Source organism: Inconstantimicrobium porci (assembly GCF_009696465.1).
In the GTDB taxonomy this organism is placed as follows: domain Bacteria; phylum Bacillota; class Clostridia; order Clostridiales; family Clostridiaceae; genus Inconstantimicrobium; species Inconstantimicrobium porci.
Genome location: NZ_VULX01000010.1, coordinates 57672 through 101173 on the forward strand (window position 1 = coordinate 57672; position 43502 = coordinate 101173).

43 protein-coding genes and 4 pseudogenes (1 of these 47 only partly in view) are annotated in these 43502 nt (G+C 31.3%); 32 read left to right on the top strand and 15 right to left on the bottom strand.

Annotated elements, in window-relative coordinates:
- From FYJ33_RS08350 to FYJ33_RS08380, 7 genes are all read left to right on the top strand, one after another.
- Positions 1-156 carry the final stretch of a leucyl aminopeptidase family protein gene (locus FYJ33_RS08350; protein ID WP_154531300.1) on the top strand. Its footprint begins 1269 nt before the window's first position, so the window shows 156 of its 1425 coding nt (coding positions 1270-1425); the start codon falls outside the window, past its left edge; it ends in the stop codon at positions 154-156.
- Positions 157-272: 116 nt separating this feature from the next.
- Positions 273-965, top strand: a complete 693-nt coding sequence (locus FYJ33_RS08355; protein WP_154531301.1) for a response regulator transcription factor — start codon at positions 273-275, stop codon at positions 963-965.
- Positions 955-2055 carry a sensor histidine kinase gene (locus FYJ33_RS08360; RefSeq protein WP_235900807.1) on the top strand — a complete coding sequence of 367 codons (1101 nt, stop codon included), beginning with the start codon at positions 955-957 and terminating at the stop codon, positions 2053-2055. The genes FYJ33_RS08355 and FYJ33_RS08360 overlap by 11 nt, the downstream gene beginning before the upstream one ends.
- A gap of 81 nt (positions 2056-2136) precedes the next feature.
- A complete protein-coding gene (locus tag FYJ33_RS08365; RefSeq protein WP_154531303.1) occupies positions 2137-3018 on the top strand; it encodes an ABC transporter ATP-binding protein in 882 nt (293 codons plus the stop codon).
- Positions 3018-4610, top strand: coding sequence for a hypothetical protein (locus tag FYJ33_RS08370; RefSeq protein WP_154531304.1), 1593 nt, complete (start codon positions 3018-3020; stop codon positions 4608-4610). The genes FYJ33_RS08365 and FYJ33_RS08370 overlap by 1 nt, the downstream gene beginning before the upstream one ends.
- A gap of 2 nt (positions 4611-4612) precedes the next feature.
- Positions 4613-4900 (top strand): hypothetical protein, encoded by a 288-nt coding sequence (locus tag FYJ33_RS08375; protein ID WP_154531305.1) that lies wholly within the window; start codon positions 4613-4615, stop codon positions 4898-4900.
- Between the two features lie 41 nt (positions 4901-4941).
- Positions 4942-5349, top strand: coding sequence for a hypothetical protein (locus FYJ33_RS08380; RefSeq protein WP_154531306.1), 408 nt, complete (start codon positions 4942-4944; stop codon positions 5347-5349).
- 252 nt (positions 5350-5601) lie between these two features.
- Here FYJ33_RS08380 and FYJ33_RS08385 read toward each other — a convergent pair whose 3' ends face one another.
- Positions 5602-5940, bottom strand: coding sequence for a hypothetical protein (locus tag FYJ33_RS08385; protein WP_154531307.1), 339 nt, complete (start codon positions 5938-5940; stop codon positions 5602-5604).
- Positions 5941-6127: 187 nt separating this feature from the next.
- On the opposite strand from FYJ33_RS08385, the gene FYJ33_RS08390 reads away from it, so the two are divergent.
- Both FYJ33_RS08390 and FYJ33_RS08395 read left to right on the top strand, forming a co-directional pair.
- Complete coding sequence (locus FYJ33_RS08390; protein ID WP_154531308.1) at positions 6128-6565, top strand: hypothetical protein; 438 nt, start codon at positions 6128-6130, stop codon at positions 6563-6565.
- 10 nt (positions 6566-6575) lie between these two features.
- Positions 6576-6923, top strand: coding sequence for a hypothetical protein (locus FYJ33_RS08395; RefSeq protein WP_154531309.1), 348 nt, complete (start codon positions 6576-6578; stop codon positions 6921-6923).
- A 168-nt stretch (positions 6924-7091) separates the two neighbouring features.
- Here the strand turns inward: FYJ33_RS08395 and FYJ33_RS08400 are convergent, their stop codons facing one another.
- A complete protein-coding gene (locus FYJ33_RS08400) occupies positions 7092-7565 on the bottom strand; it encodes a GNAT family N-acetyltransferase (protein WP_154531310.1) in 474 nt (157 codons plus the stop codon).
- Positions 7566-7805: 240 nt separating this feature from the next.
- Between FYJ33_RS08400 and FYJ33_RS08405 the strand changes: the two genes are divergently transcribed.
- The 6 genes from FYJ33_RS08405 (at position 7806) to FYJ33_RS08430 (ending at position 13380) form a co-directional block, all read left to right on the top strand.
- A complete protein-coding gene (locus FYJ33_RS08405) occupies positions 7806-8267 on the top strand; it encodes a GreA/GreB family elongation factor (protein WP_154531311.1) in 462 nt (153 codons plus the stop codon).
- A 240-nt stretch (positions 8268-8507) separates the two neighbouring features.
- Positions 8508-8741, top strand: coding sequence for a VOC family protein (locus tag FYJ33_RS16320; RefSeq protein WP_277644176.1), 234 nt, complete (start codon positions 8508-8510; stop codon positions 8739-8741).
- Positions 8742-8905: 164 nt separating this feature from the next.
- Positions 8906-9457, top strand: a complete 552-nt coding sequence (locus FYJ33_RS08415) for a kinase (protein WP_235900808.1) — start codon at positions 8906-8908, stop codon at positions 9455-9457.
- A gap of 218 nt (positions 9458-9675) precedes the next feature.
- Positions 9676-11784, top strand: a complete 2109-nt coding sequence (locus FYJ33_RS08420) for a methyl-accepting chemotaxis protein (protein WP_154531312.1) — start codon at positions 9676-9678, stop codon at positions 11782-11784.
- A 150-nt stretch (positions 11785-11934) separates the two neighbouring features.
- Positions 11935-12489, top strand: a complete 555-nt coding sequence (locus FYJ33_RS08425) for a sensor histidine kinase (protein WP_154531313.1) — start codon at positions 11935-11937, stop codon at positions 12487-12489.
- A gap of 288 nt (positions 12490-12777) precedes the next feature.
- Positions 12778-13380 carry a hypothetical protein gene (locus tag FYJ33_RS08430; protein ID WP_154531314.1) on the top strand — a complete coding sequence of 201 codons (603 nt, stop codon included), beginning with the start codon at positions 12778-12780 and terminating at the stop codon, positions 13378-13380.
- Between the two features lie 154 nt (positions 13381-13534).
- On the opposite strand, the gene FYJ33_RS08435 is transcribed toward FYJ33_RS08430, so the two are convergent.
- The gene (locus FYJ33_RS08435; protein ID WP_154531315.1) at positions 13535-13729 is read right to left on the bottom strand and encodes a hypothetical protein; all 195 of its coding nucleotides are present in this window, start codon (positions 13727-13729) and stop codon (positions 13535-13537) included.
- Positions 13730-14120: 391 nt separating this feature from the next.
- Between FYJ33_RS08435 and FYJ33_RS08440 the strand changes: the two genes are divergently transcribed.
- The 7 genes and pseudogenes from FYJ33_RS08440 to FYJ33_RS08470 all read left to right on the top strand — a co-directional run.
- Positions 14121-17237 (top strand): ligand-binding sensor domain-containing protein, encoded by a 3117-nt coding sequence (locus FYJ33_RS08440; RefSeq protein WP_206046651.1) that lies wholly within the window; start codon positions 14121-14123, stop codon positions 17235-17237.
- 450 nt (positions 17238-17687) lie between these two features.
- Positions 17688-18152: an aminoglycoside 6'-N-acetyltransferase gene (gene aac(6'), locus FYJ33_RS08445; protein ID WP_154531317.1), complete on the top strand. Its 465-nt coding sequence runs from the start codon at positions 17688-17690 to the stop codon at positions 18150-18152.
- 246 nt (positions 18153-18398) lie between these two features.
- Positions 18399-18866 (top strand): VOC family protein, encoded by a 468-nt coding sequence (locus tag FYJ33_RS08450; protein ID WP_154531318.1) that lies wholly within the window; start codon positions 18399-18401, stop codon positions 18864-18866.
- A gap of 73 nt (positions 18867-18939) precedes the next feature.
- A complete protein-coding gene (locus FYJ33_RS08455) occupies positions 18940-19449 on the top strand; it encodes a GNAT family N-acetyltransferase (protein ID WP_154531319.1) in 510 nt (169 codons plus the stop codon).
- A 141-nt stretch (positions 19450-19590) separates the two neighbouring features.
- Positions 19591-19911 (top strand): annotated as a pseudogene (locus tag FYJ33_RS08460) (ABC transporter permease); the annotation flags it as partial.
- 40 nt (positions 19912-19951) lie between these two features.
- Positions 19952-20233 (top strand): LytTR family DNA-binding domain-containing protein, encoded by a 282-nt coding sequence (locus FYJ33_RS08465; protein WP_328598667.1) that lies wholly within the window; start codon positions 19952-19954, stop codon positions 20231-20233.
- Positions 20234-20362: 129 nt separating this feature from the next.
- A pseudogene (locus tag FYJ33_RS08470) lies at positions 20363-20938 on the top strand (GNAT family N-acetyltransferase); the annotation flags it as partial.
- Between the two features lie 437 nt (positions 20939-21375).
- Here the strand turns inward: FYJ33_RS08470 and FYJ33_RS08480 are convergent.
- Positions 21376-21768, bottom strand: a complete 393-nt coding sequence (locus tag FYJ33_RS08480) for a hypothetical protein (RefSeq protein ID WP_154531321.1) — start codon at positions 21766-21768, stop codon at positions 21376-21378.
- 498 nt (positions 21769-22266) lie between these two features.
- On the opposite strand from FYJ33_RS08480, the gene FYJ33_RS08485 reads away from it, so the two are divergent.
- From FYJ33_RS08485 to FYJ33_RS08505, 5 genes and pseudogenes are all read left to right on the top strand, one after another.
- Positions 22267-22659 carry a four helix bundle protein gene (locus FYJ33_RS08485; RefSeq protein ID WP_154531322.1) on the top strand — a complete coding sequence of 131 codons (393 nt, stop codon included), beginning with the start codon at positions 22267-22269 and terminating at the stop codon, positions 22657-22659.
- A 539-nt stretch (positions 22660-23198) separates the two neighbouring features.
- The gene (locus tag FYJ33_RS08490; protein WP_154531323.1) at positions 23199-23687 is read left to right on the top strand and encodes a hypothetical protein; all 489 of its coding nucleotides are present in this window, start codon (positions 23199-23201) and stop codon (positions 23685-23687) included.
- 180 nt (positions 23688-23867) lie between these two features.
- Complete coding sequence (gene pdxS, locus FYJ33_RS08495) at positions 23868-24737, top strand: pyridoxal 5'-phosphate synthase lyase subunit PdxS (RefSeq protein ID WP_154531324.1); 870 nt, start codon at positions 23868-23870, stop codon at positions 24735-24737.
- 1 nt (position 24738) lies between these two features.
- Positions 24739-25338 carry a pyridoxal 5'-phosphate synthase glutaminase subunit PdxT gene (pdxT, locus tag FYJ33_RS08500; RefSeq protein WP_154531325.1) on the top strand — a complete coding sequence of 200 codons (600 nt, stop codon included), beginning with the start codon at positions 24739-24741 and terminating at the stop codon, positions 25336-25338.
- 89 nt (positions 25339-25427) lie between these two features.
- Positions 25428-26313 (top strand): annotated as a pseudogene (locus tag FYJ33_RS08505) (hypothetical protein).
- 657 nt (positions 26314-26970) lie between these two features.
- Here FYJ33_RS08505 and bsh read toward each other — a convergent pair.
- Together bsh and FYJ33_RS08515 are read right to left on the bottom strand one after the other, a co-directional pair.
- A complete protein-coding gene (gene bsh, locus FYJ33_RS08510; protein WP_154531326.1) occupies positions 26971-27957 on the bottom strand; it encodes a choloylglycine hydrolase in 987 nt (328 codons plus the stop codon).
- 212 nt (positions 27958-28169) lie between these two features.
- A complete protein-coding gene (locus FYJ33_RS08515; RefSeq protein ID WP_154531327.1) occupies positions 28170-29921 on the bottom strand; it encodes an ABC-F family ATP-binding cassette domain-containing protein in 1752 nt (583 codons plus the stop codon).
- A 225-nt stretch (positions 29922-30146) separates the two neighbouring features.
- Here FYJ33_RS08515 and FYJ33_RS08520 point away from each other — a divergent pair, with 225 nt between their 5' ends.
- The 5 genes from FYJ33_RS08520 to FYJ33_RS08540 all read left to right on the top strand — a co-directional run bounded on the left by FYJ33_RS08520 (position 30147) and on the right by FYJ33_RS08540 (position 37615).
- Positions 30147-30413 carry a type II toxin-antitoxin system Phd/YefM family antitoxin gene (locus FYJ33_RS08520; RefSeq protein ID WP_154531328.1) on the top strand — a complete coding sequence of 89 codons (267 nt, stop codon included), beginning with the start codon at positions 30147-30149 and terminating at the stop codon, positions 30411-30413.
- Complete coding sequence (locus tag FYJ33_RS08525) at positions 30406-30669, top strand: Txe/YoeB family addiction module toxin (RefSeq protein ID WP_154531329.1); 264 nt, start codon at positions 30406-30408, stop codon at positions 30667-30669. Before FYJ33_RS08520 ends, FYJ33_RS08525 begins: the two co-directional genes overlap by 8 nt.
- Positions 30670-31005: 336 nt before the next feature.
- The gene (locus FYJ33_RS08530) at positions 31006-33816 is read left to right on the top strand and encodes a hypothetical protein (protein WP_154531330.1); all 2811 of its coding nucleotides are present in this window, start codon (positions 31006-31008) and stop codon (positions 33814-33816) included.
- A gap of 219 nt (positions 33817-34035) precedes the next feature.
- Positions 34036-35865 carry a S8 family peptidase gene (locus FYJ33_RS08535; protein ID WP_277642880.1) on the top strand — a complete coding sequence of 610 codons (1830 nt, stop codon included), beginning with the start codon at positions 34036-34038 and terminating at the stop codon, positions 35863-35865.
- Positions 35855-37615, top strand: coding sequence for a S8 family peptidase (locus FYJ33_RS08540; protein WP_154531331.1), 1761 nt, complete (start codon positions 35855-35857; stop codon positions 37613-37615). The genes FYJ33_RS08535 and FYJ33_RS08540 overlap by 11 nt, the downstream gene beginning before the upstream one ends.
- A 245-nt stretch (positions 37616-37860) precedes the next feature.
- Here the strand turns inward: FYJ33_RS08540 and FYJ33_RS08545 are convergent, their stop codons facing one another.
- From FYJ33_RS08545 to FYJ33_RS08585, 9 genes and pseudogenes are all read right to left on the bottom strand, one after another.
- Positions 37861-38445 carry an IS30 family transposase gene (locus FYJ33_RS08545; RefSeq protein WP_154531332.1) on the bottom strand — a complete coding sequence of 195 codons (585 nt, stop codon included), beginning with the start codon at positions 38443-38445 and terminating at the stop codon, positions 37861-37863.
- 97 nt (positions 38446-38542) lie between these two features.
- Positions 38543-38692 carry a hypothetical protein gene (locus FYJ33_RS08550; protein WP_154531333.1) on the bottom strand — a complete coding sequence of 50 codons (150 nt, stop codon included), beginning with the start codon at positions 38690-38692 and terminating at the stop codon, positions 38543-38545.
- Positions 38693-38703: 11 nt separating this feature from the next.
- The gene (locus tag FYJ33_RS08555) at positions 38704-39486 is read right to left on the bottom strand and encodes an ABC transporter permease (RefSeq protein WP_206046652.1); all 783 of its coding nucleotides are present in this window, start codon (positions 39484-39486) and stop codon (positions 38704-38706) included.
- A 19-nt stretch (positions 39487-39505) separates the two neighbouring features.
- Positions 39506-40393 carry an ABC transporter ATP-binding protein gene (locus FYJ33_RS08560; RefSeq protein WP_154531335.1) on the bottom strand — a complete coding sequence of 296 codons (888 nt, stop codon included), beginning with the start codon at positions 40391-40393 and terminating at the stop codon, positions 39506-39508.
- 684 nt (positions 40394-41077) lie between these two features.
- The gene (locus FYJ33_RS16840) at positions 41078-41254 is read right to left on the bottom strand and encodes a transposase domain-containing protein (RefSeq protein ID WP_328598668.1); all 177 of its coding nucleotides are present in this window, start codon (positions 41252-41254) and stop codon (positions 41078-41080) included.
- An 18-nt stretch (positions 41255-41272) separates the two neighbouring features.
- Positions 41273-41731 (bottom strand): annotated as a pseudogene (locus tag FYJ33_RS16325) (IS66 family transposase); the annotation flags it as partial.
- A gap of 224 nt (positions 41732-41955) precedes the next feature.
- Complete coding sequence (locus FYJ33_RS08575; protein ID WP_328598669.1) at positions 41956-42483, bottom strand: IS3 family transposase; 528 nt, start codon at positions 42481-42483, stop codon at positions 41956-41958.
- Positions 42484-42499: 16 nt separating this feature from the next.
- Positions 42500-42781: an IS3 family transposase gene (locus FYJ33_RS08580; RefSeq protein ID WP_154531339.1), complete on the bottom strand. Its 282-nt coding sequence runs from the start codon at positions 42779-42781 to the stop codon at positions 42500-42502.
- Positions 42782-42874: 93 nt separating this feature from the next.
- The coding region (locus FYJ33_RS08585) for an IS30 family transposase (RefSeq protein ID WP_154531340.1) at positions 42875-43502 on the bottom strand (628 nt) is incomplete at its 5' end.

Genomic DNA, 43502 nt, shown 5'->3' on the forward strand with positions numbered 1-43502 from the left:
GTTTCAGCAGCTGGAATATGCGCAGGATTATTCCTTGATCAGTTTAAGGAAGACAAGAAATTCATGCATGTTGATATAGCAGGAGTTGCCTTCACAAATGCCAAAGGTGGTTCAGGCTTCGGAGTTAAATCAATATATTATTATTTTAATAGATAATAATTAAAGTAATTTGATATTTTAAAATTAAAATATTTATATACTAAAAGAACAAAGTACTTTGATGTTATATGATTATAGTATTAAAGTACTTTTCTTATATATAGGGGGCTTTTATGTTTAATGTACTTATAGTCGATGATGAAGTTGAAATAAATGAACTTATAGAAGTATATCTTAAAAGTGACGGCTACAATATATTAAAAGCATATAATGGTGAAGATGCTTTAAAAATAGTTAATGAGCAGAAGGTGGATTTAATAATTCTTGACGTTATGATGCCTAAAATAAATGGATTTGATGTCTGCATGAAGATAAGAAAGGATTATAACATACCCATTATTATGGTCAGCGCTAAGAGTCAGGATATTGATAAAATTCAGGGGCTTTCACTTGGTGCAGATGATTATATTACAAAACCATTTAATCCTTTGGAATTATCAGCAAGAGTTAAAGCGCAGATCAGAAGAAGATATTATCTAGATAGAGATGCAAAAGAAAAAGATGATAATGTAATAGAAATCAAGGGAATAAGCATAAATAAAGAAAAACATAAGGTGTATCTTTATGGAGAGCAATTAAAGCTAACGCCTAAGGAATATGATATTCTCCTGCTTTTATGTTCAAACCCTGGAAAAGTGTTTAATGCTGAAGATATTTTTAAAAGTGTGTGGAAGGAAAAATATTTTGAAGCCAATAATACTGTAATGGTTCATATATGGAGACTTAGAGAAAAGATTGAGGAAGATGCAAAGAATCCAAAAATATTAGAAACTGTATGGGGAGTTGGATATAAAATTGAAAATTAAGTTTAAAATACTATTCAACTTCTTTATTTCTGCAGTATTATCATTAATCATAAGTTTATTTCTATATTTTGGAGCTATTTTCCTGCTTCATAAATGCAGTAACAAACTGTATATGAAGTTTATTAATGAATATAACACTAACGTATATGCTATGCTTCTATTTACTTTAAGCATGCTTTTAATCTTTATAATCATAATGTGTATGATTTTCTTCAAGCGCATGGACAGCATAACAGATTATATTGAAGAAATAACAGAAAAGGTTAATGAGGCAGCACAGGGAGATTTAGATATACAGATTTCAAAGCGCGGAAATAATGAATTAAGCAATCTTTCTGAAAATATCAATAACATGGCTGACAGCATAAAGAAATTAATTGCCAGGGAGAGATTATGGGAGAAGCAGAAGAATAATATGATTACAAACCTGTCACATGATTTAAGAACACCGCTGACTTCCATTCTTGGCTTTTTAGAAATAATCGCAAGTAAAAAATATACTGATGAAAAGGAGCTTGATCATTATATTAAAATCGTCCTAAGTAAATCAAAAGAGCTTGAAGAATCAGTTAATCAGCTTTTTGAGTTCACCAAAATATCTAATGGTGATATAAAACTTAATTTAGCTGAGCTTGATGCTGGTGAATTGATAAGTCAGAGCTTAATTGGTTTTATGCCGGATTTTGAAAAAGAAAATATGACATACGAGATTCATGCAGCAAAGGAGCATATTAAAATTTATGCAGATCCGCTTTTTATGGTGAGAGTATTTAATAACCTTACTTCAAACTGTATCAAGTATGGAAGTTCTGGCAGGAAATTAGATATTTATATCAGTGAAACAACTGAAGGTAAAGTGCAGATTATTTTTAGAAACTATGGAGATATGATAGATGCTAAAGATATAGGTACTTTATTTAACAGACTTTATAGAGCAGAGAAGACATGTGAAAAAAGAGAAGGTACAGGTCTTGGACTAGCCATAGTTAAAGCTGTAGTTGAGCTTCATAACGGCAGCATTGAAGTAACAAGCAGTAAGAAAAAAACAGATTTTATAATAGAAATTGCAAATTGTAAGGTAATGTTATAATTTTCGTAAGAAAAAGTTTAGATTTAAAAAGAGAAAAATTTGTATCATAAATACATAAGATTCAGGGAGGATTATGTATTTATGAATATAAGAATTAATAATTTGTCAAAAGAATATGCAAAGGGCGTATTTGCATTAAAGAACATTGATTTAGAATTAGAAAATGGTGTTATTGGTCTGTTAGGACAAAATGGCGCTGGCAAATCCACATTAATGAGAATTTTATCTACGATAATGAAGCCAAGCTCTGGAAGTGTATCAGTAGATGATGTAGATATATTAAAAAATGAAGACTATTTGAAACATATCTTAGGCTATCTGCCACAGAATTTTGGGATTTATCCAAATTTAAGTGCAAGAGAATTTCTTGAGTATATAGCAGCTGTAAAGGGAATGAGTAAAAAGGCTGCTAAAAAGAGAATTAATGAACTTTTGGAGCTATTAAATCTTCACGATGTAGCAGATAGTCCTCTTAAGAGCTATTCTGGAGGGATGAAACAAAGAGTTGGTATTGCACAATCTCTTTTAAATGATCCTAAATTTCTAATACTTGATGAACCTACAGTAGGATTAGATCCAGAAGAACGTGCCAATATTAGAAATATCATATCTGAAATATCAAATAATAGAATTATTCTTTATTCAACACATATAGTCACAGATATAGAGTCTATAGCTGATAAAATTGCCATTATGAAGAAGGGCAGTTTAAAGTGTTATGATTCTATAGAAAATTTAATAAATTCAGTTCGAGGGATGGTTTGGAAGGAAACTATTCCATATAGTGAGTTAAATACTTTCCGTATGAAGTATGTAGTCAGCAGTATAAATAGGATTGGCGACAATGTAGAAGTAAGGGTGATTTCTGATAACATGCCTATGAAATATGCAGTAAAAGTTGAACCACGTTTAGAGGATGCATACATGTATTACTGCCACTTCAAGGACAGAGGTGATATGTAATGAGAACAATACTAAGTGTTGCCAAAGCTGATTTTAAAGAAAGAGTAAGAAGCTTTAAATATCTATGTGTTCTTATTTTAATCATGATATTATGCTTTTTATTTATTGCACCCAAAAATGCAGAATATATAACAAATTATATGCAGGTGGGAAAGACAATTTACAGAGGAATATATAACTCAGAGTGGATTGGAGCAATGATTGCCCTTGTGATTTCAGTGTTTTTATCATTGTTTGGCTTTTATCTTGTACGTGGAAATATTGAACATGACAGAATAACTGGTGTTAATGAAATCCTTGGTACAGCATCAGTTAAAAAGTCTGCATATCTTACAGGCAAGTTTCTTAGCAGCCTTCTAGTTTTAATAACTATAGTATTAAGCTGTGTTATGTCATCTATTCTAGTGCAGATTGTAAGAGGTGAATCTTATAAAATAAACTTTATATCAATTATCAAGCCAATATTAGTTATAGTATTTCCTGTTATTTGTGTAACAGCGGCTATGGCTGTTTTATTTGAATGTATAAGTTTTTTACGAGGAAGTATGGGCAATATAGCTTATTTTCTATGTTATATGGTATCTTATATATTTGGTATGGAAAATCTTGCTAATAACAAAGAGAATTTATTAAATAAAGATTTCTTTGGCATTGGTATTCTTATAAAAGCCATGATTAATGGCATAAAGTCTATTCATCCATCAATAACATCAAATATGATTGAGCTGTTTGGAGATAAGAATAATGCAGAGATAAATTATATTGTATGGCATGGAATGAGCTTTGACATGCAAATCATAAAAATCAGACTACTTTATCTAGCAGCAGCAATAGTGATAATAATGATAAGCTGCCTTGTATTTAGAGGATTTTATGAAAAGTCTCATAAAAAGAGCATTATATCTATGGGAAAGAATAAGAATAAATTAATCAATAATAAGTTTGTGCAAAAGAATAAAGTTAATATATTAGGCAGGTTAAGTGATGCTGACTTTAAGTATAGTGTTCTCTTAAATATAAGCTGTGAGATAAAGCTGATTCTTAAGAATAGAAGTGTCTTATTAATACTGGCAGTTATCTTTCTGTTTTTCTTAGAGGTTTTACTGCCTGTTAGTAAAATTGAAAAATACATTCTTCCTATATCATCACTGCTGCCACTAGGCTTTATAGCTGAATCATCAGTTAAGGATAGAAAGAATAATGTGCTACAGCTTATCAAAAGCTGTGAAAACTACAAGCACTATTGGTTTGTTTCTTTTATTTCAGTTGTAATTGTAGATCTTGTTGTGCAGAGTGGAATACTACTAAAGCTGCTGCTTGAAGGACAAATCGCTGTATTATGTTCATTTATATCAGGTATTGCAGGTGTTTGTGGACTAGCTTTTCTTCTTGCTGCATTGTTAAGCAATGAAAGATTGTTTGAAATTATCTATATACTTTTATGGTATTTTGGAGTGATGAACAAAATTGATTATCTTGACTTTACAGGTTTTGCCGCAAAAGGTGATATCAAAATGCTGATTGTATATATAATTGCAGCTGCAGTTTTTACAATGTTAACAAAAATAATTAGAAAATATAAGGAAGTGTAGATATGGATAGAAACAAATTTAAACTAGGTATTTATATAAATATGGCGTTAAGCATAATATCATCAGCTGCTATCGTCTTAATATTTTTATCTTCTATGTTGTTTGGAACATACGTAGTATCTAGCAAAGTATATTATGCTTTTATAAATTTATATCATAAAAGCAGAATCTTTATGGAGTGTTATATGATAGGCAGTGTAGTTTTGTTCTTCATTATAATGTTTGTTATCATGAATTTCAGAATGAATAAATTATTAGACAGAGTGCAATTTAAAGACGATAATTTGTAAGAAATTCCATAAATACGAATTTTGTTAAAAAGGATCTTTAAATGAATCTGAAGGATAATTATATTAAGTCTATTGATGATAATAAAAAAGTAGATGAAATCAATAATAAAATAGCAAGTCTACAAGATACTGAATATAGGAATTATGCTAAAAGGATATTTAGCACTAAGTTGACTAATTTACGTTATAATAAAAAATTAGAAGAAGATAAACAGAGGGAAGAGAAGAAAAAACAAGAAGAGCAAAAGAAATTAGAAGAACAACAAAAAATAGCAGAACAAAAAAGACAGGAGGAGATGCAAAAAGAACAAGAGGCTAAAAAGCAGAAAGAAGAACAGGTGAAACAGGCTAGCGTTCAAACAAGTACTAACTCAAATTCAAATAATACTAATACTGAAGATAGAAAGGGACGAACTGTTTATGTAGCATCCTCAGGTAATGGAGATTGATATCATAGTAGACCTCAATGCGGAAGAATGAAAAATTCTTATGCAATAAGTAAATCCAGAGCAGAGACAAGCGGATATAGACCTTGTAAAAAATGTTATAGATAATAGAGTAAAACATCCAGTGAAAAGATTATTATCAATTTTTTCACTGGATGTTTTTATTTAAAGAATTTTTGAGGTCTAGAGTTTTAAGACCTATGTAGAGCCGACTTGGAGCTTGCCGACGGAGGAGTCGGAATAGGTCTTAAAACTCTATCTTCTCTTCTTTTTCTTTTTTTTATTTTGTTTCTTGTTAGTTTTCTTTACTGTTGTGTTATTTGCAGTGTTTATTTTAGAGACTTTGACTGCAGTTTTCTTGTTAGTTTCTTCTTTTGACATTATCCTTTTGTATTCATTAGGTGAAATAATAACCCAGAATCCTATAAAAGCTATGATGACGAATGCAACTGGACCAACATATTTTGATACTTTGTTTAATAAAACTTCAGCAACTCCTGCAAGCATTATTATTAAAAAGCCAATTGCGATAACTGCTGCCTTTGGAAGTTTGTTTAGTTTTATTATGAATTTTTCACGTAAATTATTTTTCAAAATTACACACCTCCGATTATTTAATAAGCCATAGAGCATAGTAAAATTAGTTATTTTGAATTATACATTTCTTGAATTTCACTTTGTAATCTAAATTATATATTATTTTTTCTCTTCTATAAATAATTTTATGAAAATAATCAGATACTAATACCTGTAATTATTTTTTATTAAGGAGTGAAAAAATATGAAAAAAACGGCAATAGCAGCAATGCTGGCAGCAATGACTATATCACAGTTGGCTCCATCAATGAGCAGGCCGGTTTATGCGATGGAAGATGGTGCACCTGTAAAAATTGAAGAAAAGAAAGAGCTAAGTAAACAGACAAAAGCAGAGGAGGCTCCAAAGGACAAAAAGACAGATGCAAAAGCTCAACAAGATAAGAAAACTGATGGTGAGGTAAAGAAGGATAAACAAACTGACGCTGAAGCACAGAAGGATAAGCAGACAGATGCTGAAGCAGAGTCTGATAAAATGAGACATCATCATCACAAAGACGATGATGATTGCAAGAAGGATAAAAAAGATAAGAAGGACAAAAAGGATAAGAAAGATAAGTGCGAAAAGAAAGACGACAAAAAAGACAAAGATGACGGTTGCAAATGTGACGAAAAAAAAAAATAATACAGTAAAAATGAAAAAAATCGAGCAGATAGGCAGTAATGCTGTAAAGATTACTTTTGATAATGAAATTGATGGCGGAAAAATGTGTGAAGCTAAAAATTACTGGGTTCAAAGCATGTCTGACATCACAGCAGAAGGAATTGCTTCTATGAGCAAGGATGATACAGTAAATGAAAGCAACTGCTTAACAAATGGCAAAGTAAGTATTTCAGTAGGTGAAGATAAGAAGTCAGTTATACTAAGATTCACAGCAGCTATCGTTAAAGATACAAAATATAAAGTGTATGTAAGATGTAATGACGACAACGAATTCAGATCTGAAAATGCTGAAAATTATATTTTCTTTGAGGGAAAATAGTAGAATGGCTTAACCTTAGTGGTTAAGCCATTTGTTAAATGTTTTCTTATAAAAAAGTGATATCAAAAACATATATGAAAAAATAAAATAATTAAATGATGGATTGAAAGATATATGTAGAAACGACTTGGAGTGAAGCGACGGAGGCTTCGGAATATGTCTTTCAAGCTAAATTAGTTTTTCAAATTCAATTTCATGTCTAATTGGAATGTCATAGTCTCCCTTTTCAGGAATTGAAGGCTTAATCTTACGTGCAGCTTCAACTGCATTAACATATATAAATGTCATATCAAAGCCACGTTTCTGATAAAATTTTATTGCATTTAAGTTATCATTAGTAGTAATCAGTTTTAGCTTTTTGCAGCCAGATTTTTTAGCCTCTTCATAAACCTTGTTCATTAGCGCAGTCCCTATTCCGCAGTTTTCTTTAAGGCTGTCAAGAGACATAACTTCGCAGTCTTTTCCATCAAATCTGTATGTAACAAGTCCAATAATTTCATTATCTTCATAACATACGAAACCAGGCAGAACAGCCATATCGAATAATTCTCCTCTTATTGCCATTGTAGTGCTGAACCACTGCTTTTTGATAAAATCATTAATTTCATTTCTATTTTTATCTGTAATCTTTGTTATTTCCATAGTATCATCTCTTTCGTTATAAATTTGTTTTGTTGAAAGTTTGGTAGTCAGTATTCCTCATGAAAGATTATACAGTGTTAGGAATAATATTACAATAAATGCATTATAAAGAAATTGATGGCTTGCCTGATTTCAATTAAGTATTAAATTATAAAAAACTTGATTATATAGAAATTAGGTACTATAGTTAAAAGTATAAAAAATGATGAATTTTAAGCAGATTAATGGAGGGTTATTTTTATGCATAATACATTAACTGAGGAAAATATAAAGAAGTTACAAGAAGAACTTGATTATAGACTTACAGTAAAGAGAGCTGAAATTGCAAAGGAAAAGATGATTGCAGCTGCTCATGGAGATAGATCTGAAAATGCTGAATACAAAGAGGCATGTGCAAATTATAGAGAAAATGATAATAGAATACAATATCTTTTAAGCATGATTACAACAGCAACAGTAGTAGAGGACAGTACTGATAAAACAACTCTTGGCATAAACAGTTCAGCAAGAGTTAGATTTGTTGAAGATGATGAAGAGGAAACTATAAAGCTTGTAACTACAGTTGACCTTGATCCTGAAAACATGCATATAAGTATAGAATCAGATCTTGGTAAGGCTTTATCAGGTGCAAAGGTTGGGGATGTTGTTGAAGTTAATGCACCAGGCGGAAAATATAAAGTAGAAATACTTGAAATATTATAATATGGATAGAACAATTTTAAATTTACAACTATTGAAAAAATGGTGGCTAGTTAATAACGAATAGAGAACAGAGAAGAGAAAAGGAAGGAACTCCCTAGTGGGAGTTTCTTTATTTGTGCTCAGAAGGACTGGCTATTAATCATTTATAAATTTATATAATTATGATGGACAAGCATTTCTTTTAAAGGTGGAATTAAAGGATAGTGTATTAATGAATTTAGTATTAAGGGGAGATGTATAGTGGAAAAATCATTATTTCAAAATGTGGACTGTGTATCTTTTTATGTTGATAATCTTAATGAAGGTATAAAGTTTTATTCAGAATCACTTGGACTTAAACTTCTGTGGAGGACAGATACTTCATGTGGACTTGGAATGAGCAATGACATTACTGAAGTTGTGCTGGTAAAAGAACATAATCCAATAGTAGATTTTAAGGTTGAATCAGTAGAGGAAGCACTGCTAAGTTTTTAGAAGCAGGTGGTACGCTTGTATATGGTCCTTTTGACATTGATATTGGTAAATGCGTAGTAGTCAAGGATAAGTGGGATAATGAGTTCTGTATGCTTGACATGACAAAAGGGATGTACACTACTGATGATAGTGGTAATGTTACTGGAGTTAAGTAGGAGGTTATAATGCAAAGTATAAAATGTGAAAATTGTAATGCAGAAGAGGTATGTATTATGGAAAGTTCATCTAAAATAATTATACTTAGAGGTAATTCAGGAAGTGGCAAAACTACTGTTGCTAAAGAACTTCAGAAGAAACTTGGGCGTGGAACACTGCTTATTTCTCAGGATGTTATTAGAAGGGAAATGCTGTGGGTAAAGGATGGCAGTGATACAAAGGCTGTATCTTTGCTAATTGACCTTGTTAAGTATGGAAGAAAAAACTGTGATTATGTTATCCTTGAAGGAATCTTATATGCAGACTGGTATAAGGAATTATTTGAAACTGTGAAGTCAGAATTCAATGATAATGTCTATGCATATTATTATGATATTCCTTTTGAAGAAACACTTAAGAGGCATGAAACAAAACCTAACTGCCATGATTTTGGAAGAGAAGATATGAAACAATGGTGGCGGGATAAAGATTTTACAGGAGTATTTAAAGACAGAGCGCTGACAAAAGATTTAGGACTTGATGAGACTGTAGAGATTATACTTAATAACTTAAATGAATAATTAGATAAGAAATTAAGGTGCATCCATAAGGGTGCATCTTTTTTTGTGCATAAATATAAGAAAGCAAAGTTGTAATGACATACATTTATTTATGGGTAAAAATATAAGTTCGTAGATATAAGAAAAAAATTTCAATCTAATTAACAAACGACCTTAAAGAAATGTTAACAAATGTCGAAAATTAATATAAAGTAAAAAACAAAATATTAGGAGGTAATATGAATAAGTATTTTAAATTGGGGACAAAATTCATGAATAGGTTAAGCTACCCTAAGAAATTCATATTAATGGCTTGTGTATTTTTCCTTCCTTATTTAGGATTCGTTACAGTATTTTTATTTAATATGAGTAGCGCTGCTAAAGTAACTGTTTCACAAGTTAACGGATTAACATATCTAAGTGAATCAAATAAACTTATTAAGCATGTACAGGAGCATAGAGGATTATCTTTGATGTATAGCAACGGTAATCAATCAGTAAAGGATAAAATTATTGCAAAAGAAGGCGAGATAAAAAATGATTTAGCAGCTGTTGAAAAGATGAACAGTAAGTATGGCAGCGATTTTAAAGTTAATGACAGCTTCAATAGTATAAAGAGTTCTTTTAATGAAATTTATATAGAAGGCAAGACATTAACAGCAAAGGAAGTTAAGGAAAAGCATAATAATTTGATTAATAATCTTATGGAGCTTAACAATGCAATTTCTGAAAATTCAAAGTTATCATTACAGAGTGATTTAGATACATATTATTTAACACGTTCAATCGTTTATGAAATGCCATCGGTTGCAGAAAACATAGCTCTTGCAAGAGGTATTGGTTCTGGTGTGGCAGCTAAAAAAGCAATCACTGATGATGAAAAATTTGAACTTCAGTTTTTAAGCCAGTCAGCACAGACAAATCTTAACAGTGCTCAAAGAGGAATCGAGGTAATATATGAATTACTACCTGAATTTAAAGAACAGTTAAGCAAAGATATTGATAAGGCATTTCAAGGTTCTGCAGAGATGATTGAAATGATTGTTGATGATCTTATTACTGCAGAAACTATAAATATTGATTCTCAGCAGTATTTTGATAAGGCAACAAATACTGTTGAAGATATTTATTCACTAATAAATGATGAAACAAAAGATTTACTCAAGACATTAAATACTAAAAACAGAACAGCTCAAATAACAAGAGCTATGACTTTAATAATAACAGTAGTTAATAGTATATTTTTAGCGTACGTATTTATTTCATTCTATATAGGAACAATGAATACAATTAATGTTATTAAAGAATCTACAGATGAAATTGCTGATGCAAATCTTAATATTGTTATTGAGAGTGATGTTAAGGATGAAACAAGTAAGATACTTGATGGTTTAAATAAGGTATTAACTTCATTTAGAGAAATAGTAGCAAAGAATAAAGATGTAGCATCAGATGTTATTGGTTCAACTGAGGATCTGGCAAAGATAACTGAAGAGACAGCTAAGGCTGCAAATGTGGTTACAAATTCTATTCAAGAAATTGTTGATAAAGCAGAAAATCAGGTTAAGATTGTAGATAATGCGTCGACAATAGTTCAAGAAATGAGTACAAATATTGATAATATATCTGATAACTGTAATGTAATTCTTCAATCATCAAAACAGGCTGGTAGCTTTGCAGCTAATGGTAATAAATATATGACAAGTACAGTAAAGATGATGAACACAATTAAGGATTCAGTTGATGAGTCAAATGTAATTATAAATTCATTAGGAGAAAAATCTCAGGACATTGGAAGAATCATAGAGACTATTACAGATATTGCAGAACAGACAAACTTATTAGCTTTAAATGCATCAATTGAAGCAGCTAGAGCTGGTGAAAATGGTAAGGGCTTTGCTGTAGTAGCAGAGGAAGTTAGAAAATTAGCGGAAGAATCAGCTAACTCAGCAAAAGAAATTTCTGAAATAATTGCATTAATTCAGAGAGACAGCAGTGATTCTATTGCAAAAGCAAGTACTGTAGCAGGCAATGTACAGGATGGATTAAAGGTTGTAACAGAAACAAGCGAAGCATTTGATAAGATATTATCATCAATATCAAGCATAACAGAGCAGATTAACAGTGTTGTTCAGTGGTGTGAAAGAACTCAAGACAACTCTAGAGAAGTAACTGACAATGTTAAGGAAGTTAGCAAAATAGCAAATGACTTCTCTGATAATGTTCAGGATATTGTTTCATCTGCAGAAGAACAGTTAGCTTCAACTGAGGAAATATCATCACTGGCAAGCGTACTTGACAGCAAAGCAACTGAACTTGAAGAATCAATTGCAAGATTTAAAATTTAATTAGATTTTTATATAGGATAAAAGAGTCTATGTCATTAGCAGATAAAAACTACTGATGACAGGCTCTTTTTTAGTTTATAGACTTTAAATATAATCTAGATTTTTTATAAAGGAGGTTTCAGCAAAGCTCATGACTTAATATCATATTATATGGATGCAATGCACAGAAATTGTAACAGATTGTTAAGCCTTATCAATAACTTAATTGACTATTCTAAAATGGAGAATAACAGCTATGTTATAAATAAAGAAAGTGTGGACATAGTTTATCTTGTTGAAGAAACAGTGCTTGATATGAAGGATTACATAGAGGACAAGGGTATTGAATTGATTTTTGATACTGATGTAGAGGAGAAATCAATTGAATGCGATAAGCTTGATATAGAAAGATGCATTATTAATTTAGTCAGCAACGCAGGAAAATTCACACCTGAAGGCGGTTTAATCGAAGTAAAAGTATTTGATTTAGATACAGAGATTAAGATAAGTGTAAAAGATAATGGAGCAGGTATTAGTGAAGAAAACCAGAAAATAATATTTGACAGATTTAATCAGGGAATAGATAAAACATCTGAGCAAAAAGGTGGCAGTGGATTAGGACTTACTATAACAAAACAGATAATAAAGCTTCATAATGGAGATATAGAGTTAAAAAGTAAGCCTAACGTTGGTAGTGAGTTTATAATAACATTGCAGGTGAAATAGGAAGAGTCGCGAGAAGGTCGCTGGCGCGAGTGAAATTCACCGAAGGTGAGTGAGATTCAGCTGCGCTGAGTGAAATTCGCTGACGCGAGTGGGGGAGTGAAATTTGCTTCGCAAGTGAGATTCAGCTGACGTTGAGTGAAATTCACCTTGGGTGAGTGAGATTCAGCTGCGCTGAGTGAAATTCGCTGACGCGAGTGGGGGAGTGAAATTTGCTTCGCAAGTGAGATTCAGCTGACGTTGAGTGAAATTCACCTTCGGTGAGTGAGTAGTTGGGGGACAAGCTATGAATTGAAGTTTATACTTATATATACTATAATTGTTTACACTGGAGAAATCTCAATTGCAAAGGAAATGCTAGATAGTGGCAATATAATATATAAGCCTAAAATAGTATATTTATCTAAATACTCCGGAGACAATAAATATGACACATTGAGTAATAAAATATATAGCAATGCTCCATTGACTGAATTAGACGCTATTAATTTATGTTTACTGCCGTTGATGAAAAGTGAATATTTGAGAGGCATAATGACGGAGAAGGCTATAGAATTAACTCAACATATCAAAGATACAGTTATGAAGAATAAATGTATCGAATTGCTTTATTTGTTTGTACAAAAGTTTGTATGCGATGAAAAAGCAAGAAATAAATTGCAGGAGGCGTATAGCATGACTGATATTGGAGAAATGATAGTAAATGATACTACAAAAAAAAATAAGGAAGTAATTATTTCAAAGATATTAACCGTACTTGAAACTAATATAGGTGAGGTTCCCAATGAATATAAAAATGCTATGATTAATCTTCCTCTATACTCATTAACAGATATAAGTATGGATGTTAAAGGTTTTAAGTCATTTAGTGATTTAGATAAGTATTTAATCTAAGCAAAAATAATGTACCAAATTGTTTTTTAGAGATAGAATATATAGCTTTAATAAGCTGTTCTTCTATCTCTATTTTTTACCAATAAATTACTATTGTGAACTTTTAAAAGAATTTATAAATAAAAAATTTAAAAATAGCTGTAAATAAATTAATTTATTTACAGCTATTGCTTGTACCATAAAGCACTCTATAATAAGAATTATCATTATGTATATTTATTATTTCTATATGTTCCATCACAAAGCTAAATCCAAACTCCGATTGTAGATTGCTAAGTAAAATTATTGCGTCTTCTATTTTAAGTTCTCTACCTATATCCGTCTTAATATCTATTGTATTTATGTTCATAATTTAATCACCAGAGGGACACCATCTTATCCTTTCTTTTTATTTTATAATATTCAGAATATTGTTAAAATATAAACAATATTTCAATGTATTAAGATTATGTATGCAAATATACATCTTAGAAAATTCTTTTAAAAATATGTGCGAAATAAGTAATATTCTTACATATATTAGCCTTTAGTTTTGAGAGCATGACCGTATTGAACGTAGTTATAAATATGTAAATACTTAGCTTGTTTTTTATTTCAGAAGAGTATCCTTTATGTCGATATATAATAGAGAGATTTTCTTTAAAATTTAAACTATATTCAACATACAAAGGAGAAATATGAAAATAAACAGGTACATAATAAGAATTTTAAGTTTCATATTATTTTTTTCGTTTATAAATATGAACATAGCCTATGGGAGTATAAGTGAAAATATTAAATTTAATAATATAACAATTAAAGATGGTTTATCACAGTCTACAGTAGATAGTATGTATCAGGACAGCAAGGGATATATATGGATAGGTACTAATGATGGTTTGAACAGATATAATGGACATGAATTTAAAATATATAAAAATGATAAGTATGATAAAAATTCAATAATAAGCAATTTTATTATTGATATTAAAGAAGATAAGAATGGTGATATGTGGATATCTACTTTAGAAGGTCTAAGTAGAATAAATACTGATTCAGAAACAATAAGGAATTATACTTCAGATGAAAATGGTGGAAACTTATCGAACAATGGAGTATGCCAGGTTCTTAGTACTAAAGATAATAAAGTAATTGTAGCTACTGAAGATGGCCTTAATATGTATGATGAAAATAATGATAGGTTTTTCAGGATTTTAGATAAAGAGGATGATCTTCCAAGTCAATATATATATTCTGTAAAAGAAGATTCTTTCGGAAATATATGGATATGTACAGATGCAGGTGTTATTGAGTTCGATAAAAATTTAAAGAAGCTGAATTCATATGAGAATACTATTGGAAAAGTTGAAGCGTACACTACATATGATGATTTATTGGGTAATATATGGGTGTGCACCTTAGATAGTGGATTATTTAGAATTAATACAAGAAATCAAAGAGTAGATAACTACAGACATATAAAGGGTAAACAATCAATATTAAGTGATGAAGTGAAGGATGTAGTACTTGGACCTAAGGGAAAGCTATGGATAGCTACTGAGGGAGGACTTTGTAATTTTGATTACGAAGAAGAAAAGTTTACAGCATATAAAAAGGATTTTTTTGAAGAGGACAGTATAGTAAATGATAAAACGCGATGCTTATTAAAAGACAGCAGTGGTCTTATATGGGTAGGTGCATATAGTGGCATATCAATTTTTAATCCTAGGAATAATTTTAAACACTATAAAGCAAACCCATTTGATAAAAAAAGCTTAAGTGGTAACATGGTTAATTCTATATATAGGGAAGCTGATGAAACGTTATGGATAGGTACTAATGATGGCGGTATTAATATTATTGAAGGAGATACTATAAAACATTTAAAAAAAGAAAATAGCAATATTAATAGTAATGAGGTATATGAAATAATAGGATTTAAGGACAAAATATATGTAGGAACTAATGAAGGTTTATCAGTTATTACTAAATCTGATAATGGCAACTATTCTATAACGAACTATACAGTTAAAGATGGCTTGCCAGCAAATAAGGTAAGATCATTAATAATAGATTCTAAAGGAAATTTATTAATAGGAACAGTTAAAGGACTAGCTATATTTGATACAAGTAGTTGTAGGTTTATTGATAAACCAGAAATTTTTGATGAGATAGGTGTATCAGATAAATTTATAAGATCTTTATATGAAGATTCAAAGGGTAATTTATACATTGGATGTTTTTTAGAGGGTGGTTTAATAAAAGTAAATCTAGATACTAAAACACACAAAATATATAAATATAATCCTAAAGATAATACAAGTATAAGTAATAATACAATATTGTATATAAATGAGGATATAGATGGCAATATATTAGTAGGAACTAATCATGGCCTAAATATACTAAATCCAGATACAGACAAATTTACTCATTACACAGAAAATGATGGATTAATAAATAATACTGTATATGGAATATTAGTTGATAAAAATAATTATGTATGGATGAGTACAAATGGTGGTATTTCTATGTTTTCTATGCAGGATAAAACATTTAGGAATTTTACAGTTGAAGATGGACTTCAGTCTAATGAATTTAATGGAGGGGCATGTTTTAATAGTGAAGATGGACATCTTTACTTTGGAGGGATAAATGGATTTAATATTATTAATATAGACAATATTCAGATATCTACATTTAAACCTAAAGTTATCTTTGATGGATTTGAGGTAAACGGTATAAGTAAAAAAGATATTAATAATATGAAGTTTGAGTTTAGTGAAAATAATATAAAAATAAACTATTTTACAAATGACTATAAAAATACAAAAAATACAAAGTATTATTATAGATTAAAAGGTTTAGAGGAAGATTGGAATGAAACTAGAAGTAATTTACTTACATTTGCCAAGCTATCTCCAGGAGATTATGACTTAGAAATAAAGACGATAACACAACATGGAATAATCAGTGAAGTTAGTTCGGTGAAATTTACCATTAAACCTCCTATCTTGATTAGCAAGTATGCCTTATGTCTTTACTTCATTTTAATAATATTAGCTATATATGTAGCTAGAAGCAAAGTTAAAACTTTGGACAGCCTAGTTAACATACGAACTAATGAATTAAGAAAAGAGATGAAAAGAAATGAAGAGTTGTTCAATCAGCTACTAAAATTAGAGAAGACTAAAAACAATTATTTTGTGAATCTGTCACATGAACTTAGGACTCCTTTAAATGTTATTACCAGTATAAATCAATTAATCATATCGTTTATTAGAAATGATCAGATTGTACCTAATGAAAAGCTATCATATTATATGGATGCAATGCACAGAAATTGTAACAGATTGTTAAGCCTTATCAATAACTTAATTGACTATTCTAAAATGGAGAATAACAGGTATGTTATAAATAAAGAAAGTGTGGATATCGTTTATCTTGTTGAAGAAACAGTGCTTGATATGAAGGATTACATAGAGGACAAGGGTATTGAATTGATTTTTGATACTGATGTAGAGGAGAAATCAATTGAATGCGATAAGCTTGATATAGAAAGATGCATTATTAATTTAGTCAGCAACGCAGGAAAATTCACACCTGAAGGCGGTTTAATCGAAGTAAAAGTATTTGATTTAGATACAGAGATTAAGATAAGTGTAAAAGATAATGGAGCAGGTATTAGTGAAGAAAACCAGAAAATAATATTTGACAGATTTAATCAGGGAATAGATAAAACATCTGAGCAAAAAGGTGGCAGTGGATTAGGACTTACTATAACAAAACAGATAATAAAGCTTCATAATGGAGATATAGAGTTAAAAAGTAAGCCTAACGTTGGTAGTGAGTTTATAATAACATTGCCGGTGAAATAGGAAAGTCGCTGATGATAGTGAGATTCGCTTTGCGAGTGAAATTCGCTACGCCAGTGAGATTCACCGAAGGTGAGTGAAATTCAGCTACGCTGAGAGAAATTCGCTGACGCGAGTGGGGGAGTGAAATTTGCTTCGTAAGTGAGATTCAGCTACGCTGAGAGAAATTCGCTTTGCGAGTGAGGATTCAGCTTTGCTGAGAGAAATTCACTGACGCGAGTGGAACAGTGGACAAGCTATGAATTCAAGATTTATTTATGGGTGAAAAAAATTTCCTATTTATCTGTTAGAGATATAATTCCAACTAATAATGATGAGGAAATTATTTGGACAAGCTATATAAGTTTATTAAAGAAAAAATGTAGAGAGTTAATATGTTGTATTACATTTTATGGTACTATATTATTATCAAAGAAATAGATGATTTTAATAATTGCTGAAGTGGAGGATATTATGATATATAAAGCTGGTTTAAATGATGTAAATATTATAGCAAAGATGGCTCATAAGATGTGGAGTAGTCATACTTTAGATGAATTGGAAGAGGAGTTTCATGAAATTATTGTTTCTGAGGATTCAGCTGAATTCATAGTAACTAATGAAGGGAAGGCAATAGGATTTGCTCAGTGTCAGTTACGCTATGATTATGTAGAAGGCACTAGTAGCAGTCCTGTTGGCTATTTGGAAGGTATTTTTATAGAAGATGGATTTAGAAAGAAGGGTTATGCAAGGGAATTACTAAAGAATTGCGAGCAATGGTCATTAGAAAAGGGATGTACAGAATTTGCAAGTGACTGTGAACTGAGTAATGATACCAGTTTAAAGTTTCATTTAAATGTGGGATTTAAAGAAGCGAATCGTATTATCTGTTTTACAAAGAATTTGAAAACAGGTAGTAATTTAGCTTTGCTTAAATAGAACAGCATCAATTTCGTCCTTTAGTCATCAAGGGGTGAAAGACATGTGAAGAAACAACCTTAAGAGACCGTAGGGAACGAGGTCGGCTTCGGAATATGTCTTTCACCCTTTTTTATTTCATTTATATAACTACAAACTAAGTGTAGTAGCTTAATAACTATATTACAATAAAAGAAAAAAATACAATATGTGTTACAATGGTGATATTAGGTGAGATGTAAATAAAAATTATGGAGGACGTGAAATATGAGATATGTAAGTACATTAATTGTTGTATCTGATATAAAAAAATCTAAGGAATTTTACCATGATGTATTGGGACTTGATGTTATTGCTGATTTTGGTGCTAATGTAACTTTAACAGGGAATATTTCATTACAAACATTAGAAACATGGAAGAACTTCATCAATAAAGATACAAGTGACATCATTATAAAAAATAATGCATGTGAATTGTATTTTGAGGAAGATGATATGGACAAGTTTATTAAAAAGTTAGATACTCTTGAAAATATAGAGTATGTACATAGATTATTTGAGCACAGATGGGGTCAAAGGGTAGTAAGATTTTATGATCTAGATAAGCACATAATAGAGGTTGGAGAAAATATGGTTAATGTTGTGAAGAGGTTCTTTAAGCAGGGGCTTTCTGAAGATGAAATTGCTACAAGAATGGACGTGCCAATTGATTATATAAAATCATGCCTGGAATAATATTTGTTATTAATTACAAAGTTTGATATACTTGTGTAATAAATGTAAGTACGGTGCTGAAGGGGGCTAAGACATGAATATAAAATTAGTTAAATTATCGTATGAATATAAGCAGCAGTTATTTGATATGATGGATGAATGGCTTGCTGTAGAACAGAATTTTTCTCCATATATGATTAGAAGAAATGATTATCATGATTTTGATTATTATCTTGAAAATCTGGAGATAAAAGAAGAAAAAGATGGACGTGTGCCTGATTCAACATTTTTCTGCTTGGATTTAGACAGGAATATTTTTGTTGGAGCAATTAATATTCGTCACTATTTAAATGATGAGCTGCTTTACACAGGTGGACATATAGGTGATGGAATAAGACCAAGTGAAAGGCGAAAGGGATATGCAACTGCCATGATCAAGCTTGGCTTAGAAGAATGCAGAAAACTTGGTATCACAAAAGTACTGATGACATGTGATAAAGACAATATTGGCTCTGCTAAATCAATAATGAACAATGGTGGAGTTCTAGAAAACGAAGTAGTTGAAGATGGTGTTATTGAGCAGAGATACTGGATAACATTGTAGGAGAAAAAATTCAACTAATGAAGATGAAGATATTATTTCAGTATGTGATAAGCTTATAATTTCTTTGAATTTAGCTATCAAAAATGCTGAGGAGATATTAGAAATGTTATATGAAATGAAAAGAAAATATTCAATAATACAATGTTAAAAACAGAGTTGAAGTTATCATTAAGAGGAATGGACATGTTCATATTTTCTATATGTATGCCCATAGTTGTACTTGTAGCAATAGGAGTTATTTATGGAAATAAGCCTGCTTTTGAAGGGGCAAATTATACATTTTTAGAGCAATCATTTGGAGCAATAACATCTATTGCAATTTGTGCTGGAGGAGTTATGGGCTTACCTTTAGTAGTTTCAGATTATAGAAGTAAGCATATTTTAAAGCGATTTAAAGTAACACCTGTTGATCCAATAGTTATTATGTTAATAATAACTGCTATTTGTTCAATAGTTGCAATTAAGTGCTTTAAATGGGAATAAAAATGATACATTAATTAACGTGGATTTTGATGAGATAATATATTTTGAAACTTCTACTATAATACATAAAGTAATTCTTCATTGTAAAAATAGGCAGGTTGAATTTTATAGCAAAATGAAGGATGTTGAGAATATGATAGATGAACGTTTCTGTAGATGCCACAATTCTTTTCTTATTAATAAGGATAAGATTAAGGAGATTGATAAAAAAAACAGGATAGTATATATGATTAATGGTGAGGAATGTCTTGTATCTACAAGAGGGATAAAAAAACTGCTTAATAGTGAAAAAGAAATATAAATTTGTTACACCTTTACTTTATCACAACAATTCTAAAAAATAAAACAGCCATATTGGCGGTTCAATAATTGTATGGAAGTATATGTTATAATTAAGAATATAATCAATTTAAGTGGGAGGTAAATTAAAATGTTTAGTTATAACACAGTTGAAAACACAAGTATTGAAGAATTACATAGTACATTTTTAGAGGCATTTTCAGATTATCAAGTAAAAATGGAACTGCCTCTTTTAAAGCTGCAACAGATGCTTAAGTGAACAGGATATGTTGCAAAAGCTTCAATAGGAGCATTTGAGGAGAATGTTTTAGTTGGATTTCTTTTAAATGCAGTTAGACAATGGAATGGAAAATTAACTGCTTATGATACAGGAACAGCTGTAATACCTGACTATAGAAATCATGGTATAACAAGTAATATGTTTCTTTATGCAAAGGAATTATTAAAAAAGATGCAGGTTAAACAATATTTGCTTGAAGTGATCCAGTCAAATACCTCAGCAGTTAATCTATATAAAAAGCAAGGATTTGAAATTTTAAGAGAGTTTGAGGCAAAGCTGATTTGTGCTTCAATGGAAGAAGAGTGTGGTATTCCTAAAGATTATTTCGATTATGTTTATTCTGTTTATGGTATAGGATGGACAACAGATTTAGTTGGAACTTTTAAAAGGATTGCTTCTTATTTAAAAAAGGATGGAGTTTTTATTAGTTTGCAAAAAAGGCGCAAATGCTTCCAGTAACATTTGTAATTAAAGCAAGAAAGTTAAACTAGGAATTTAATTTGCAACATTCTGCTAAGTTAAAAAATATTAGATAATTTGAAGTTATGTGTACCCTAACTATAGATAAACCTGACCTCAGAAACTTAATGCTGAGGTCTATTTCTTAATGTAAAGGAAATTGCATTCAAAAACATAATTTTTTAATGATATAAAGTGTAGTAAATAAAGGGTTTACACGTTTGTGTAAAAGAATGGTAGAATGCAATTTCGTCCTTTAGTCATCAAGGGGTGAAAGACATGTGAAGAAACAACCTTAAGAGACCGTAGGGAACGAGGTCGGCTTCGGAATATGTCTTTCACCCTTTTTTATTTTAATCATTTCGCTATGAATAGGTTTACAATAAACTGTAAATTTAATTATATCAAATGGAACACATAGAACTGTCATTATCTTCAATTATTTCATAGTATTTTTCATCTGTTGACTGCCATTTTGTTATATTAAAAGTATCTTCATACTTGTTATGGTCTATTACTATTTTATTATCAACAACACTGAATACAATATATCTAGGTCGTCTAAATCTTATAGCACCGTAAGCGTATTCATTTGTTTGCAATAAAAATCTATTACCATTATTAAAATCCTGATACAGGGTAAAATAATGTGCTACGTCCTGATCTAATACTACTCCTTTAGTAGCGTTATAACTAGATAAGTTCTTTACATCTTCATCAGTAAAATATAAAAATTCTTTTAGATATTCTCTAAAACCTTGATCCTTTAATAGTATTGATATATTCATCATGTTCATATTCTAAACACCCCTTAATTTATCCTATAGTCATATTATAAGAGTTTATAAAGGTATAATATGACAAGAAAATAAAAGTTGTTATAAAAAAATATTCTTCACCATTGGCACCTTCGGTGAGGGAAATTCGCTTTGCGAGAAATGGTCGCTGACGCGAGGGAAATTCGCTGGCGCGAGAAATGGTCGCTGTCGCGAGGGAAATTCGCTTTGCGAGTGAAATTCAGCTGACGCTGAGGGAAATTCGCTGGCGCGAGGGAGGAGTCAGCTACGCTGAGTGAGATTCGCTGGCGCGAGGGAAATTCGGCTATGCTGAGTGAGATTCGCTGACGCGAGTGAAATTCACCAAGGGTGAGGGAAATTCAGCTGTGCTGAGGGAAAGGCGTGGGACAAGCTATGAATTAAAGGTAATATTCGATTTGTAGCTTTTTTATTATTTTGCATGATTAATATAATTTTCTTTGGCTATAATCTTTAATAAAAGGTTAAGGAGTGATTGTGTTGTCTGAGAGTATTATGCTTGATAAGTCTAAAGAATTAGCTATAAGTATTATTGAGTTATGTAAGGAGATTATGAATGATAGAAGAGAATATATATTAACTAAGCAGCTTATAAGATCAGGAACTTCTGTTGGAGCTAATATACATGAAGCGCAATATGCTCAGAGTAGGGCGGATCTTATTTCAAAACTGAGTATTGCATTAAAGGAATGTTTTGAAAGTGAATATTGGTTAGAGCTTTTATATAAGACTAAGTATATTACTGATGAAAAAGTATATAAAAAGTTTCTTAATAACTATGGAAGAGTAAGACGGATGCTGATAGCTTCTATTACTACAAATAAGAAAATAAGAGAAAAGGAAATGAAGAGAGAGGAGCGATGGCACTGGTGAGTGAGACAGTGGGACAAGCTGTGAATTGGAGTATATACTTGGTTCATGGCTTATTTTTCATGTAAAAAGTAGATACGACAGAGGGGGAGGAGTCACTGAAGGTGAGTGAAATTCAGCTTTGCTGAGTGTAATTCGCTTCGCGAGTGATGGACTGGGGGACAAGCTATGAATTGAAGTTTATTTTTGATTTGTAGCTTTTTTGTGAGAAGAATTTGCTGCATAAGTTATATTGATTTTAAAAATGAGAGTTTGGTGGACAAGCTAAGATTAAGGGGACAAGCTAAGATTAGTGGACAAGCTCGGAGTTTAAAGTGAAACTTGGAATTTGGCAATAAATTATATTTATTATATAGTTATTTATCATGACAAATCTAACTGATAATAAGGATTGATTCTTATTGAATGTTATGGGAAAAATACTCATAAAAAATCATTACGAAAAAAAATTTATTATGATATAATGAATTTCGCTGCCTGGAGTATTAAATTGCAAGGGTAGTAAAAATCTAATAAATAATTGATATACTTAGGAGGGTTTTATGCCGAGGAATAAAAAAGAGGGAATAATTTTTGGAATATGTATGTGCTTTATTATGGTGTTTTTCATGGGAATGCTGAACATTTCTATACATATGGGCAAATTTGACGGAGAAGTGTTGATGGTATGCTTAAAGGCATTTCCTGTTACTTTTATTATAGCTTTTATACTTGAAGGAGCTGTTGTTGGAAAGATTAATGGAGCGCTTCTTGCTAAGTTCAGCGGAAAGAATGACAGCCAGAATGCAATGATTCTTTTTAACTGTTTCTTTATAGTAACTTGCATGTCTTTGATTATGACATTCATAGGGGGAATGCTTGGTGGTGACAGCCTTTCTCTTGTAGCAAGTGAGTTCTTTATAAGATGGCCAAGAAATTTCTGTGCAGCATTTTTCTTAAACATATTAGTTGCTGGACCAATTGCAAGAGCTATCTTAAGAAAGATTCAGAAAAAGTCAGATGCAGATCAGAATTCAGCAGCTGCTGCTTAAATAAGAGATTTTAAATTATAAATAAATACATAAAAGAAGAAAGCTATGAATTGATATATTCGGTTCATAGCTTATTTTTTTGATATTTAACAAGTCAATAAGAAATTGTACCGGTACATTATACTTAGTGGGGGATTTGTAATATTATGTAGTTATATTAAATAAAGGGGGATTTCAAAAATGGAAAGAGAATCAATAAATAAAAATCTGGCTCAGATGCTAAAGGGCGGAGTTATTATGGATGTTACTAATAAGGAGCAGGCGATTATTGCAGAAAAGGCTGGTGCATGTGCAGTAATGGCTCTTGAAAGAGTTCCATCAGATATAAGAAAAGAAGGCGGAGTTGCCAGGATGTCAGATCCTAAGATGATAAAGGAAATACAAGATGCTGTTACAATACCGGTAATGGCAAAGGTAAGGATTGGACATTTTGTAGAAGCTCAGATATTAGAAGCTTTGAATATAGACTTCATAGATGAAAGCGAGGTACTTACACCAGCAGATGATAAGTACCATATAGATAAGACAAGTTTTAAGGTGCCTTTTGTGTGTGGTGCAACTAATATAGGAGAGGCGTTAAGAAGAATTGGGGAAGGAGCCTCAATGATTAGAACAAAGGGTGAAGCTGGAACTGGTGATGTAGTTAATGCTGTCACTCATATGAGGACAATGACTAGTGAGATAAAAGAAATTCAAAAAGCAGGTAAAGAAGAATTAATGGCAATAGCAAAAAAATATGGAGCTCCATACGAGCTTGTTAAATATGTATGGGAAAATGGCAAGTTACCCGTAGTTAATTTTGCAGCAGGAGGAATTGCCACACCAGCAGATGCAGCACTTATGATGCAGCTTGGATGTGATGGAATATTTGTTGGTTCTGGAATATTTAAATCTGATAATCCAGAAAAAAGAGCTAGAGCGATAGTCCTTGCTACAACATATTATAATGATCCTAAAAAGTTAGCAGAAGTATCAGAAGATTTAGGTGAAGCTATGCAAGGAGTAAATGCCAAAGAAGTAGCTGAAAAATATTCTGAAAGAGGATGGTAAGATGAATATCGGAGTTTTAGCACTTCAAGGTGGAGTCATTGAGCATTTAAAACAGATTGAAGCACTTGGACACAAAGGAATTGAAGTCAAAGTTGCAGAGGATTTTGAAAAAATAGATGCAATAATACTTCCAGGTGGTGAAAGTACGACTATAGGAAAACTGTTGAGAATAACTGGACTTATGGAATGCCTCAGAGAAAAGATTCAAGGTGGTATGCCAGTATGGGGAACTTGTGCAGGAATGATACTTCTAGCTAAAGAAATAGAAAATCAACCTTTTAATTATCTGGGAGTTATGGATATAAAGGTGAGAAGGAACGCATTTGGTACACAGATAGACAGCTTTAAGACTAAAAAGGTTATAAAGAGCGTTTCAGACAAAGAAATAGAACTTGTTTTTATAAGAGCTCCTTATGTATTAGAGGCTGGCACTGATGTTGATATACTATGTGAAGTAAATGGCAACATAGTAGCAGCAAGGCAGGGAAATATTCTAGCTACTTCATTTCATCCAGAGCTTACAAATGATTTAAGCTTTATGAGATTTTTTATAGAAGAAATTGTGCATTCATCTCTTGTAGATAACCTTTCAATTTATTAAATTTGATAACCACATTTAATATATGGATATATTTGTACTTTATGGTAAAAAATAAAAGAAAGTTTATTTTTGAAAGGAAGTATAAAATAATGAATCCATTTAATGAATCTTACAAGCCAATTGACGACTTATTTAGAAATTGGGACTCTATAAAATTAAAACCATATAATAAAAATACAGTAGATCCGTATACAAAAACAAGAGTGATATTAATGAACGGGACAGAATTTGAGCAGGTTTGGTTTGGACATCAATCACAAAGAAAATGTGATAACAATGATTTAAGAAGAGAACTTGCATTAATTTACAAAATTACATGTTGATATAATTACAGCTGCAGAACAGCAGACTATGAATACAAGTGCAGTATATGATGAATCAGAAATAGGAAGGCAGTTATATCAGAAAATAGGGCTTATTGAAGAACAGCATGTTACTCAATATGGAAGTTTAATTGATCCTAATACAACTATGTTGGAATGCCTATTAATGCATCAATATACTGAATGTTATTCTTACTATTCTTGTTATGAAACAGAGACAGATGAGTATATAAAGAAAGTATGGGAAAGACATTTTGAAGAAGAGTTATCTCATTTACATAAAGCTGTTGAATTGCTTCAGAAGTATGAAAATAAAGAATGGCAGCAGGTTATTCCTAATGGAGAATTTCCAGAACTCGTTAGGCTTCATGAAAATAAAGAGTATGTAAGAAATGTATTAAATTCATCAGTACAGTTAACTTCTCATAATGAAGATTATGTTGATGTATCTAAATTAGATGATAATGACAGATTCTTTAAGTTCCAGGATAAATTAAATACTCCAGTAGAAGGGGTACCTACACATAAAGTTATTGTAGATTATATAAGTAAAAAAGGACAGGATTACAGATATATAGATTCAGAAAGCCCTGTTGCTGAATTAAGAGATAGGAAATCAGATAACACTACTTTAGGCATGAAAAAGAATTAAGGATTTTGAACTGATAATAAAATTCCTCAATTTGTTTGGTAAGCTGTGAATTCAAGTTTATACTTGGTTCATAGCTTATTTTTTGTTTTACGAGTTGATTTTGATGAAAGTGAAATTCGCTGACGCGAGAGAGTCACCTTCGGTGAATGAAATTCGCTTGGCGAGTGAGATTCAGCTACGCTGAGTGAAATTCGCTGACGCGAGTGAAATTCACCAAAGGTGAGGGGTCAGCTACGCTGAGAAAAATTTGCTTCGAGAGTTGAATTCACTTTAGTTGTTTCCTTATCGTTACGTGCAGACCTTTAATTATGACATTCATAGGAGAAATGCTTGGAGGAGATAGTATTTCGCTTGTAGCTGGTGAGCTCTTTGTATAAAATAAGTATGTTTATATTAAAGGAATAGGATACAATGGTATAACTGCAGATGTTAGAAAAAGAAGAATGTTTAATCCCCTAATAAATGACTTTGTAGTTACTCTGTATGTTTTTAATAATATAGTTACTATTTCTTAATATGTATCTAAGTGGCTTGCTGGCTCATAAAGCAGCGGTAGGTTTGCATTGCTGGCTGAGATTTTTGCTAGCTGTAGCATGTTCTTTTCGCCACTTGATAGATACTTTATTGTCTGCTTAAGGATTTCTTCATTTATATTGCTTAATTTTGATATTTTATAGTTAATTCATCGATATAATCAAATCTTTTGATTTCTTTTCCATCTAAGTCTTCTTTATTCATATCAACAGCACTTATTCCGTTGTTGTTATATGTGGAATAATAGTAAATTCCTTTTTGCAGCAACATACAAGAAGTATATAAAGTTATATCATCAGATTTTTCATTGATGACAGCACCTCTAGGCATGGCAACATTATTTAACATATGAAGGAATTGGCTTATTCCAGACATTACGTTTTCTGACTGAGGATATTGTGCTTTTAAGTATGCTATCCTTACAAATCTGTCAACTCCAGAAAGTCCTCCTGGAAGTCCCTTTGTTCCAAGACCTACTCCTAACGGTTTTAATTCTTCGTTAAGCCATTTTACAGGTTCTGGCTGAATAGGTGTAGTTTTGATATATTCATTTAAGTTAGTCATATGCCAATCAAATGTTGGTGAATTAGTTAAAACACCAATTGGGTTTTCAAAAGTTTTTAAGCCTTCTTTTGTTTTTTCTATGACTATAGATTTTCCCTCTGTGTCTGAAACTATCCAGTGAAGAGTTGGGATTGGAGTTTTATCATTAAGTGGTATACCTACTAATTCTATATTTTTAATATTATCTAAAACTTCATCTACTGTTTTGAAGTTGGCGAGTATCCATAAGAGTAAATCATATGGAGCTAAGTTTTTCTTTCCCTCAACTAATTTTTCTTCTACATAGAAACAACCAGGGAAATTAAGTCCTGCACATCCCAATCCTTTTTCGTTGCATCCATCTGCAAAGGCAGGGTAATTATCTATAATAGATGCCATACCTAATACTGCATATTTATTCTTTCTCATTTCGCCAGTAATGTTATCTTTATATTCATAATTTCTAGGCACTAAAGTTACTGCCTGATTAAATGAATATGCTAAGTCCATATTTCTTCCGAATAAGTTATATCCGTCTTTAGTTGATAAAGTTAATGCTGTACACATATCTTCCTCCGTTAATAAAAATTTATATCAAATTTTATGTTTTTAATAAGTTTAGTATTAACTAAATAAGTCAAATTTATTTATGTTTATAATTTGGATAAGTAGTGGACATGATAAGTGGGGCTAGGTACATTAATATTAGTTAAGAAATAATGATAAAAGCTGCCATCGCTGGCAGCTTTATTTTTGTATAGATTTTTGCAATTTATCTCTTACGCCTGCAGTGCCTTTACCAGTTTTGCCAGTTCTTCGCACAGTTCTTTAGCAGTTACAAAATCATTATCTTTTAGTGCTAATTCTATTTGTGTTTCAACATGTTTTTTGTTCTGTTCGATTTCTAGGTAGTCTTTGCCGAAGTGGTTTTCGTAGACCATTTTCTTGAACTTTTTCAGATTCATTCTTCTGATATTTTTATCTTCAACTATTAGGACGTAGTCCATGCAGTTGGCGATTGAGTAGAAGTCATGAGAAACCATTAATACAGCTCCATTGTAAGCTTTGATTGCTTTTTCTAGTGATATTTGTGAATATGTATCTAAGTGACTTGTTGGTTCATCAAGCAGCAGTAAATTTGCATTGCTGGCTGAGATTTTAGCTAGCTGCAGCATGTTCTTTTCACCGCCTGATAGAGACTTAATTGTCTGCTGAAGGATTTCTTCATTTTCGAAGCCGTAGTCTGAAATATGATCCATTATTTCTTCACTGTTCATGAAGCCTGCTTCTATGAATTCTTCACGTATAGTGTTTTCTTCATTCATTGTCTTAAGTTTTAACTGAGATAAAAGAGCCATCTTAATGTCTTCATTTACTTCAATAGATGGATTATTGTTATCAAAAATATCGTTAAGCAGAGTAGTCTTGCCAGTACCATTTGGGCCAACAATGGCTGCCTTATCAGTAGATTTAAGTTCAAAATTAACATCTTCTAATAAAGTGTCATTAAAGGCAACACTGTAATCAGTTACCTTTAAAGCAGTACATTCTGCAGCAAGCTGATTGCTTGTGTTTAAATTAATGTAAGGTTCCTTGATAGCTAAGAATGGAGCCTTAATTCTACGTGCTTCTAATCTTTCCTTAATTTTGACTCTGGCCTGTAGAGTGTTGCCTCTAGCACGTTCAGTATTTATTTCAGCTTTTTTTCTGTACAGTTCAATCAGCTTCTCATTTCTCTCAATTTCAGCAGTGTCAGCATCAGATAATTCCTGAAGCTCTACTTTAGTTTGAAGAAGTTTAAAGTTGTAATCAATATAGCTGCCGTCAAACTCCTGAATTTCCATGTTTTCAAGGTGAATGATTTTATCAAAGCAGTTATTTAATAAATATCTGTTATGAGTGATTACAAGCATTGTACCCTGATGTGAGTTGATTAAATTCTTAAGAGAATCAAGGTTGTCAAAATCTAGGAACACATCTGGTTCATCCATAATAATAAGATCAGGTTTATTAAGCATGCCCTTGATTACCTGGACAAGTTTAAATTCTCCACCGCTAAGTTCAGAAATTAATGTGTCTTTAAAATTATTAAGGCCTGCAAGATTCAGCTTCTTATTGACGTTATTTTCAAAGTCATCGCCGCCAATTGAGTCCACTGCATCTAAAGCTTCCTGATACTTTTCCATTAATGGTTCAATGTCTTCTGCTGTGCCCATTTCTTCACAGATAGCTGTTATTTCATTCTGAAGTCTTATGTATTCTTCACATATATAGTCAAAAACAGTAATTTTCCTTGCTTTATCGTCCTCTGCAAACTGACGTACATAGCCGATTCTGCATTTCTCTGATTTTTCTATTGTGCCATCAAATAAATATTCATCGGGATTCATAATCATATCTATCAGCGTACTTTTACCGCTGCCATTTGTACCTATAAAAGCACAATGTTTATCATCTTCTAATGTAAATGAAATGTTTTTATATAAATCCTTGTCTTTAAATGAGTAAGATAAGTTTTCTATTTTAATCATTGCTATACCTCGCTTTGCTGTTTAAAAGAGAGCTTATAAAATCTCTATTTATTTAAGTGAATTCAATAGTGATAGAGTAACACTTTTTGATGATGAGTTCAATGAATTTAAGGTATTAATATATTTAGTGAAATATATTAAAGATTTTGCATATAATAATATTGACGTACAATAAACTGTACGTTACAATTTAAGTACAGTAAACTGTACGTAAGGAGTGATATTATGTTAGCTGTTAATTATACTAATTTAAGAGACAATATGAAAACATATATGGATAAGGTAACAGATGATTATGAAACAATGATTATTACAAGAAAAAATAATAGAAATGTTGTTATGTTATCAGAAGAATCTTACAACAATCTTATGGAGAATATACATGTGATGGACAATAAAACAAATTATGACTGGCTAATGGAATCAAAGGCACAATTAGAAAAGGGAAAATTTTCAGCACATGAACTTATAGAGGAAGATATTGATGAATAAGGTTTTCACAGATAATGGGTGGAAGGATTACACTTACTGGCAGACAGAAGATAGAAAGACATTAAAAAAAATAAATTCATTGATAGACGATATATGTAGGAATGGAAATGAAGGAATTGGGAAACCGGAGCCATTAACAGGAAACTTGTCTGGTTTTTGGAGCAGAAGAATTAATGATAAGGATAGACTTATATATAAGATTGATGTAAACAATGTATACATTTTAGCTTGTAGATATCATTATAGTGACAATTAATTTGAGAGTCGATATATCTTGAATATGAGATATGTTGGCTTTTTTTATTTGAATAAGCAGTAGATTTAATAAATATATTGTATATTTTTAAATAATATAATAATTTGTATTATAGGAACAAGTGTATCAACGGTTACAGATGCTCTATTGCTATTTAAAATGAGAATATAGAATTTTTCTTTTGCTTAAATAAATTGCATTTTCGACAAAAAATCTACAAATTTATAAAGTAAATATATAAAGGTACGAAAAGATATATATATACGACAAAATGCATTAAAGAGGTAAAGAATTTTTACAAATAATTAAATTTGATAATAACAGAGGGGTTAGCTTATGCAAAAGAAGAAAATAGTTACACTTTTAGCGGCAAGTGCAATTTTTATGAATTGCAGCGGAATTACGGCTAATGCACAGACAGTTAAAAATACACAGGATTATAATCTTTCAGTGTGTGGAGTTAATGTAAATGAAAACGTAACATTAAGCAGTGGAAAGCAGATAAGAGCAGTAATAAGTTCAGGTGAACTTGTAATTGAAGAAAAAGCTGCAGCAGATGCAGATCAGTGGTTATTAGTAGATAACATTGGAAAAGCTGCGCTTAAGGATATAGTTGAGAACAGTACAGGTGGTTACACTGTTACTTATATTAAAGATAATTTTAAATATACAAGAGTTTATGATAAAGATTCATCAAAAGTAGAAGATGAAAAAATGGTTGGAGTAGAGGTTTTAAATTATGATGATGTAGAGCTTACTCTTGATTTAATCGTAGATGAAATAAACAATGAAACAGCTATAATAACTCCAAATGGAAATGAAGTTGTGAAGAACTTTATCCCAACGCTAGCTACATACTTAGGTGATGCAAATATCTGCATGATTGGAAAAGATAAGAATGATAAAACTTCAGTTATTATAGTTACTAAAAACAAAAGAGTTGTTCAAAGCAAGGATGTAGCTGCAATACTTGGTAGTGAATATTCAGAAGTTAGGGCTATTGGTGGAATAGAAGTAGATGATGAGAAATTTATCCTTAGTGGATATGCAGTGAAAGCTGATGATCCAAGTAAAAAGGATGGCTTTGTAGTTCAATTTGATGGCGAAGGAAATAGGGATAAGAATGCATCTATAAAAATACTACCTGCTTCAGCAGATAATAAGTATGATGCATCTATAAAAATTGTTATAAGATCTGAAAACGGAAACATGCTTTTAATTGGAGATAATATTGGAAGGATATACATAAATGCACTGGATTATAACGATCCTAGAATAGTAAAGGAAAGCTTAAAGCTTGCTGGTGGTAAAACATATCAAGTTGTTGAATCACAGGCTGTTACATATTCAACTAATAAAACTTACACAGTAAAGTGTATTGATGGAGATTTTCAATATGATATTGAAACTTATGAAAATGTTAAAGGTATTAAGCTAGTTCCAGGTAATGATGATCAGTTACTTGTTGCTGTACAGAAGGAAAATGATACTACTGAAATAGGAATTATTGATACTAAGGCTGAAGTAAGACTTGATCACTATGGTGATGTTATAGGAATGATTACTAATGGAACTGTAATTCAGAATACAGATGGTCCTATTTTAAATATTGATCTTAATAATATTAAGGTTGATGGAAATGGACAAGTTGTAGTGAATAAAAATGGAGAATCAGACTCACAGGAAGTAACACTAGATGGTGTGAAGCCAGGAAATCCTATAGAGGTTACTCCTGATGAACCATCATCACCTGAGAAGCCAGATGAACCAGTATTACCAGATACACCAGGTGTACCAGTAATACCAGAAGAGCCAGATGATGAAGTGGTGACACCTCCAGGAGATGTGGAAGAAGAAAAGCCATCAGATCCAGATAATCAGCCACCATCAGACAGTGAAGAAACACCAGATGATGGAGATAAGGAAGAAACGCCAGAACCACCAGTAGAAGGAGGAGAACCAGAAGAAGGCGGAGAAGAAGAAACTCCAAATCTACCAGAAGATGGTGAAGATACAGAAAGTAAGCCTGAAGTGCCAGATGAACCAGTATTACCAGATACACCAGGTGTACCAGTAATACCAGAAGAGCCAGATGACGAAGTGGTGACACCTCCAGGAGATGTGGAAGAAGAAAAGCCATCAGATCCAGATAATCAGCCACCATCAGACAGTGAAGAAACACCAGATGATGGAGATAAGGAAGAAACGCCAGAACCACCAGTAGAAGGCGGAGAAGAAGAAACTCCAAATCTACCAGAAGATGGTGGAGATACAGAAAGTAAGCCTGAAGTGCCAGGTGAACCAGTATTACCGGATACACCACAAACACCAGTAAAACCACAAACGCCAGTAACTCCAATAAAGCCTGTAAATAATGTTCAGGTTGTGAATATTGATAATGGTGAAAAAGTTACTTTTGATGTGGCTAAGCCAAAGAATATAAAAATTGTATCAGGTAAATTAACTAACAAAGAAATTCAGTATATAGTAGTAAATGGTGTGAAAATAACTAAGCCGTCTATGGCTAGAGTAAGAGCTTTAGATACTATAGTAGATTATAATGATGAATATTATACTGTAACAGATGGAGGAATAGTTCTATTCGCTAAGTTATTTGATACTTTAAAGCAAAATTCTAATGGTATATATGATATAGGTGCTGCTTTTACTGATGGTGAGAAAATTGAAAACTTAACAAGAATAAGCATGATAGATACTAGCAGTACAGTAAATGATTCAAAACCTAATGTTAGCAAGCCTAATACAGGTAATTCAATAAATAAGGGTGATTCAGTAGATAAGGAAAATAAAGAAGAGTCAAATGTTGTTTCTGTTTCAGGAGCTTCTAATGAAAAAGTAGTTTATAATGCAACAGTAAATAATGTTGTTACTACAGGCAATGCGCTTGAAAACACAATAGCTGATACAGCAGAGGAAGATAAAAATACAGAAAATGCAGCTGCTGATAATATAGAAGAGGATACTACAGCAGGTTCTGAAGTAGAGAATAAAAAAGACAGCAATAATCAGTCTGTTGAAGCAAAGTCTGAAAAGACATCTAACAAAGGATTGATTGCTACAATAGTATTAATTGGAGTAATTATAGCTTCAGCAGTAGGTGCTATATTCTTCAAAAAGAAAGAATAATAAACTACTCCAGTAGAAGAAGAATTTTGAACTGGTAAAAAGATTTTATAACGAATCTTTTTATCAGTTTTTTTATGTTTAGATATAGTGTTTACTAATACGAGGAAAATGTGTTGAAAACGACAGGGCTTCGTAATATTTCTTGCAGCGATTATTTGAATAAACATCAGATTTAATAAATATATTTATAATGATTACTAAATTAGGAGAGCTGTTTTTGTGAATAGACAGGCTTGTAGTTTATTTATAGAGCAAAATGATGTTGAAAAGTATCTAATAGAATACAGAGGGAATCTATTAGAACAAATGAAGGATATTGATTATGCATGTGCCTTTAAAATTACTGATAAATTAGCAATACTAGCCATTAAAGATGATAGGATTGATGAGCTTAAAAAAGCTGTGCCTGCTATAATATTTGTAAACTTTAGGAATAAGTATGTTTTGCAGGATACAAGTGTAACAGACGTTAGCAATATTCAGCCCATAAAGATTAATCCTTATTTAAACCTGACTGGAAGAGGGGTAATTATTGGAATTGTTGATACTGGTATAGATTATACAAACAAGGAATTTTTAAGAGAAGATAACACTTCTAGAATCGAGGTTATATGGGATCAGACTATAAGTTCACCAAATACCACTGAGAATTCAAATGAAGTATTTACTGGTACAGTTTATGATAATGATAAAATCAATGAAGCTGTTAAAGCAAAAATTAGCGGGAATGATCCTTATGCTATAGTGCCCTCTAGAGATGAAATAGGACATGGTACTCAGATGGCAAGTATAGCAGGTGCAAGGGGCTATGACCAAGATGTTGCAGGTGTAGCTAATGATTGTACATTTGCTATAGTAAAACTTAAAGAGTCACAAAAATTTAAAAATCAGCTTGCTGATGAGGGCATTCAAAACGTTCCAGTATATTCCCTTAGTGTTATAATAGCAGGAATAGAGTACTTGAAAAATTATTCATTGAGGGCAAAAAAACCAATGATTATCTTGAATTCTATAGGTACTTCTGATTACAGCCATGATTCCAGCGATGTATTTTCTAGATACTTAAGTAAGATTGCTAGTAACAGAGGGCTTGTTTTTGTAGCCAGCTGTGGTAATGAAGGAGCTGCAGAAACACACGCTTCAGGATATCTATCTGGAGCTGATGATATAAAAGATGTTGAATTGAAAGTTGGAAACAGCATGAAGCTTTTACAATTCAGGGTCTTCGTCAGACGTCCTAACAAAATGTCGATAGCTGTTGTTTCTCCATCAGGAGAAAGTTCTCAGTTTATGTCTTCCAATCTTTATAAAGAAAAAAATGTGAGATATATATTTGAAAATACAGATCTGAAAGTTAATTTTTACAACCCAGATAATATTACGGGATTACAGGTTTTTCTTTTATCATTTTCGTCTATTAAATCTGGTATATGGAAAATAAGGTTAAAAGGTGAATATATAGTTAATGGCAGGTTTGATATCTGGCTTCCACCATCTGTGACATTAAAGCCTGACATCAGATTTTTAGAGCCTGATCCAAATCAGACACTTACTGCACCAGGAGCATCAAGTGATGTAATTTCTGTATCATATTACAATCAGGAAAAGAATAGTATAGTTCCAGCATCAGGCAGGGGATTTCCCCTATTTCCTATTATCAAACCAGATATTGCTGCACCAGGTATAAGTATTTATGCTACCAGTACCAATGGTAGTAAAGTAACAGTAACTGGTGCTTCTGCGGCTACCTCAATTGTAGCTGGTACATGTGCTTTACTTATGCAGTGGGGAATAGTTGATGGTAATGATTCTACTATGTATGCTAATAAAATTTTAAGTTATCTTGTTGCTGGAGCTTTTAGAAACACTACTACAAGATATCCTGATTATAGTTTAGGATATGGAACACTTGATTTATTAGAAATATTTAATAGTATTTCAGGTCTTAAATTAGAGTCTAGAGGTATTGCAGACTATACAGAATATTATACTAATAACTTATACGTGAGAATTCCACAAAATATGGAGGTGAGATTTGTTGAGATTTAGGTTTAGTAATGCGCCATTCTTTACTTTTAACAATCCGATATACGTAAAATATGTAGCTGAATACCAGGGGGATATCGTAAGTGAAGCACCTCTTGGTTTAGAAAAGGAAATGTATATTACAGTAATAAATGATAAATACGTTATTATTACAAAAAGATTTGAAAGTGTCATGGAAGATAGATTAACTTTAGCAAATAATCCTTTTCCATCTGTTGTTTATATAGCAAAGTATTGTATTTACTGCACATTAGATATAATAGATTTTAATGAAAAAGTATCGATTAACCCACTTGAAGCAGCTAATATCAATGATGTAGCTTCTAATGAATCTATTAGTTTAAGCGGTAAGGGTACTGTAGTTGGCATAATTGATACTGGAATTGACTATACAAATAGAGAATTTCAAACTAGCGATGGTAATACAAGAATTCTAAGAATCTGGGATCAGAGTCTTCCAAGAGAAACAACAACTACCGGGCAAGACTCAATATCCTGGGGCACTGAATATACAAATGAAGATATTAATAAAGCATTAGCTGCACAAAGAGCAGGACAAGATCCCTATAGTATTGTTGCATCTAAAGATGATATAGGGCATGGTACTGCTATGGCTGGAGTTATTGGTGCATCTGGTTTTGATCCTGAAATAAAAGGTGCAGCGCCACAATGTGAATTTGTAGTTGTAAAATTAGGCAGGGATTTAGTATCTGAAAGATTAACAGAAACTAAAGAACTATATGATATGGCATCAATTATGTCAGCAATTAATTATATTTTAGATTTTGCTTTAAGTGAAAACAAACCAACAGTTATTTATATGCCGCTAGGTACAACACTTGGCAATCATAGATTTAATGGTATTTTAGAATCTTATATAGATGATGTATGCAGTAACGTGGGAGTTTCTGTAGTAAATAGTTCAGGTGATGAAGGTGAAGGTAGAAATCATGCTTTTAGTATTCTTGAGGGAAATGGAGATTTAAAAGAAACTCAATTATATGTTGATAGTCAAAAGTTCTTAATGTTAGATTTATGGACATTAAAACCCAATAAAGTTTCTATTAGTATTATATCACCTACAGGAGAAAGCAGTGGAACTATACCCGCTTTATTTAAGCAGCAGGATGTGTCTAAATTTGTTATAGAAGAAACAGAGGTTTTAATTCAATATTATCTTCCTGAGGATTTATCTGGAGATGAACTTATAAGCGTATATTTTGCTGGACTAAAACCTGGAATATGGAAAATAAGAGTTTATGGTAATTATGTTCTTGATGGAAGATATGATATTTGGATGTTTTCCAGGAAGATGTTAAAGGGTGCAACTTCATTGACTTCTCCATGTACTTGTGGAACAATAACCAATCCAAGTACAAGCAGGTATTCCTTAACTATAAGCAATTACAATCAAAACAATATAACTGTTTATCCTAAATCAGGCTTAGCCACTACCTCTATACAAGCTTTTGAAATAGACGTTGCTGCTGGTGGAGTAGATGTAAAATGTATATTTTTAAATAATGGAAGAGTTTATATTACAGGAACTAGTGTGTCAGCTGCTGTAGCTGCTGGCGCTGCTTTATTGCTATTTGAATGGGGAATAGTGAAAGGAAATGATCCTTATATGTATTCTAATACCCTTAAGTCCTATATATTAAGGGGAACATATAGAAGAAAAAATGATATATACCCGAATATAGAATGGGGATATGGCATTCTTGATTTATTGGGGGTATTTACAAACTTATAATAATGAATGAACAAGATGTAGTGATATATCAAGTCACAGGGTGTTAAGATGGTGACAGATTTTAATGAGACACTTCATAATAATATTAAACCCATGGTATTTTGAATAATATCGTGGGTATACTAATTTTTAGTGATAATTTAATACTAAGTTCATTTATTTTATTGAATATGTATTATTAAATGCTGATAAATTGCAATAACAAATTGAACTAATTTTATTTTTCCATTTGAACCCTTGAATTTTTAAGCTGCATAGATCTCATCGAGGTACTTTTCAAAAAGCTCCTCTGGAGTTCGGTAGTCTAAGATTTTACGTGGAAGAGTGTTCATCCATTCTTCAATAAACCCTATGTTATCAACACTATAATCAGATATACGCTTTCCCTTGGGGATAAATCGATGTATTAGCCCATTATGACGCTCATTTGTGCCTTTTTCAAATGATGAATAAGGATGTGTGTAATAGACCTTAGTTTCAGTGTGATTTTCAAGTGTGGATAAGTCTGCAAATTCAGAACCATTATCCCCAGTAATACTTTTAAAAACCTTGCTAAACTGAGTTCCATAGACATCTTTAAGATAGTTAAAGGCTTCGGTAACTGCTTCACCAGTATCTGCAAGGTACATTTCAACATGTTTTCCTTGCTTGATTTGAGTAGTAGTTCCACGACGGATTTCATTGATAATAGTATTGATTGGTCTTTGCAATTCTTTGGCAATTTTATATGCAGAGCAACCGTCTGCAAGGCGTATTTCAATAGTCATGCGCTCTTTGAAATTCAAGTGTTTATTTTTACGTGATTCTGTGTTATGATATAGGTAATTCATAGTGATTATCCTCCTTGTTATTTTGCTTTCACAACTTAATTATAACACGGGTAATCACTATGGATTTTTTATTGGTTCAATTTCATTATACAATTAGTCACTCAATAATTTTATTAATAAGATTATCGGAAAACAATTCATACTCATAATCTTCAAGTTCTGCAACAGATAGAGTCCTAGAGTTAAACACCATATTTTTCCCATTATGTTTAGTTAAAATATTATAATTTGAAAACTTATATTCCATTTTTACCCCTCCTAATATTGACCTAACTTTCCTAATTTTTTTGCTTTTTTGATACAATGAGTAAATGCTATATATCCCAAGAATGTATATATTGCTACATTAAGTAATAGGAATATCATATCATTACTATAGGATAACCCCTTATTAACTATTTGGTCGAAACATCTATTTGCCCATGTAATTGGTATACAATAACTTATTGATTGAATTATTTTAGGCAGGCCAGATACAGAAGTGGTTATTCCTGTAAAGAAAAGCAATATATATGTAAATACATTGCAAACAGGTTGTACCTTTTTAAAATATAAAGTTAACCCACCAAACACTAATCCTAATGTATAAAAACTTATCACACATAATATCATAATAAGAATAATAAATAAGTTTTTATATCCTAATGTCAATATATTATTTTGTACATTAAAAACCAATGAGCATATAATAAAAATAATCATAGCTTTACAAACACAAAAAGTACAATTAACTACTATTTTTGAGGCAAAAACTCCTATAACACTCGTTCTTGTCATAAAAATTTGTTCTAAAGTCCCCATCATTGCTTCATCTTGTATTACACCCGCCATATAGCTTATAGCTGTGGAACATAGCTGCCACGTAACAAGTCCAAATAGAAGTAGCAGAGAACTTTGACTTTTGTTATTTCTAAAGGAGTAAAATAGCCCTATAAATGCTATTAATGTAGACAAATTATAAAATATATAATTTAGATAGTAATTTTTCAACTCTCCCCACAACATAACAAATTCTGCTTTTATTAAATTTTTCAAAGTCATATACTTTACCTCCTCTGTATTAATTAAAGAGAGATTCAATTTTATCATACTCTTTTTCTATTTTTATAACATTTATATCAGGAAATTCAGATATAAACTTTACTACATTTTTAATCTTAAAGTCTAGAAAATCATCTTCTTCTGTATATGTTATATGATTTTTTTTCAGATACTCAACAATATTATCTTGTTTAACAACTACTACATCAGAATATGTATAATTATTACTAAATTTCAGATTATTTATGGTATCATATTGGGTAAGTTGTCCTTTGTTAAAGAACGCAATTTTATCACAAAGATTTTCTATTACATTCATTTCGTGAGAGCTAACAATTAGTGTTTTATTAAATTTAGTTGCTATTTCTTTCAATAATTTAATCATTTTTTCTTTTGATACAACATCCAATCCCAATGTAGGCTCATCTAAAATTAAAATATCTGGATTTTTTAATAATGCTACTATTATCGCTACTTTTTGTTGCATTCCTCTAGACAAACTATTTACTGGAACATCATGTTTCTCTTTCAATTCAAATAGTTCTAATAGCTTTTCTTTTCTTTCTTTTATTAATTCAGGATCTAACTTATTTAAATATGTAAAATAGTCAATATTATAGTCAATAGATAAAAAATTATATACATTCCTCGCTCCCTCTAGCACTACTCCAACATTTTTATGTACTTCATCAGGATTGTCTTTTATATCTTTTCCGTTTATTAACACTTTTCCATTAGTTGGACTAATTAAATTACATATAATTTTAATTAGTGTTGTCTTTCCTGCACCATTAGCTCCTAAAAAGCCAATAATTTCTCCCTCATCAATTTTAAGATTTATATTTTTGTTACTAAAGAACGTATCTTTAGTGTTGTATTTTTTACTAATATTACAAATTTCAAGCATATTTTCCTTTCTCCTTTTACATTGTGAAACAAATATTATAATAGTAACCTAAAGAGGTTTATATACATTTTTGTAATTAATAATCAAAAAGCAAAACTATTTTTACTTTATTTTCAATATAGTCCTTATTCTGACTAAAATCAATAGTTTTTTATTATTTTATCATTATATCCACGAATAGTATTACAATATATAAATAATTCTCCATGTTTATTTCCATATTAATAACATGTTGAACTTAAGTTTTCTTTAATTAAAATTAAAAGTGTCTATAATTCAGTAACTTTTTTACATGAATTAAATAAAATATGTATATTTTTGGACATATATGTCTAAATTAGTTTTTTATTTAATTTAGTGTAAAAATTGTTGGGGGCTACTATTTGATATTTCATTTTTGTATTGAAGGAAAAAGTATAAAAAACATATATAATGCTGTAACTATTATTTACTCACTTTGGAACAAGTAAATACAAATCTGATGCAATATGATTAATAAATGCACATAATAAATATAATATTAGAATAGAAATAATCATAAATAATTTAAGTTGATACAATAAATTCTTATTTATGTGATTGGAAACGTGTGTAATTATATAATTTAATTGATTGTAAGCGACTAATAAAAGAGTATATTGTAAAAGAAAATGAGTAGGATTATCATAATTAGTGAAATCTTACTCATTTCTTTTTATCTATGCAATTTTCAATTGCAATGTCGGACCAAGGCATAACTTCTGAAATGCTTTCAGGTGACTGATCTTTTTCAAGATGTGGCATTGTATTCAATAAAAATTCTATGTATTTATAAGCATCAAGGCTATTTGCTTTTGCTGTTTCAATGAGACTGTATATTATTGCACTGGCTTCAGCACCTTTGGTGCTTGCCGAAAAGAGCCAGTTTTTACGTCCAATAGTAAATGGACGAATGCTGTTTTTAGCAATATTATTTGATATAGAACATCTTCCATCAAGCAGATAATTTTCCATGTAAGGTTTCTGGTTAATAGCATATTAAACTGCCTTGCCAAGTTTAGAACCCCTTAATGGATTGAGTGATTCAAGCCAACACCAAAAAGCATCTAAAACAGGCTTTTCCTGCTTTACACGCTCCGCTTTGCGCTTGTCGCAATCCATATTCTTTAAGGTTTTCTCAATTTTAAAGAGCTCGTTGCAATAATTACGCCCTTTTTCAGCGTTAGTAATTTCTTTTGATGGTTTAAGTTTTGAAGGTATTGCATCAATAAAATATCTCCTAAGATGTGCCTTATTCGAGAAATAAGATAAGGCACATGCAAGACGTAGATTTGCTAATGTTGTAAAAACACTAGGCAATGAAAAGTCTAAAGGGACTCTTGTATTTTATACTTACGAAGGAGACCAAATTATCACTAAAAAATCAGCCATCAAAATATGGGAAATATGTAAAAGCGGTTCAAGCCTCCTTCATCCATTTCTTTGTCGCTTTTAATCTATACGATTCTCCATTCATGTTTATCATATAGGATTTATATGTAAGTGGACCTATGTCAATATAGTAGACACATTTTTTTAGTTTTTTAAGCAGATTTTTTTACAATAAAATCTTCATAGTCCTGAGGAGTCATATAACCAATTCTGCTATGAATTCTTTTTCTGTTATACCAGCTTTCAATATATTGAAATGTCGATATTCTTGCATCGTCAAAGTCAGCATATTTATTCATTCTTTCATCTTCTTTTTTAAAGCAGGAATGAAATGCTTCCATTAGAGCATTATCATAGGGGTATCCCTTTTTACTATAAGAGTGTTTAATAGATAAATCAGCTAAATATTGTTCAAATTTATTGCTTGTGTATTGTGATCCTAAGTCACTATGAATGATTAGTTCTTTAGTATCAGGATTTTGATTGCTTATTGCATTTTTTACGGCCTGAACAGCTAGCTCAGCATCAATAGTCTTGGACATATACCATCCAACAATTTTAGCACTACAGCAATCAAAAACAGAAGCCAAATAGCACCAGCCTTCATTTTGTGTATAAATGTAAGTTATGTCTGTAAGCCATTTCTTATTGATTGTCTCGGCGGAGAAATCGCCCTTAATAAGATTTTCTTTTTGTTCAACATTTTCCTTTGACTGGCATGAAGGTTCCCATTTTTTTGATAACGATTGACTTTATTCCAAGCTTTTTCATTCTTTTCTGAACACGTTTTAGACTGACAGTAATTCCTTTGCTTTGCAGCGTTTTATGAATCTTAGGAGCTCCGTAACGCCTTTTTGAGGCGGTATACTCTTCAAGTATCTTCTTGTCTAAGATTTTATTTTCCTGTTCATATATGGACGGTTTTCTGTGAACATGCTTATAGTAAGCAGCTCTGCTGATTCCAAGAACTTTGCACATGCATTTAACTTCAAATTTCTTGTGTATTTTTTTACGATAAATTGCAATAACAAATTGAACTAATTTTATTTTTCCATTTGAACCCTTGAATTTTTAAGCTGCATAGATCTCATCGAGGTACTTTTCAAAAAGCTCCTCTGGAGTTCGGTAGTCTAAGATTTTACGTGGAAGTGTGTTCATCCATTCTTCAATAAAACCTATGTTATCAACACTATAATCAGATATACGCTTTCCCTTGGGGATAAATCGACGTATTAGCCCATTATGACGCTCATTTGTGCCTTTTTCAAATGATGAATAAGGATGTGTGTAATAGACCTTAGTTTCAGTGTGATTTTCAAGTGTGGATAAGTCTGCAAATTCAGAGCCATTATCCCCAGTAATGCTTTTAAAAACCTTGCTAAACTGAGTTCCATAGACATCTTTAAGATAGTTAAAGGCTTCGGTAACTGCTTCAGCAGTTTTTGACGGAATCATAAGCACTATAGCATTACGAGTCAAACGCTCAACAATTGTAAGTAGTACACTGTCACTATTAGTTTTTTCACCTACTACAGTATCAACTTCCCAATGTCCAAATTCTTGGCGGTTATTGACGTGTGTAGGACGCTCTGAGATGCTTTTACCAAGTATCTTCTTATGCTTTTTCACAACTGTATGTTTGGTGCTTCTACGAAGCTTTAACGGAAGAGCAGCATTCTTAATAGATAGTAATCCTAAA

Coding starts and splice junctions, on each gene's coding strand:
- FYJ33_RS08455 (WP_154531319.1), top strand. CDS start 18,940: ATGAATATAAAATTAGTTAAATTATCGTATGAATATAAGCAGCAGTTA.
- pdxT (WP_154531325.1), top strand. CDS start 24,739: ATGAATATCGGAGTTTTAGCACTTCAAGGTGGAGTCATTGAGCATTTA.
- FYJ33_RS08515 (WP_154531327.1), bottom strand. CDS start 29,921: ATGATTAAAATAGAAAACTTATCTTACTCATTTAAAGACAAGGATTTA.
- FYJ33_RS08375 (WP_154531305.1), top strand. CDS start 4,613: ATGGATAGAAACAAATTTAAACTAGGTATTTATATAAATATGGCGTTA.
- FYJ33_RS08440 (WP_206046651.1), top strand. CDS start 14,121: ATGAACATAGCCTATGGGAGTATAAGTGAAAATATTAAATTTAATAAT.
- FYJ33_RS08355 (WP_154531301.1), top strand. CDS start 273: ATGTTTAATGTACTTATAGTCGATGATGAAGTTGAAATAAATGAACTT.
- FYJ33_RS08490 (WP_154531323.1), top strand. CDS start 23,199: ATGCCGAGGAATAAAAAAGAGGGAATAATTTTTGGAATATGTATGTGC.
- FYJ33_RS08405 (WP_154531311.1), top strand. CDS start 7,806: ATGCATAATACATTAACTGAGGAAAATATAAAGAAGTTACAAGAAGAA.
- FYJ33_RS08435 (WP_154531315.1), bottom strand. CDS start 13,729: ATGAACATAAATACAATAGATATTAAGACGGATATAGGTAGAGAACTT.
- bsh (WP_154531326.1), bottom strand. CDS start 27,957: ATGTGTACAGCATTAACTTTATCAACTAAAGACGGATATAACTTATTC.
- FYJ33_RS08550 (WP_154531333.1), bottom strand. CDS start 38,692: ATGGAATATAAGTTTTCAAATTATAATATTTTAACTAAACATAATGGG.
- FYJ33_RS08390 (WP_154531308.1), top strand. CDS start 6,128: ATGAAAAAAACGGCAATAGCAGCAATGCTGGCAGCAATGACTATATCA.
- FYJ33_RS08530 (WP_154531330.1), top strand. CDS start 31,006: ATGCAAAAGAAGAAAATAGTTACACTTTTAGCGGCAAGTGCAATTTTT.
- FYJ33_RS08380 (WP_154531306.1), top strand. CDS start 4,942: ATGAATCTGAAGGATAATTATATTAAGTCTATTGATGATAATAAAAAA.
- FYJ33_RS08400 (WP_154531310.1), bottom strand. CDS start 7,565: ATGGAAATAACAAAGATTACAGATAAAAATAGAAATGAAATTAATGAT.
- pdxS (WP_154531324.1), top strand. CDS start 23,868: ATGGAAAGAGAATCAATAAATAAAAATCTGGCTCAGATGCTAAAGGGC.
- FYJ33_RS08365 (WP_154531303.1), top strand. CDS start 2,137: ATGAATATAAGAATTAATAATTTGTCAAAAGAATATGCAAAGGGCGTA.
- FYJ33_RS08525 (WP_154531329.1), top strand. CDS start 30,406: ATGAATAAGGTTTTCACAGATAATGGGTGGAAGGATTACACTTACTGG.
- FYJ33_RS08425 (WP_154531313.1), top strand. CDS start 11,935: ATGGATGCAATGCACAGAAATTGTAACAGATTGTTAAGCCTTATCAAT.
- FYJ33_RS08370 (WP_154531304.1), top strand. CDS start 3,018: ATGAGAACAATACTAAGTGTTGCCAAAGCTGATTTTAAAGAAAGAGTA.
- FYJ33_RS08555 (WP_206046652.1), bottom strand. CDS start 39,486: ATGACTTTGAAAAATTTAATAAAAGCAGAATTTGTTATGTTGTGGGGA.
- FYJ33_RS08415 (WP_235900808.1), top strand. CDS start 8,906: ATGCAAAGTATAAAATGTGAAAATTGTAATGCAGAAGAGGTATGTATT.
- FYJ33_RS08480 (WP_154531321.1), bottom strand. CDS start 21,768: ATGAACATGATGAATATATCAATACTATTAAAGGATCAAGGTTTTAGA.
- FYJ33_RS08580 (WP_154531339.1), bottom strand. CDS start 42,781: ATGTGCAAAGTTCTTGGAATCAGCAGAGCTGCTTACTATAAGCATGTT.
- FYJ33_RS08450 (WP_154531318.1), top strand. CDS start 18,399: ATGAGATATGTAAGTACATTAATTGTTGTATCTGATATAAAAAAATCT.
- FYJ33_RS08520 (WP_154531328.1), top strand. CDS start 30,147: ATGTTAGCTGTTAATTATACTAATTTAAGAGACAATATGAAAACATAT.
- FYJ33_RS08395 (WP_154531309.1), top strand. CDS start 6,576: ATGAAAAAAATCGAGCAGATAGGCAGTAATGCTGTAAAGATTACTTTT.
- FYJ33_RS08545 (WP_154531332.1), bottom strand. CDS start 38,445: ATGAATTACCTATATCATAACACAGAATCACGTAAAAATAAACACTTG.
- FYJ33_RS08560 (WP_154531335.1), bottom strand. CDS start 40,393: ATGCTTGAAATTTGTAATATTAGTAAAAAATACAACACTAAAGATACG.
- FYJ33_RS08420 (WP_154531312.1), top strand. CDS start 9,676: ATGAATAAGTATTTTAAATTGGGGACAAAATTCATGAATAGGTTAAGC.